The organism is Legionella maioricensis, from assembly GCF_023618015.1.
In the GTDB taxonomy this organism is placed as follows: Bacteria; Pseudomonadota; Gammaproteobacteria; order Legionellales; family Legionellaceae; genus Legionella; species Legionella maioricensis.
The window spans coordinates 57335-115005 of record NZ_JAJKBJ010000004.1; the positions used below are offsets into that span (position 1 = coordinate 57335).

Genomic DNA, 57671 nt, shown 5'->3' on the forward strand with positions numbered 1-57671 from the left:
ATTTGCTGATTGGCAAACGGAACAGACTGGTGGTCGCGGAGCAGTTCGTGAATTATGTGACTTAATCCTCAATGCACAAAATAAAGCGGATTTAGCCTTAGCAGGTTATCTAAAACAATGAATGCTGCCAAACAAGCAATCTGGCTATTTTTCACCTTACTCATTCTTGCCATCTCAGGATGGTATTATGTGAATTTAGAAACAATCTCCAGATTGGATAATGAGACGTTGTCCTCTACCATTGATACAACAATTTCGCAGTTAACGGTGCGCCAATTTAATAGCGAGGGTTTATTAACTAACGTGTTAACGACCCCGTTGATGCAACATATTCCCAAAGAAGACATCCATCTGCTCAAAACTCCTCACATTGTTATTGCTCAAGCAGATCAGCCCTCCTGGGAAATTCGCTCAAAGAAAGCAAAGTCTTTTAACGGGGGGGAACGAATCATTTTTATCAAAAGGGTCATAGTTCATCAAAATCCAGGAGATAATACCCAGGAAAGCACGTTAAAGACTGAAGAAGTCACCTATTATCCTAAGCTGAAAAAAGCAACAACCGATCTTTTTGTAACCTTTGAACAACCTGGTAATATAGTAGAATCAACTGGAATGAATGCTTATCTGGATGAGAAACGAGTAGAATTACTCCATCAAGCTAGAGGAAGTTATGCCCCAGCTAAAGGTTAAAAGCGGTTTATTTTTGTTGTTCATGGCGATTGCAGCGGTTGGATTTGCCCTGCCTTCTGACAAAGAACAGATAATGCATGTCGTATCAGACTCAGCGGATTTAAATCAACTAAACCATAAAGGTACCTATATAGGGAATGTGGAGTTTACCCAAGGAACAACAAACCTTCATGCTACTAACGCTATTACCAAGGCCAATATTAAAAATCAATTAACGTTAGCTATAGCAAATGGCACTAAAGGCAAACAAGCCCATTATTGGACCCAAACTGATCCCAATAAGCCCCCATTGCATGCTTATGCCGATACTATCCGTTATTACCCTTTGCGTCACTTAATAGAATTAATTGGCAATGCCCATGTTGAACAAGGCCCTAATTCTTTATCCGCCGCTAAAATAACTTATGATACTCTTAAGCAGCATGTAGTGTCCCAAAGCGATGGGAAAACAAGAACAACTATCATTCTCTACCCTGAGAAAAAACCGACATGAGCATATTAGAAGCGCGAAATTTAAAAAAATCATTTAAGTCCCGAACTGTAGTTAATGGAATCAGTATTAACATCAGAAAAGGAGAATGTGTTGGTTTATTAGGCCCTAATGGAGCGGGAAAAACCACTTGCTTTTACATGATTGTTGGTTTGCAATCTTGTGATGAAGGACAAATTATTCTTAACGACAAGGATATAACCCATGACGCAATGCATCAAAGAGCAAGATTAGGCATTAGTTATCTTCCTCAAGAAGCCTCTGTATTTCGCAAGCTCACGGTTGCAGAAAATATAATGGCCATTCTCGAGCTAAGACAAGATTTGAATGACCAGGCCCGAGAAGAAAAACTGGATCTGTTACTCCAGGAATTCCATATTAGCCATCTCACTAAAAGCATGGGTATGGCCTTATCCGGAGGAGAAAGGAGACGCGTTGAAATTGCCAGAGCCTTAGCTATAGAACCGTCTTTCATTTTGCTTGATGAACCTTTTGCCGGTGTCGATCCTATTTCTGTAATCGACATAAAAAAAATCATTCAACACTTATGCAGTAAAAACATTGGTGTTTTAATCACGGATCACAATGTTCGAGAAACTCTAGATATCTGCGAACGCGCCTATATAGTCAGTCAGGGAAAAATTTTATGCGAGGGAACTCCTGAACTTATTCTTGCTAATAAACAAGTCAGAGCGGTCTATCTGGGTGAAGATTTTACATTATAAAATATCAAATTTAGCCTATATTCTTTTTTCATAACATGCTGTTAGCAAAATAGAGGGATTTAATACTTTGAAGCATATATTTAAAAACACTCTTAAACAATTTTCCGGATTACTACACATTGATGAACTTGTTTATGATGTTCAAGAGGCAACATTACGTTTGCGTTTAGTTAATAACAAAACCCAGGACTACCAAATCTATTATTCCTTTTACTACCCACAATTAAATGCAATACTGTCTTTTCTGGAAGGAAACACACTTGACGAGAAAGAAGCTGAACAATTAAGAGAATATAATACCCCCTTTGAGATACAATACTTCACTGATTTGTGGACCAGTACCTCCAAGTCCCGCCCAGATACATCAATGCAACATGATCTTAATCAGCTTCCTCTTTTCTCAAGATTTGCAGCGGCGCTTGGCCGACCATTGGATAGCAATACAGAATTATGTCTGGTGGATAAAGAGATTATTAATACGATAAAGAGTAAAATTTCCAAGCCTATTTACCAAGAACAGTCCCCCTCTGGACAAATGATGAATGTAAAAGCATTAATAGATAAATACGCGGAGAATACTAGCAAGACTCCATACAAAAATTTCAGTGAACAAAGAGTTAGTGAAGCGCGCGATTTAGCTTTGGAGCGATCATTTTTGGTAAGTCCCGTTGCCAAAGCAGTAGGCAAGAATCTACTCAGGAAATTTGTATGTAAAACCCCAGAAAGGGAAGAGTTCCCCTCTTTGAAAGAAGTGACTTTATTTAAACTTCGCAATATGAAAAAAACAGGCGAACTTCTTCCTGAACATGAAGAGCTACTCCCTGAAGACTGTAAAATAAGATAAGTCGCCAATTCAATAAATTTGAAGCAGAAAATCCTTTTTTTTCAATAACCTCTATTATACGAACCATTGATGCCTATGGCTTTCGCTTGAGTAACTGTGCTGTTTGTTACTCGGGCCCTCAAGTCAAAAAATCGTTCCTGGAAGCACTATTAACTTAAAAAAAATAATTAGAATCAAACAGTGACAACAAAATTAAGCTAATATGTTTAAATAATGGTATTTATTTTTCCAACTTCGTTTGGTGAAGGAACGCTATAAGAAATGCAGAATATTAAATTTTACCTGTTAGGAAAATTTATCTATAAGCTTCGTTGGCCTATTATACTATTATGGGTGCTTATTCTATTATCTTGCCTTCCGTTCCTACCCCACATTATCACTCCGTTTAAAACGACTGGATTTATTGATGAACACTCATCCAGCGCCATTGCCGAAGAGCGTTTAGATAAGGAATTGGGTTATGACAGCAAAAATAAACTCATGATTATGTATTATAGCCCCAACCTTTTAGCCACTAATCCTTTGTATTTAAAAAAAATAAAGCAATCATTAGCTGATTTAGAAGACTTTCCACTGAAGCATGAAATCATTTTTCCTGACAAGAAAAAACAAATATCCAAAGACAAGCATACAGCTTATGTAGTGGTGATCATTAAAACCAATAAACCAATTTCAGATAAATTATTTGATCAATTTAAAGCATCTATAAAAAACCCTTCAAACATGACCGTGCAGACTGGAGGAGAACCATTTTTTATAGAAAAAGTTACAAAACAAACACAAGTCGATCTGTATAAAGCAGATTTTATTGCAACTCCTGTAGCCATAATAACGATGATTCTAGTGTTTGGATCGGTAGTAGCTGCCTTCCTTCCTGTTGTTTTAGGCGGAGGATGTGCCTTAATCATCCTTACAACCCTCTATTTTTTAGGCCATTTATTTACCCTGTCCATTTTTACGCTAAATATTGCCTTATTGTTAGGTCTTTGTCTTAGTCTGGACTATTCCTTATTTGTTATCAGTCGTTTTCGTGACGAATTGGATAACGGATTAAATACAATCGAAGCAATAGCAGTAACTCAAGCCCATGCCGGAAAAGCCATTTTTTTTAGTGGACTGGCTGTTTTAGTAAGCCTGAGCGCTTTATTTTTATTTCCAATCAATATTCTTTTTTCTGTTGCGGTCGGAGGATTAATTGCTGTGTTGGTTGCCATGCTGATAGCAATCATATTGCTTCCGGCAATTCTTTCCGTTCTGGATAAAAAAATTAATCTCTTATCAGTAAGATCATTCAGAAAGGATAAAAAGCGTCCCAGCATCTGGCATTGGATAGCTGAAAGAGTAGTGAACTACCCTCTTATGTTCTTTTGCTCCGTCCTCATTCTTTTATTGCTACTAGGATATCCATTTTTATCTGCTACATTTGGAATTTCCGACTATAAAATTTTCCCGGAAAAATCAGAAAATCGGAAATTTTATGATACCTATGCTGAAAAATTTAATATCAATGAATTAACTCCCATCTTATTGGTAGTCAAATCACAGTCAGGGCCCATTTTATCTAAAAAAAATCTTTATAAATTATATGACCTAACCAAAAAATTGGAAAAAAATCCGCTAATAAAGAAAGTGAATAGTATAGTCACCACTGATTCTGATTTAACAAAAAAACAATATTACACTCTGTACCATACCCAACAAGGTATGGACAAAGCCGATATTAAGAAACTATTAGCTACAACAACTCATAAGCATGTCACCGTAATATCGGTGGTTAGTAAATATCCTATACACTCCCCCCAGACCGATCAATTAATAACTGATTTACACAAGGTAAAGAGTCCTGGATTAAGTATCCAGATAACAGGTAAACCGGTAAGCAATAAAGAAGTATTAGAGTGTATTTATCACGTGCTTCCTTATGCCATTTTATGGATAATGGTCTTCAGTTACCTCATCCTGCTTTTACTATTACGCTCGTTATTTTTACCTTTTAAAGCAATTTTAATGAATTTATTAAGCCTTTCCGCCTGTTACGGTGCTTTGGTTTTAGTTTTTCAAGACGGCTACTTGTCTCATTTACTTAATTTTCAACCCCAAGGCTTACTGGATATAAGTTTACTGGTGATTATTTTTTGTGCCTTATTTGGTTTCTCTATGGACTATGAGGTTTTCTTACTCTCCAGAATTAAAGAAGCTCATGAGATGAGTGGTAATAACAGAAATAGTATTGTTTTTGGTATTGAAAAAAGCAGCCGTATTATTACCAGCGCTGCAATTATTGTGATCGTACTTTGCGGTTCATTTTTAGTAGCCGATGTGTTGATGGTGAAAGCTTTTGGCCTTGGTATTGCCGTGGCTATTTTTGTGGATGCTTTTCTAATCCGCACCCTTTTAGTACCAGCAACTATGGCGCTTTTAGAAAGTTGGAATTGGTATCTCCCCAAATGGTTGGATAAAATTTTACCTAAATTTTAATTTATCTATCATTCATTAGACTTCTTTCGAAACCCTCTGTGTTGAGCGAAGTGCGAGAAGGAACAAAGCGCAGAACTGGAGTGTACATGACACAGTACATGAAGATTCAAGCACCGTACCAAGAGCAATTCGCCGATACAGTAGAGTGTTGAAAAAAATCTATTAAATTCAACGTTCCTCTGAGTTGGCATTATTAGTATTTTTGTCCATACTCTAAATAAAGATAATACATGTTACTGCTAAAACGTTCCCGTTAAAAAGCTCTTGGTTTTATTAGTAAAAATATTCAGTTAGCGACGCGAAGCTTTAAAAATTTAAGGATAATGAGCGGAGGATAGTGTGGATATTCAAGATACAGTACATACATTATTTGAAGAGCATGCGAGATACAAACCGGATAATGTTGCCGCACTATTTGGTAAACAATCGCTAACCTATGATGAGTTAAATAGAAAAGCAAACCAGCTTGCTCATTATTTGCTGACAATGGACATTAAACCGGATACGCCCGTCGCTTTCTGCATGGATCGCTCTTTAGAATGCCTCATCACGATACTGGCTATTTTAAAAACAGGAGCGGCGTACTTACCACTTGATCCCGTACACCCCCAAGAACGTTTATTATTCATTCTAAAGGATAGTAATACCCCCATTCTCATAACAACATCTGATTTAAAAGAGAAATTTGCTCAATATCGAGGAAAATTAATTCTTTTAAATCAATCTTGGCAAAAAATCTGTAATCAGAAGCCTCAAAATCCTAACCTTCCAATAAAACCAGGGCAACTGGCCTATGTAATTTATACCTCTGGTTCAACAGGAAAGCCTAAAGGGGTATTAATTGAACATCAATCAGTCGTTAATTATTGCCGCTGGTTCGCTGATTATTGCAACATCCGTCCCAAACACCGTATCGACTTCTCTTCTAATCATACTTTTGACATGGCAATAACCCTTTCAATTGCACCTCTAATGTTGGGTTTAACTATTGTGATGTGCAATGATGATGTAAAAAAAAATGTCCGACATTACATCAAATACCTTAAAAACTCCAAGGTTAATCTTATTAAACTGACACCCAGTTTTTTCAGAATATTATTACAGGAAGTAAAAAGTAAATTCATTCCCCTTCCTTACTTAAAAACCATTATTTTAGGAGGAGAAAATTTATCCACTGTGGATTGTAAATCCTGGCTGGAACTTTACCCCAAGCATATTTTACATAATGAGTACGGTCCAACTGAGACCACCGTGGGTATTTCACAATATAAAGTGTGTCGCTCCAATGTTTCTGATTTAGGAGTAAATGTACCCATTGGCAAAGTAGGATACAACATCCATTGTATGATCCTTGACGCAAATAATACCCCGGTCTCCAATCAGGAAATAGGTGAATTACATATAGGTGGAATCTGCCTGGCTCGAGGGTATCTAAATAAACCGGAGCTTACTCAAACACAATTTCGCCATGATCCTTTCAGTAAAGAGCCTAATGCTCGATTATATAGAACAGGAGACCTCTGTCGATTACGAGCAGATGGTGTACTTGAATATTTTGGAAGGACCGACTCTCAGGTCAAAATAAGAGGATATAGAATAGAGCCTGGAGAAATAGAAAAATACTTGGCATTACATCCAGCCATTGATACATCAATTGTGATTGCTCAAAAAAACCCTTTAAATGAAGACTGTTTAATCGCTTATTATGTTTTGAAAGACACGAGTAAAACGCTCAATGCACCTCAATTACGCGAATACCTGCAAAAACATCTACCAGATTACATGATTCCAAATGCATTTATCAGCATTCATTCGTTTCCACTGACGGCTAATGGCAAATTGGACACATCATTATTACCAGCACCACAATTGAGCGCCAGCCAACAGCATAAAGAGCCTTTAACTGATTTAGAAAAATCTCTCGCTGAAATCTGGTCAGAAGAATTGGGAGTCAAAACAATTGGATTAGATGATGATTTTTTTGAATTAGGGGGACATTCCTTATCTGCTGCACGGATTATTTCCAAAATAAATCGCATATTGAAAACGGATCTAACTTTACGAGATTTTTATTATGCTCCCAATATTGCCCAGTTAAGTGCGGTAATTTGCAAGACAAAAAAACGAAAGAAACTCCAACAAAAAAACAAACCGCTTAACCATGAAGTTGATATCCCTCTTAGCGACTTTCAGTTCATGTTATGGATATCTGATACCTTTGAATCGAAAGCTAAAAAATTAAATATTACGTTCAGAAAACGATTACTGGGTAAACTGGATAAAACAGCTTTAGAATCTGCTTTTGATGCCGTTTTAAAAAAACAGGAAATATTATTTTACCGCATATTAAAGCTGCGCCCAGTACAGTTTTTGCAGAAAGATCTCTCTTTTTCCATTACAGAAATTAATCTGGAATCTTTGTCTGAAACTGAATGCGAAAAAGAACTTGAAGCCTCCATGAATCAACTAATCAGCTATTATCCATGGCCCAAAGACTCCCCCATGATTATGGCAAAATTATTTTATTTGAAAAACAATCGAGTTGAGTTACAAATCACTATGCCACATATTGTTTGTGATGATTTCTCACCCGAAATTTTATTATCCGATTTATCACGTTCTTATCTTCATTACAAAAATCACCCAGGCATTGAGTTAAGAACCACCGATAAACCATATAAAGAATACATTTTTAATGAACAACATTATTTCCACAAACATTTGGATCGAGACATTAATTTTTGGGATGAATACTTAAAAAATGCAGGTTTATTTGCCCTTCCCCCTGCTAATGTTGTAAAAAATATGGACTCAAAAAAATTAACTTATTCAACTTATACAAACATAGCGGAATCCAAATTAAATAATCTTAAACAATTTTGTGCCAAACATCATATCAGTGTTAATGATGGTTTGTGTGCCGCAATCGTATTAGCCTTGCGTAATTGTGCTCCAAGTAACAGTTCTCAGCCTCCTTACATCTATATAAATATAATCAAATCGACACGCGATAATGAAGTATATGATGATACTATCGGATGCTTTCTCAGACTTGAGCCAGTGAAAATAGCATTAGAGAAATACTCTACTTTAGAGACTATATCTAGACAGATACATCAATCCACAATAGATACGAGTCCCCATCAACAGTGTCCAGATCTGGTAAAACTCTCTTCAGTCGGCACTTTTCGCTCAAAAAGAAAAATAATTAAAAATTTTTTAATTAATGTCTTCACTTCAATTTATGCAACCCTATTCTCTATTCCAGAAATAAACCGTAAAATTTTTAAGCTCTGCACCCAACGCCTCGGGGCATTTAAACGTGATAATAATTTTCTTATTAATATCAATGTGAGCAGAAACTTTATTTCCGAGCCTCAAAATCAATTTAATTTATTTGGGTTAGAAACAGCGCCTATTAATAATCATCAATACGACTTACTGAAAATAAACAATGTTTTTGACGTATGTTTTTTACGAGATGATAGCAATAATTCACCGTATATGGTTATTTCGGCGAACTTGAGACCTGAATATCGTGAGTTGATTGCAAAAGAAATAATACAAATCCTTAGTTTTACATCCTTTCCTATCCTTGAAGAAAATAGACATAATATAAGCTATGAAAAAAATCATTCTTTAACTAAAACTATTTAACTTAGAGAATGGTTTTTTTTATCAGTTCTTATTACTATGTCGTCCTAGAAAATAAAGTTCAATCTATAAAATATCATACTATTTCCAATATTATATTTTTGTGTTTTGCAGGCTGTTTTATTTTCTGATACATTGTTTTTGTTCTCTTTTTTAAGTTTAACAAGGATTGAAAAAAATGATAAAAAGAATTTTTTTGGTTTGTATGTATTTTTTTAACCTCTCTGTTTTTGCTTGCTCCAGCGCATTACCTACTGATCACGTAAGTTTTTGTTCTTCCTTTAAGACGGCTGCAACCTGTTATTGTACTTCCTCAGGTTTACCTGCAGGGATGTGCCAAGATATGAATGCTCTTTACAATCGTATGATCAGCGTATTTGGATCATTACAAAAAGCGTGTGAATATCAACACTACACTACTACTCAAGACTGCATGGATAACTGGAATTGTTATCGTTTTGGTGGCGTCGATTCTCGTGGTAGATTATGCAGTTCGAACAAGCAAGCCTGTAACTAATTTTTAAATTGTATTTCTTTGGCTCTTCAAAAAAAGAAGGGCCAAAATCATAAAGAGTATTTAACTGTGATTAATAAAAAAACCAACTTATATCTATTTTCCCTTATATTTATTTTCCCAATTTTTTGTCATGCTAAGATAAACGATCGATTCAACCATCCCTTCTATGTAGGCGCCTTAGGGGGCTTTGGCTCTACCACTTGGCAAGGATTAGTACCCAGTCAAATAAATCAAAATTTAGCTATAAGTATGTCTACTCCGGTAAGCGCTCAGGAAGGAGGTCATGTTTGGGGATTTTTAGCCGGATATGAAATTAGCCCATTTTTTGCTCTTGAAGCAAACTATATTCACTATCCTTATGCCAACATCATTTTTGAATCATTTAGTTTATTTAGTTTCAATCATAACGGATTGACAAAATTTACTACCAATACTGAAGTGTTGAGTTTGATGGGTAAAGTAATGCTTATCATACCCGATACCAAAATGAGACTTTATTCCAGTGCAGGAGCCGCTAATCTGCATCGTGAAGATATGGTTGTTGACGATTGGCGTTTAAGTCCAGCTTTTGGCGTTGGCTTAAATTACCATATTGCAGAACACTTGATGGGAGAACTTGGGTTCCACTATACCGCCGGTTATGGGGAGTCTCAATTAAATCCTGCTGATACTTATTTTCCTTTTATTTATTCAGTTACTTTGCGCCTGGCTTATTGCTTTTAATTTCAGGATTATTATTTAGTGAAAACAAGCAGAGGGTATTGTATTTTCTATCATTACAAGCAGCAGTTAAATTTTTAACGGTTATTGGGATTGGTAAGCTCCGCTCAGTAACGATTAAGGAAAGCCAATACTTCATTATAAGAAGCAAGATTGTCTTTGTTGGTGTCAATCTTACTAAAATTCTGGACTAATTCAGCAACTAACCCATCTTTTGCAGTATTAGAAGGATCAGAGCTCATAAGCATTAGTTGGCCTTGACTTTCAGGCAGCGACGAGAGTATTTGGGACATCGTTGCCAAGTTATCTTCAATTTTACGACTGGATTCAATTAACGAAATAAGCGAGGCTATATTATCAGTTGGTGAATCAGTAGTTTGATTAGAAGACTCTTTATTGGCGGTACCCTCTGCAACCTTTGCTGCTGTGTTTACCGGGATTTGCTGAGATAACTGACTGAAATTTTGTTTTACTTCATCAGATTGCTCATAACTCATCGTTTTTAATGGGGGGCTATTAATTGATGTTAGTCCCTGTGCACAGCCAGCCAAGTAATTTCCATTTATGTTTAAGTTCATAATAAAACCATTTCGATTAAAATAAAATCGCCTATTAAGTATAGCCTACTTTTATAATTTTAGTAGTCGGTGAGAGAAAATTACGCGAAAAGTTGCAAAAGCCTGATAAGACTCATTAAGTGCAGCCAGGCACTTGGGCTGTTGTGTTTAGGAAAACACTAGTTGTAAGTACCCAGGCTACTCACTACTCCAAGAGAAAAGGAAACTCACTCTTTAAAGTCCTTTTTAATTTGAATACATCTCTAAGTGTTATGCTAGAATATCATCCTGTTTAAAATCGTATCGCTAAGATTCAACTCTCTTTTATGCTCTTACTCATTGATAACTACGATTCATTTACTTATAACCTGGTCCAATACTTTCAATGTTTAGATCAAGATGTTATGGTTTTTAAACACGACAAAATTAGTCTGAATGAAATAAAGAAGCTGGCACCTCAATATATTGTCATATCGCCGGGCCCCAAATCGCCTAACGAAGCGGGTATTTCTCTGGCTGTAATTCAAGAATTTTATAGAAATATCCCTATCTTAGGCATTTGTCTTGGCCACCAATGTCTGGCACAAGTATTTGGCGGCAACATTATACCAGCACCTGAAATTATGCATGGTAAAACATCAACTATTATTCATAATTACCAAGGAGTATTTAAGAATATTCCCAATTCATTCCAGGCAACCCGTTATCACTCTTTAGCTGTTGAGATAGCTAGTTTGCCTTCATGTTTTTCAATAGATGCATGGGCAAAACAAACAATTATGGCAATTTCGCATCGTCAATACCCGCTTTTTGGTCTACAATTTCATCCTGAAGCAATCCTAAGCCAATATGGTTTGCAACTATTAGAGAATTTCTTAGAATATGAAACCCAGTCTCCTATTTGAACAACTTATTGCCAAACAAGACTTAACCTCCGCTCAAATGCAAGAGGTGATTCACGCTTGCATGACAGGTCAATTAAACGATTTACAAATTGCTACTTTTTTGGCCCTAATGCGAATGAAAGGTGAAACGGTTAACGAATTAACTGCGGCTGCTGAAGTCATGCGGCAATTAGCCCACTCAATAGAGCTAGGCGCCAATCTAATTGACATTGTTGGTACCGGCGGTGATGGTAAAAATACCTTTAACGTATCCACGGCCTGTAGTTTTGTGGTTGCTGCAAGTGGAATTCCAGTGGCCAAACATGGGAATCGTTCCGTTTCAAGTCGCAGTGGGAGCGCTGATTTATTGGAGCAGGCAGGTTTTGTGCTTAATCTTTCAGACGTTCAGATGCAAACTTGTATCAGACAATGTAACTTAGCTTTTTTATTTGCCCCTCACTATCACCCAGCCATGCAACATGCCCGTACAGCACGCCAACAATTAGGAATTAGGACTCTGTTTAATTTATTAGGCCCCTTAATCAATCCTGCCCAAGTAAAAAAACAAGTGGTCGGTGTATTCTCCAATAGCTGGTTAAAACCTTTAGCCACCGTGCTCGCTAATTTAGGGAGCGAACATGTTTTAGTAGTTAGTTCTCAAGACGGTCTGGATGAAATCAGTATTGCAGCTCCTACAGAAATTGTTGAATACAAACAAGGAGCATTTAAAGAATGGTTACTTCTTCCTGAAGCATATGGCATCAAACATCAATCTTTAGATCCAATCATCGTTGATTCACCTCAGCACAGTTTAGAGTTAATCAATGCAGTACTTGCGGGGCATAAAGGCGCCGCACGCGATATAGTTCTGCTTAATTCTGCTGCTGCAATATATTGTGCCAGCGATGACCTTTCTTTTGATTTAGCACTAGAACAAGCAAAAACAGCCATCGATAGCGGTAAAGCAGCCCAGTGTTTTAATCAGCTTCGTCTATTAACTCAAACTTTGACTAAAGAATAAAATCATGAATAGTATATTACAAAAAATTGCTCATCATAAACGGGAAGAAATTGCTCAGGCAAAAAAAAGTAAACCGTTAAACTCTCTTTTAGTACAGCCATCAATTAATAGGCGCGACTTCATAGCAGCCCTGCAACCCAATTCAACACCTGCAATTATTGCTGAAATTAAAAAAGCCTCCCCAAGCAAAGGAGTAATTCGAGAACATTTTGATGTGGCTGAAATTGCAACTGTTTATGCCCAGAATGGTGCACGTTGCTTGTCTGTACTTACCGACATTGAGTTTTTTCAAGGTCATCCTGACTATATAGCCTTGGCAAAAAATCATTGCCCTCTTCCCGTCCTTCGCAAAGACTTTATCATTGATCCCTACCAAATCCATGAAAGTTTGGCCTTAGGCGCTGATTGTATTCTACTTATTGTTGCCATGTTAGACGATGTACAGTTAGCCGATTTCTGTCAGTTGGCTCATGAACTTAAGATGGCTGTTCTTGTAGAAAGCCATACCAGGGAAGAATTGGATAGAGCATTACTCTTACCTACACCACTAATCGGTATTAATAATCGCAGTCTTCATACCTTTAATACCAATATTCAACTCAGCATTGATTTAAAACATTTTATTCCTGAGGATAAAATGGTTATTACCGAGAGCGGCATTAACACCCGAGAGGATATTAAATTCATGCAAGCCCACGGAATAAATACCTTTCTCATAGGCGAAAGTTTAATGAGGGCTGATAATATCGGCGCGGCACTAAAAAATCTGATGAGCGACCAAGATTAATCTTAATCATTAGGTTCAGGAGCTTGACTTGGTTCAGGCTCTGGTGTGCCAGGATATCCCGGTTCTATTGGTTCTGGGTTTGACGGATATTCTTGCGGCTCATACGGAAACTCATTAGGCTCTGGTATTTCACTATTATTCAAAATAATTCCTTTTTAAAGAGTATGCATTAATTAAGTATAGCAAATACCTATATATTTTGACTTAAAAACCAGAGTAATGGGGTATACTTATTGAATGTGATTTTAGGCATGTGTTTCATAGCCTGGCCTGCTTCTGGCTGCCACATCTCAGCCTGTGTCCCGCGGACAAGTCGCGGGACGTCGGTGTAGGACTGATCCAGGTTGCAAAGAGGTGTGTAGGAGTCAGCTGCTTGAACCCGGGGCGTACGCAAATAAGTTTGCCTGCATCACCACTAATTCTGTTTTTATTTAAAATTAGGAAATAAACATGAGAGTAGCTGTAATCACTGGTGCTGCGAGCGGCATAGGACTCGCTTTAAGTCTTGTTTGCCTCCAAAAAGGCATTACGGTAGTTATGACCGATAAAGATGGCTCTAAACTCAACGATGAGGCTAACCGATTGATGGTCAAATTTCCGGACCAGGTGCTTCATGTTCGTTGTGATATAACTAACCCGGATGAAGTGAATCAGTTGGTGCAGCTCACTGCTAAGAAATTAGGTCGTGTAGATTGGATATATAATAATGCAGGCATCATAGGTAGTTTAGCCCCGGTATGGGAGTTAAAACCAGAACAAATTAATCGGGTTATGGATGTGAATTTATACGGTATGATTCATGTGATTCAGGCATTTATTCCGCTATTATTCAAGCAGAGCTTTAATTCTCACATCATCAATATCGCTAGTTTATATGCATTATGTTCCGGCTCACAAATGGCTTCGTATGCCATGTCGAAGCATGCTGTTCTTGCATTAACTGAATCGCTCTATTTTGATCTGCAGCGTTTGGAAAAACCGGTTCAAGTCTCAATCGCGTTTCCATCATTTACCGATACTGCATTATTATCTAATCAATCGGTTGAAAAAAATTCTCCTTTTCATGATTCATTAAACTCACTGATGTCCCACTCACGTCCGGCAATGGAAGTCGCTCAGCATATAGTGCAGGAAGTGGAGCAGCAACGATTTTATATAATGCCTGATAAAGAAGTTAAAGGATATTGTGAGGAAAGGACCCAATCCATTGTACTTCAAGACAAGCCCCATCTTAATAATATAGAGAAATTAATTGGCTCGTTATTAAAACGTAAAAATCCATAGTCTAGAGATAATCATAATTTCTCAATAAATCAGGGAAACTCAGACACCTCAGGAGCTTCAGCCGACCTGGAAAAACGTCATGTCGAACATAGTGAGCGCTCTTCTAAAACTGGCATAGTTGCCCGCTTTTGGAGATCCTTCACTACGTTCCGGATGATGGTTTAGCGCAGCATATCCAATAATTCGCGTCTAAAAATATGATAGTCTACTTCCAAAGCGTGACGCATATTGGATTTAAACCGATGATGTGGTTTATTTATTTCCTGCGCAATTTTCTTATGCAATTGCTCAGGTCTTTTCAGCGTTCCATTGATAATACGGGCTACTATTTTAGATTGATAATCAGCTAGCGGCCAAATACATCCTTGAGGTTGACATAAGCCAATAAAATAAAGATTATCAAAATCTGCATGCATCATTTTACGATACAACGGGATTTTAGTTGAATTGCTGAAATCCAGGCAGTCCTTATCAAAAAAAGGAAAACTGATTTGATAGCCGGTTGCAAAAATGACCGTATCAAATTCTTCTTGAGTACCATCTGTAAAATGAACTTTTTTATCTTCAAAACGTACTATGCCAGGACGAGGCATTATTTTGCCATGACGAATAAAATACAGCAATTCTGTATTAATAGTTGGATGTATTTCTAAAGGACCGCAATCTGGCTTCATTAATTTATATTTGGGATATCTACCTTGTAAACCTCTAATCACTAAAGCAATTAACTTTTGTCTCAACCAAGATGGCATCCATTGAATTTTTGCCACCGCGTCGTCGGTGGGCTTACCGAAAATAAATTTTGGAAAAATGTGATAGCCTCTGCGCATACTAATGCATGTTTTTGGCGCAATTCGGGAGATTTCCACCGCAACATCACAAGCAGAATTCCCTCCGCCAACTACAAGGACGCGTTTATCTTTGAAAATGGAAGCTTTTTTGTACTGATGAGAATGAAGTGTCTCCCCACTAAATTCACCAGGATATTGAGGCCAGGCAGGATCCCAATGATGTCCATTGGCCACTAATAAATAATCAAAATACTCATTATGGGTACCATGCTCGTCCTCATACACGACATGCCATTGTTGCTCATCACTCCGAGTTACTTTTAAAACGGTACTGTTAAATCGAATGTATTTTTCTAAATTAAAATGCTGCGTGTAACTTCTAAAATAATTTAAAAGTTGGCTGTGCGATGGATAATCAGAATAATCTGCAGGCATAGGAAAATCTTCAAATTCCGACCAGCGTTTTGAACTAATAATGTGAGTTGTTTCATAGACACTTGAATGGTTATTGTGTTCATCAAAAACCCAATTACCACCTATTTGATTATTCTTTTCAAAAACGGTAATGCTGGTTAATCCTTGCTCTTGCAGATTTTTAATCGCAGCAAGGCCGCTTGGACCAGCACCAATAACACAAATTTTAGGATTTAGCTGCTTAAGCGCCCTTTCTATTGCCATCAATTAACACCTTTTTAACTTCGTCTAGTATCATTGCCTGAACGACTTTATCTTTATCAATAGTAAAGTGATTTACATTGATATTTTTTAAATTATCGACATTAATATTTTCAATTAGTGTTGCGTTGGGGTCCACCGCTTTCAATTTAAGTCCACTAAACATAGGAACATAACCTGGTTTATATACATTGAGTACGTGTTTCACATTGGGAGGTACGATGGTTTGCGATACAGCGTCTACAGTCACCAGCAGATCAACAGGCACTCCTGCCGCATTCAGGTTGCGAGCCACTTTAATTTGCTCATTAGCCCCCAAGGAATGGCCCATTAATATAATAGGTCTATGAGTTTTATGCGTGTAATAATAATGAGTTATCGCTTTAGTTACATCCCCTGCGTTATACCACATATTACTGGAGGCAGAAACATTCTTGTATTGTTTGGCAAGATCATCGCGAACCGTATTCATGCCCACACTAAACATTCCTAAACCACCAAGCATGGTATGTATTTCCCCTTGAGATTTAGAGGCATGAGTTTTCTTTTTTTGAGCGGAAGGCTTAATAGACTTATTTGAATGATAAGTCACCTTTTTTTCAGGGGTTAATTTAGCGCCAGACAGATCAACACAACCCGTCAAACCTAAAGTAATACAGCATAAAAAGAAAAATATTTGTTGTTTCCCAAGGTATTTCATTTTGTTATTTTTTTAAATTTTTAGACGACAATCATAACTGATTCTTATATTTTTTTCCAATGCACCCCTACTGGTAAGAATGTATTTTTATTAAATAAATATCCCAAGAATGCCTCCCTCAATTTTCTAACTTAATAGTTCAACAGCTGACAAATAACGCCCTTGCCCCCAAGGTACATGAATTATTTGTAATGCTTCCCATTGTGCTTGCTGCTCCACTTGAGTAGCCACTACCTGAATATCCATAGTTTTAGCCATCTCATTAAAATAATGAATAAAAAACTGTTTGCTTTCATTCTCATCTATATCCTGCACCAAACTGCCATGCAGTTTTAAATAATCGATAGGTAAATCACTTAAATAATGAAGTGGAGAAAAATGGATGCCAACTCTATCCACTCCAATCTTTACGCCTAATTGTTTTGCCTGCTTGGCAAATAGCCTCACTTCAGAAAAATTAGAGAGAAGAAAAGATTCATTGATCTCCAACGCTAAATTCTTTAATACTGTTTCAGGCAAATTTTTAAGCTGCTCCAAATATTTTTCGCTATATTCCCTATTTAACAAAGTATTTTCAGAAATATTTAGAGCAAAACACTCTTGAGAAGAGACCTTCTTGGAAGTTAATTCCTGAAGCACGTATAAATCAATCAGATGAGCTAAGGATAATTTCTCCGCCATTGGCATGAAATAACCCGCGCCTAACTCTCCGCCCGTCTGATCAGGAATACGCACAAAGACCTCTTTGTGCATGCTTTGTTTACCATTAGTTACATTCTGAACGTATAAATTCATGGTTTTTTGATTCAAGGCATTTTTAATATCTTCACCATCAAATAAACGAGGATACTTAAAGGTTTCATGCTCTTTTTGACAGTAAAAAACCCCTTTTTCCCGAGCTTTTTTAATTGACAAATCAACCATAGTTAATAAATTTGAAACGGATTGATGGACAAAATAATCTGTTGCACCGATGTGAATTTCACACAGAGCAATATTGCTAATCGCTTGCCTGAGCGTCTGCTCGAAGTCTTTACATGCGCTCTCGAAAGCAAGAGGATCCTGTTCATTACTAATCAATGCGAAAGTGCTGCCATTAATTCTTGCTATAGTGCTTACTGAAGCGTTTTGCCAAAACTCATTACAAATACGAGCAACAGTTAAAACCAAGTTATCGCCTTGCTGATATCCTTGTTGCCTATTTAAGTCATCCAATCCATCAATAACAATCATTAAAACGTAGCCGGGAATAAATTCATCTTCATTTTCCAAAATAGCCGATAACTGCTGTAAAAAATGACGACGATTGCTCATTCCAGTCAGCGGATCTTGGTACACTTGTATTCTAAGTGCTTCAGTTTGTTGGAGCTGCGTTTGAAACAATGATTTAACTTTAGTCACCATTTGGTTCATTGCCAAAGTCACCTGCTTTAATTCAGGAGTTTTAGGTACATTTGATTCTATTGGAAATTCATGTTCTGAAATAGCCAATGCTTGTGCGGTGACTCTTTTTAAGGGTCTTAATAAAAATTGAATGAAAGCATAAACCAGAATTAAGGCAACGACGGCAAAAACAATATACCATTTTACCATTTCAACAGCATTGGCCCACAAAGAAGAATAGGCATAACCTGGATCAGTAGTCACCGATATAACACCAGCCTGCTTCCAGCCATTCATAACCAAAGAGGATTTATCCGTTGTTGGCCATCGAATCAAATTCACAAACCAGTCTGGAATACTACTCTTTTGGGGCAGTTGTTTTTTAGAAATAATAATTGTTCCTTTAATGTCTTTGACCTCAATTGAGGAAAAGTAACCTCGATCAAAAACAGCTTGCACCATTGAATTCATTGTTGGCAAATCATGATTTAAAAAAGATTGAGACAAAGATAAACCCAACGAGGTAGCAGTATCTTGTGCATTACTCTCAATTTGTTGAATAAAAAAATTACGTGCATTATTCATTGTTATCAAATAGGTACCAATGAACACCAAAAACAACATGATTAAAACACCTAAAGCCATTTTCTTTATGAGAGTCATGGTTTATCACCTTCTAGTTGCATTCGTTTCATTAAGTCATCCCACTTACCTAAACTATTGGGTTGCCCTATGGAAGTACCCTGGTTACGTTGTTTTTGCAGCCAAAGCCCTTCACCATTAAAACTGTATACCGGCTTTAAATCAGGTCTTTTAGACGCATAGAGAATTTCATTTTCCAAATTGTCTAAAATTAAAGGTTCTGCCTCAGGAGATGAATAATAAGACAAAACCATATGTGCCTGCTTTAAAGTGAGATAAATGACATAAGTGAGTCTTAATTTTTCTCGGGGAACACCAAGATTGATTAAAGTGAAATATTTAATAATGACATAGTCCTTACAATCACCCCCACCGTCATTTATAAACTCCTCCGGTGTTTTCCAATAATCTGCGATTCCTCGTGATTCTTCACTGGTTTGATATCTGAATTGATTAAAAAATGAATTAACTTTCTCCAATTGCACATTAACTGGTTTATTTTTAAGTGTTCTTAGTAATTTAGCCCAAGCTCGGTATCTTTTTTGAACATCTCCATGTGATTTTTTCTCCATTTGTTGAATTTTTTCTAGGTTGATGGAGGGGGCGGCCTTAATGGGAGAAGTGGTTAAATACAATAAAGCCAGGCAAATTGAGATCCAGATGCCTGACCTTATATTTATATTAAACCTTTTTTGGTGGCTTTTTGAACGTAACCAGTATCCCTTGAACATGAGCCAGTTCCTTCAATCGTTCCATCCCGTTACCAGCATGCCCACGATACTCATAGGGACCAACAAGGACGGCTAATAGCTCTTTGCAGGGACTAATAAAGGCTGAAAAACCAAGTCCAATTAAACGATTAGCAAGGGCCACAGCATTTTTTCTATCCTTGAATGAACCTACAGACACATACCACACCTTGGGAGTTACCTGTAAAGGATAAGTAGTATTTCTATCTATTATAGACTCAGTTAAAGGTGCCGTATCCATATTCGCTACTGGACGTGCCAATACCATAGGCTCCTCAGCAGTATCCGGATAGGGAATGCGATCCATATTTTTATCCAACAAAATATTAGTCTGTGCGGAAGTAAATACATCATTGTTGACTACATTGACAGGTAATTTCATCTTTAAGAAATACAATAAACTGCCCATTCCATTTAAAATTCTGAATCGAGAAAGCATCTCATCATTTTCCCCACGAGCTAACTCAATTTGGGATTGGTACAATTCATTTTGCGAATCCAGCAAATCAAGAAGCGTTCTTTTTCCTACCTGAAATTCATCTTGATAGGCCAGACGTGTTTTTTTAGAAGCGATGACGTGTTTTCTTAATGGACTTAACCTAAGTCCCGCAGAAATATAAACATTCCATGACAAACGAATCGCTTCTTTTAATTGCAGCAAAGTACGATTCTTTGTTTCATAAGCTTGTTGCACTTGATAGGCAGTTTGCTTTACAAAAGCCTGATCTGCGCCCCCCCGAAAAGCATTATAATTCATCCGCAACATGGCCAATTTATCATCATTGGGACCAACTAGTCCTTGAAGATTTCTATTTTTAGCGGCACTTAAAACTACATCAACTTTAGGATAATAAGCAGCTCTTGCTACTTCATATTGAGCTTTTGCCTGTTTCACGTCAGCATAGCTGGCTTTGACTGTTGGATGATTATCCATACCTCTCTCCAAAGCCATGGGTAAATTATTTGGCAAATATTTATTGGTAGGAATACGAGGCCAGGATAAGTGTTGAGGCCATTTACCGACCACTTTAGCATAGTTAATACGTGATTCTTGTAAATCAGCCTCTGCACTTATTTTATTAGACTCAGCTAAAGCAAGTCGGGCAACGGCCTGATCCACCTCTGCGGCACGGGCAATTCCAGCATCAGCACGTTCTCTAATCATTTTAAACACCGCGCGGTGCGCTTGAAGATTGGAGATAGAAAAGGCATACAAACGTTCATGCATGAGAACAGCTAAATAATCTTTGGTAATTTCCAGAGCTAAATCTTCTGCTACTCCTTGAGTTGTCCATCGTTGTGACTCAGTGACATATTCGTTTCGCTTTACTTCATTAACGATTCCGCCGCCGGAAAATAGATTTTGTTTAAACTCAATAATGGATTCAGTGCGATTTAAAATAGCCACTTGGGTATCGTCGATAGCTGCTGTAGTAGGGTTACGACTATTTTCACGACCGAAGCCTGCATTAACATCGACAGTGGGATAATAGCCCCCCTTAGCTTTATCTACTCCATGCTTTGCTGCTAAGCCCTTTGCCGTATTTAATAGAACATCAGGATTAGCTATCATTCCATGTTGAACAGCTTCATATAAAGTGTCGGCCGCCGCATACGTGGAAGTTAGCAAGAGTAATAACACTAACCCATGTTTCATTCCATGTCCTTATTATTAATAATTAAATCACTCAAAAAAATAGTGATGATAGCGTATCAAGTTAAATCATAGAATACTCTACATCAATAGATTTTGAATTCTTTTTTAATCTGATACTATTATTGTCAAACCATTGATTTGCAGGATTTTCCCTCTCATGCATACGCAGCTCTCAGTACTATCTGTAAGTCAACTTAATAAACAAGTTAAATGCTACCTTGAAAATGAAATTGGTATGGTACATGTAGAAGGAGAGGTTTCTAATCTCAGCAAACCTTACTCGGGACATTTCTACTTTACTCTCAAAGACAGTAGCGCACAAATACGTTGTGTATTTTTCAAAAACCGTCATATTGGCTCTCTTGCAACGAAACTCGCTGATGGTCAGCAAGTAATAGCCAGCGGTAAATTGAGTCTTTATGAGGCCCGGGGAGATTATCAATTAATAGTAGAACAATTAACTGAATCTGGTTTAGGGAAACTGTATCAACAGTTTGAGGAGCTTAAAAACAAACTGGCAGCCGAAGGATTATTTCTTCAAAGCAGAAAAAAGCCCATTCCCCCTATCCCGCAAACAATAGGGGTAATTACCTCAACAAGTGGCGCTGCGATTCGTGATATATTATCGACATTAGCTCGTCGATTTCCTTTGGCAACAATCCTTATTTACCCTAGTGAAGTTCAAGGTGCAACCGCATCCTTACAACTAATCAAAGCCCTGCAGGCAGCTAATACGGACTTACGTTGCGACGTGCTTATTTTAGCCCGGGGGGGAGGCAGTCTCGAAGATTTATGGGCCTTTAATGATGAGCAGTTAGCGCGACAAATTGCAGCAAGCCTTATTCCTGTAGTGTCAGGGGTAGGACATGAAACCGACTTTACTATTGCAGATTTTGTAGCAGATTATAGAGCAGAAACACCAACTGCTGCAGCTGCTGCAGTCACCCCCAATTGTCTTGAATTATTCAATATGCTTGATAGCATCATATCAAGACTACACGCGGCAATAAAAAGGAGCATTCAAGCCCATCATTTAAAACTAAACCATCTAATGGATAAAATATCCTCACCCAAAAAGAATATAGCGGTTTATTGGCAAACTCTTGATTATCTGGAGCGGCGGTTAATGACTCATTTAGCCCACTTGATTAACCGGAAAAAAAATCAATTGCATCTTTACTCTACTCACTTGCATGCTAAAAATCCTAAAACGCTGATTGAACAAACCCAAATTCGCCTCATGCAGATATCCGTGCAATTAGCTCAGCAAATACAAGTTAAAATCAATCATCTTAAGTATCAATTAAACAGTAATTTATCAATGTTGCACGCAGTCAGTCCCTTAGCGACTCTCGATAGAGGATACGCAATAGCAACCAAAAAACATAAAGTACTCTTTACTACCCATCAGGTACAAATTGGAGATACTATAGAGGTGCGATTGGCAAAAGGTAATTTAGCATGTGAAGTAACTCAGATTAAGGACTAATTGAGATCATGAATAAAATAATTAATATAACTCTTTTTCTTTTTTTCTATTTGTCAAATAGTGCATTCGCAATAGCGCTACCAGAAAATCACTCAGTAAACGGTGGCTTAACCATTATTCCTATCGACATCAACAAGCAGCCTGAAGCCTATTTTCAAGGAAAACGCATTCCTGTGTTGCCCGGTCCCCAACCTAATCAGTGGTTGCTTATGGTTGCCGTGCCTTTAAATAGTAAAGATCCAGTTCAATATTTGACGGTGAACAAACCCGTTAAAACAACCATCCCTTTTCACGTTAGTGAGAAATTTTATGCAACTCAATTTTTAAATATTAAAGACGCCAGTAAAGTGGACCCGCAGCCACAAGATAAACTTCGTATTGAAAAAGAAACAAAAAAGTTAACTGAATTATTTTCTGGTTACACCGATACCAATCCTTTCCAACAACCATTTACTGCTCCTATCCGTGGGCCGATTAGCAGCTTATTTGGATTAAAAAGAGTGTATAATAAAGAGCCTAGAGACCCCCACTCTGGACTTGATATTGCGGCGAAACAAGGAGAGCCTATTCATGCTGTTAATCAAGGCAAAGTAGTAGAAACCGGAGATTATTTCTTTACGGGTAACACGGTAATTATTGATCATGGGATGGGCGTCTTCTCACTCTATGCTCACCTAAGCAAAATAGAGGTTAAACCAGGAGACTCCATACAACAAGGACAACAAATTGGATTAGTAGGGATGACCGGAAGGGTAACAGGCCCGCATTTACATTGGACAATGATCGTCAACCAAACTTTAGTTGAGCCTTTACTCTTTGTTCCTGTACGCAATATTGCAATTGCCCCGCCCCCACCCGCTAAAAGTATGGCCAAACCCGTTAATCAATCGGCTGTAAAATTATGATTAGTGAGTTAATGACAAGTCTCAACTTAATTGTTACTCAAACACAAAATAATCTATATATTTTAGGGGTGATCCTCCTTATTCCCTGGTCCATTTTTTTTATTAGTTATTTTATAAACAGCAAAATTCTATTGCTTGGTATTATCCCCAGACATATTCGCGGATTACCAGGTATCCTCTGCGCTCCCCTCCTTCATGCTAATTTCAATCATATTTTTTTTAACTCCATTCCGTTACTTGTCTTAAGTAACTTTATTTTAATCAATGGTCTTAAATATTATCTTCTTGTAACGTTAATTATCACGGTATTGAGTGGATTCGCCATATGGTGTTTTGCCAAACCTGGATTGCATATAGGTGCTAGTGCACTCATTACAGGTTATTGGGGGTTTTTAATCTGTAATATTTATCAAAATGGCACGCTAACCACTATTATACTTGGCCTGCTTAGCCTCTATTATTTTGCGGGTATCTTTCTTGGGATTTTCCCCAGAGAAAAAGGAGTTTCCTGGCAAGGACATTTATTTGGCTTACTGGCAGGGCTGGCCACCAGCTATATCTACAAATTTTATTCGCCAGAAACTATGAATCTATTGACGACTTAAAAATACTGGAGGAAACAGGCTACAGGTAGAGCCAATTTATCCGCAGCACCCCCTAGTAAAAAGAATCAGGACAGGTATATACTCTGGAAAAATTATTAGCGAAAAATTCTTGTCCCGTTAATAACATTGAGTATGCACTGTAAATCTAATAATTTTTTAAACTCTATGCTATTCTAAAATTAATAAACATATAGAGAAATCAAGATGCCATCATTTAAAACTCTTTTTCTAACGGGTACATTAAGTTTGTTTATCTCCCCTGTATTTGCTGATGGTTGTTGTAATCAAATGGGCGGGGTAAATTACTGCGACTCATCTGCAGGGCGTCTCGTCTGTAATAATGGTTTTTATTCAGCATGCTATTGTACCCGACATGCCATCATGGACTTACAACTTCTGAAAGGGTGTTGTTTATGGCATGGCGGAGTATTGCCTACTTTTGATACTTCCGGTCTGGTAGTGTGTAATGATGGCTCTCTATCAGAGGAATGTTCACTTCAAAAACCCCAGGAGAAGATTGCAACCTGGTAAAAGACGTAATAAAGAGATGTTATGAGTAATGATTTTTATAAATTAATGTTAGTAACGCACCGGGAAAATTCCTCTTTAACCGAATACCTTGATTTCATTAAGAAATGTATTTCTTCTGGTGTTACCTGCGTTCAATTAAGAGAAAAAAATGGGGATCCGGCATTCAAATTGCAGTTTGCCCAACGACTTCAACAACTCTTAAAACCTTACAATGTTCCCCTGATAATCAACGATGACGTTGAGCTGGCTTTGCAAACTAATGCTGATGGAGTACATCTTGGCCAATCAGATGGCTCCCCGCAAATAGCCAGAAGCAAGCTAGGGAGCAATAAATACATCGGCTTATCTATTGAATCAGAAAATGAACTGAAACAAGCGAATGATTTAAATTTAAATTATGTTGCCGCAAGTGCAGTATTTCCGACTCCAAATAAAAAAAACCTGAAAACCCTTTGGGGATTAGAAGGTGTTAGTCAGCTATGTAACCTGACAAAACATCCTTTGATAGGGATAGGAGGCATAACCCAGGATAATTTACCACAACTGATACAAGCAGGCGCTCAAGGAGCAGCAATAATCGGCGCCCTGCATCAAGCAGAAAATCCTTCAGAAATGGCCTTAAAGCTTCGTAAAATTATTGATAACAGGAATTTTAAACGTGATAGAACAAATTAAATCCTCATTACTTGTCCTAAGAGAAAAGAAACCCTTGGTTTTATGTTTAACCAACTATGTCACCATGGATTTTATGGCCAACAGTCTTCTTGCCTTGGGAGCTGCTCCGCTGATGTCTGAATCCATAGAAGAGTTGGAGGAGTTAGTTAGCATCAGTCAAGCTCTCTACATTAATATCGGTACTTTAAATAGCGTATTTATGGAAAGAGCAATTTTTGCTGCAAAAATTGCAAATTCGCTGAATAAACCGGTAATTCTTGATCCTGTTGGCTCTGGTGCAAGTAAACTGAGAACCTCGGCCGCACTTCAATTGCTTCCTTTGGCTAATATAGTCCGAGGTAATGCGAGTGAAATCATTTCCTTGTCTGGTGCCAATGGCTCTACAAAAGGTGTAGAAAGCATGCATCCTGTAGAAAAAGCCATGACTGTTGCAAATTCCTTGGCGAAAGATTTGGGTAAAATTATTGTCATTAGTGGTCCAAAAGATTTTATAACTGATGGGAATCAGACTCAAACACTCCCTTTTGGATCAAACATAATGCCCTTAATAACAGGAATGGGATGCACAATGACTGCAGTGATCAGCGCCTTTACTGCTAATAACTCCAACCTTTTTCAAGCTGCAACTTATGCCACAGCCTATTTTGGTTTATGTGGTCAGTTAGCCCACCATCAATCGGAAGTACCAGGTTTTTTCAGACAGGAATTTATAAACAATTTGTTCCATCCAGACTGGACTTATTTTGTCGATGCATTCACTCATATGAGAGATTAAATAAATGTCATACAAAGTCCTATCTATTGCTGGGTTCGATGGTTCTGGTGGTGCAGGCATCCAGGCTGATTTAAAAACATTTTCAGCGTTTGGATGTTATGGAATGACTGTTTTGACTGCCCTGCCTGTTCAAAATACATGCGGGGTAAGAAAATGCTACGATATTCCCTTGCAAGCTATTGAAGATCAACTTAACGCCATCTTTGATGATATAGTGCCTGACAGTATTAAAATTGGCATGCTGTTTAACAGTGAAATCATTGAGTTAGTTGCTTCTTTCCTGAAGCAGAGGGCCATCAATAGGCCGGAGAGGTCTAATATTCCCATAGTACTTGATCCAGTCACTCTTGCTAAAAGTGGCGATCCTTTATTAATTCCGGAAGCAGTTGAAACATTAATTGAATTGCTTATGCCTCTTGCTACAATCATAACACCCAATATTCCTGAAGCTCATACCTTTACCGGTATCGATGCTACTTCAGAAGAGCAAATGAACGTTGTAGCCCAAAAGCTGCTGGATTTTGGGCCTCAATATGTTTTATTAAAAGGTGGGCATCTAAAAACAACTGACTCGAATGATTTGTTATTGGGTTTAAATGGGACGCACCACTGGTTCAAAAGTGCCAGAATTGATTCCAAAAACACCCATGGTACAGGGTGCACACTCTCTGCAGCAATAGCATCTTGTCTGGCACAAAACATGAATATAGTACAAGCTTGCGCTATGGCTAAAAACTATTTATTTCATGCCATATGTGCAGCAAAAGAGGAGCATATTGGTCAAGGAAATGGTCCTGTCCATCATTTTTATCACTTATGGCCTACTTTATCCAAAATAGCCGTCGCTGCGAATGAAGGGAAGTAATCCAGTACAGAGTTCTAACGAAACATTGTTCTGGATTGCTTCGCCAAGGCTCGCAACAACGGAAGTTGACTTACCTATGAACAGTCAATGGCGTCAACAGCTGCCATTATCCCGTATGAATTACATCGATAAAATGGCCATTTGGTGATGAAGAGAATTCGCTTTCTTTAGCGTTTTTTAATGCTCTTTGCTCAATTAACTCGCCCAGAGATAAAGCGCTCATCACCACCAATATGAAGCCCAAAGTGGAGTAACACAAAATAGTATCCGCGAGGGCTGATGCAGAGAACGAGACTAAAATCCCGAGAAGTATGGGGCGCGTTTCAGTAAGCTGAAAGGAGCTGATAAATAGCGATCCTAAAAAGAATAGTAACAACAATAGTCCCACTACACCCTGTTCAGAAAGGGTCAACCAATATTGGCTATGAGGATCATTGAGTTCTTTTCCCCATGCTGGGACAGGGTTGTCCTTAGAAAAACTATATTTAAAGCCACCGGTACCTATACCAATAACTGGATGGGTAGCAAATAATGATTTGGCATAATGATGAAACTGAACTCTATAGCCCAGAGAACTATTTTCAGTATGATGCTGGCTCAATTTTATATCGCTAAGTAAATCATTAACTCGCTCTTGCATGATAGGACTTACATAATAAACAGCAAGCATCAAGCCACACAGCAAAAAAATGCCTGGAACCGCTTTCTTAAACGATATTTTCTGTAATAATAATAAAGTCATTAAAATAAAATAAACGATATACCCTGTTCGTCCCGTATTGATACACAACACTTGATAACTGGTTAGCAAAACCAGCAGTATATAAGAAACACGTCCCCATCCTTGGTGTTGAAAAGCAAATAATCCCGCCAGATAAGCGCCAAAAGACACCATAAACCCGGTGATGATCCGGTTATAAAATACCTCACCAGGATCCCCAACTAAAAAAATACTCTTTGATTTCAAAATAGAAATAATGCATGTAAACACTATTGCCGCCAGATAACTATTGATGCTTAGATTGCGTATTCTAGGATGAATGAAACCAACTGCCAGAATAGGAAGGTAAAGAACTTTAAGATATTTACCTACTACCATCCATTGCATAGAAGAAGGTGCGTCACTCCATAAACAAGCAATTAAGACAAAAACAAATAAGCCCAGTGCAGCACGCCCCCACAAGGTGTTAAAAGCATAAAAGAGATGCTTGCTGTAATATGGAGTAAATAAAATACTCACAATGCTGCATATTAAAAAAATTGACTTAACACTGGGACTAATCGGCAAAAAAAATATAAATAAAACAAAGAATATCGGAGCTAAAAAAATACCTTTGCCCCTAATTAATGGTACAGTCACAATATATTCTCATCTTCTTTTGATAGTTTTGGCAATCGATCGATATTCACATCGCGGTATAGCTGTTTGATACCCCGATAAAAAGTACCTTGGGCACTAAAAAGTGCAAATAAAAACCCCAGCCTTCCGTCTAAAAACCCACGCTGTAATATAAAACACCGGCCAAACATCCAACCCGTAGCAATAAAAATTCTTATCCAGCCAGTGCTTTTTTTGGATTCAATTCGAATTTTTGCACTATAGGATGAGTATCTATTAAGTTTATAGAGTACATGGCTCACATCTCGGTACGAATGATGCAAGATGGCATTTTTCAATTTGCCTACTTCCGCAGTTGGAGGTAATAAAATTTTCTCATGAACAATATCTTTGCTATAAAATGCATTAGCTCGTTTGAATAAACGAATATGTCGCTTTGGACTGGCGGAATATTTTAAGGGCTGATTGTAAAAAATCATCTGAATAGCAATACGATAGGCATCAGCAAAATCCGAAGCAATCGCCTCTTTAATTTCTTCCTGTAATTCCTTGCTTACGAATTCATCAGCATCAAGATTGAGTACCCAATCGCCTGTTGCCTTTGATAAAGCCCTTTGCTTTTGAACGCCATAACCCGGCCAATCTGTCAGAAAAACATTATCAGTAAATTGCTTGGCAATAGCTACAGTATTATCCGTGCTGCCGGAGTCAAGAACTATAATCTCATCAGCAAAACTCACCGACTGCAAACACCGTCTAATATTCGCCTCTTCATTTTTAGAAATTATAATTACGGTTAACATAATCCCTTTAATTCACTATGAGAAAATAAATATTATATCCAGAATTAGATAGGATTGTAACTGATTCAAATTTATTGACATGCAACACGGGTTTTCAGGTAAACTACAATTAATAAAGGTTAATTATTAGGGTCTATTGACAATTGCTCTTTCAACCTACCACGACTTGCTCGGTGTGGCACGTCGGGCTTTCAAAAATGAATGGTCAACAACCTCTAATTTTGATGAAGTTTTAATTCGTTGCAGGATGCAGAAATGATAAAACGCGCTTTGCTTTTCTTATGTTATTTATTACCCCTATTGATGCCCTTAACTTATGCCAATAATTTAAAGAATACCATTCATTCATCAGACCCCTTATTGGAACAAAAAGTTAATGACGCAATAAGTCCTCATGCTACTTTAAATCCTTATTTTTTCACTAACGAACAATTTAATAATTTTATAGAAAAAAGACTTCTGCATGTTGGTAATTATTATTTTGCGAAAATAAAGAAAAAATTTCCCGATGCAAAGCTCGTTGATATTTTATTTGTCGGCAGTCTGGCTGGTTATGGCTATATGAATGGAAGTGATGTAGATCTTCATTTATTGATTGATTTTAATGTCCCCTGCGATAAAGGACTACTTAATGACTATTTAACTCTTTTAAGAACTGTATGGCATAGCGAAAAAATATCTATTGGAAATTATAGCGTTCAAATCACTCCTGTATCAGTTAGGGATGAACACGGAGGAGTTTACTCACTTTTAAATCATCAGTGGATTGAAAAACCTCAACGGGAAAAAATTCCTTATACCAAAGAAGAACTGATTCATGCGATTAAAACGCATCAGCATGAACTTATCAATTTAGAAAAAATTTATAACCAAACCCCCAATACTCTCAATTGCCAGAAACTAATAGACTACGCTAATGCGCTTAAAATTTGGCGAAAACAAGGGTTAGCTCAAAGAGGAATAACCTCTATGGAAAATACCACTTTTCGGATAATGCGCGCTTTAGGTGATTTGAGCACGCTGACCATGACTATTCAAAAATGTGAAACTCACACGGTGAATTCTTTACTTAATCCCGAACCAATAAAAATGCAGTGACCTGGCTTATAGGTTAATGATGAACAAAAACGTCATCCGGAGCGATGCGAAGGAGCTCCAAAACGTGGTTTATGCCTATTTCGGGAGATCCTCGGGATGATGGAACAGTGAACCCCCAAACGCTCCAGAGCGTATATGCAGTCTCATAGTGTTGAGAGTTAATTCGCCCTACAGCAAATATCAAATCAACCTCGCCTTCTCAATTAGAGATTATTATTGCCTTTTATTATTTTTGTCCTTTTTTTAATCATTTATCTTCTATACTTAAATTGAAACTACCATGACTCATTTTCAACCATTAATGACGTCATAAATCCTTAATAATTACGTCATGTTTATTTAATGTTCTAGTAGTAACATGGAAATATAAATTGATTAATTAATGGGTCAATTATGAAAAATAAAGTAGTCAGCCTTTTCTTTTTAGGAACCAACTGTCACCGCAGTTCATATCAAGATGCCCTAACCAATTTTTATAAAGCCGCTAAAAAAAACGGAACAGCAGCTCGATTATTTGATGGGGTGGGCTCCGATCCAGAGCATTTATCCGACAAACACCCGACTCCAGGTCAATATGTTTATGACGCAGAGGAAAATATAAAGAAAAAAATAAGTTCAAAAATATCACAAGGTGTAAGTGACTTGATGAAGCGTCTCACCGGATGTTTGGCTGGTGACGGAATGGATGATTTATTATTTGAATCCATTCTCTATCTGGAAAATCTGATCAAAAATAATGGCGGTAAAATGCCTGAAACGGTTAATTTGCATGGTTTCAGCAGAGGAGCAGATGCTTGTTTAAGACTTGCTAACTTATTAGATACCATGTATCCGGAAGTTAAAGTCAATTTATTTCTTATTGATCAAGTTCCAGGACCTGGCCGTGGTGATCATCCCAGTTCTTATACCATTCCCAAGAACGTTCAAAGATTTGAATCCGTTCTTATGTTGCACGAATATACGCCTGGTTTTGATCCTCAAGATAGAAATCATTATGTATTAGCCAGTCCCCACACAACGAAAGTATCTACTAAAGTTTATCCGGGTTGGCATGGTAAAGCCATGTTATTGTCTACTGATAAAAAAACCAACCATGTGCCTCGCCTGTTACACGACGATTTCTTTCGGTTTGCAAAAGAAACAGGGAGTCTTCCTCAAGATGCTCTTATTCCGCCCTATAAAATAATGAAAACCTGGACGGAATACGACGATGAAATCGCACATGTTTTAAGTCCGGCAGATCGTTTCCATGAATACAATCAAATGCAGGAAAACTGGTGGTTCTACGCTAAAGGCACTCAGCTTAATACAAGAGATGTATTAACTGAGCATAAGTATTATAGCCAGGACCACCAATTATTTGTTAACCAGGAACATGGGGAATTATTTCAAAAATTCTATCCGAACCTTTTCGATAGATTTTTAAATGGGAAAAAAGTCCCTGAAGAAGAGGTAATAAAAGAACTGGGATCATTAGATGAAGAAACCCCTGAATTCTATGAAAGATTTTGCAGAATTTGCTCAATAAAAGAAGGCCAACCTTTACCAGAGCCTCGAAATGCTGCTTTTCATTTCCATACGCCACTTGGAGATACACCAGTAAAGGATGAGCTGACTTTTCTAAAACATTCAATAACAGCCATCATTAATTACAGCTTATATCATAGCCAAGAAGATACCCTGGATACAAAAATTGCAACGAAATGGTTAAAAGAGATCTTAGACAAAGCACATCAAATGGAACCTGAACAAGCAACACAAAGCTTACACAAAGCAATATATGCTGTAACCCAATATTTAAGCTCTGGTGAAAACCCTACAGGTTATATGGCTCTGCAACTAAAGAAGCTAAGTCAAACTCCTGAAAGGTTGGTTCAAGCCGCCGATAAATTTCTTGAAGAACACTACAATAGCAATCCAGAACTCCATCCTAAGCAACAAAAATACATAGTAAAAGTTCGTCAAGAACTCCAGGAAATAAAGGATAGTGAGCATTTGGATTATTTTCAAAAACTAAAAGAAGTCAAATCAATTTTAAGTAACACAGCGGACCATTTACAACAGTTACAAATGAATGATGACTCAGTCATTTCTATTAATTTCCTTGCGGAAGCGTATCATAAGAGATCAAAACTCCCTACTTTTAACCAATTAATTACAGGACTCAATGCCTTAAGTGCTCCAGGTTATGCTGAAACCAGCCTGGCTTCTGATATTGGCAAAGACTTTGAAGCTTATTATAAACGTAATCTGTTTTGGAATAGCGTTAATAAAATTCTAAGTGCGATAATGCCCATTTCCATTCCTCCTTTTGTTTCATCTGAGAAATCGGATTTAGCCCACAGAATATATACAAAATTGGGGGAATTGGATAAATCAGGTCAAGGAAATAATCTGACAGAGATCTCTAAAGTTCTCACAGAAGGTCAAAAAGGACTGCACGAAATATACGTTAGTAATAAAGCACTGTCTAAAGGTGAATTTGATAAAACAATGGAAAAATCCCAAGGGAAACTTAATTCTGAAATTAGTGTACTGCCATTGGAGTCCATACACCCCCTGAATTCTTTAGCTCAATAAAAACAAAAGCTCCTGTCTGTTCCTAACTTGCAACCAGGCTACCTTGTTTTTTAAATTTAAGGATCTTTGGATGTCAAAGAGTACGCATATCCCCTTATCCTCATGATAATAGGGTCAGGATATCTAAAAAAAATTTTGCTCCTGATAAAGCGCTGAAAATACTTGCGCTTTATCAGGAGCATCCATTTGATATGCCCTGATTAATGGAGATTAGAACACACCTTCTCGGTGATCATGACTATCAAAATGCAATTTACCGTCTTTAACTTTTAATATGACGTGCCCACCATGAATTAATTTGCCAAACAACAGCTCATCAGCAAGTGGTTTTTTAACATTTTCCTGAATCAATCTGGCCATAGGACGAGCCCCCATTGCCTTATCATAGCCATGCTCTATTAACCATTCGCGTGCTGATTTATCGACCGTAAAGGTAACACCTTTATGACTTAATTGTTCATCCAACTCCATTATAAATTTATCAACCACCAAACCAATGGTTTGAGCATCTAATGGAGCAAAATTAATAATTGCGTCCAGTCTGTTTCTAAATTCAGGGCTAAACTGTTTTTTGATTACATCCAGGCCATCGTTAGAATTATCTTGCATTGAAAAGCCGATGGAATTACGAATAATTTCATTTGCCCCAGCATTGCTGGTCATTACCATAATGACATGTCTAAAGTCAGCCTGACGACCATTAGTATCGGTTAAAGTGCCATGATCCATAATTTGCAGCAGTAGATTAAATACATCTGGATGAGCTTTCTCTATTTCATCAAGCAATAAAACAGCATGAGGATTTTTAGTCACTGCCTCAGTTAATAGTCCGCCTTGGTCATATCCAACATACCCAGGAGGGGCTCCGATTAAACGAGAAACAGTATGTTTTTCCATATATTCGGACATATCAAAGCGTAAAAGCTCAATACCGAGTACATTAGCTAATTGTCGGGTCACTTCAGTTTTACCCACCCCCGTAGGGCCTGCAAATAAAAAGCATCCTACCGGTTTTTGAGGCTCTCGAAGACCTGAACGTCCTAATTTAATAGCAGAGGATAAGGCAGTAATTGCCTGATCTTGTCCATAAACTAATAATTTCAAATCTCGTTCCAGATTTTTTAGCGTATCCTTATCACGAGCTGAAACCTTCTTAATGGGTATGCGTGCAATTTTCGCAACAACACTCTCAATTTCAGTCACGCTAATTATTTTACGGCGTTTGTTCGCTGTTAGTAAATTCTGATAGGCCCCGGCTTCATCCACTACATCTATAGCTTTATCAGGTAAAAATCGATCATTTATATATTTAGCTGATAATTCTGCAGCAGCTTTTAAAGAAGCAATAGAGAATTTGACGCCATGATGTTCTTCCAAACGACCTTTTAAACCTTTTAAGATTTCGAAGGTTTCGTCAATTGTTGGTTCAGAAATATCTATTTTTTGAAAACGTCTGGCTAAAGCTCTGTCTTTTTCAAAGATACCGCGATACTCCTGATACGTTGTAGAACCTATGCACTTCAATTCACCATTTGCCAATAATGGTTTAATCAAATTGGAAGCATCCATAACACCACCAGAGGCAGCTCCAGCACCAATTATGGTATGGATTTCGTCGATGAATAAAACCGCGCCTTCTTGCTGTCCCAGTTGTTTTAATACCGCTTTGAGACGTTTTTCAAAATCTCCACGATATTTGGTTCCAGCCAACAATGCGCCAAGATCGAGTGAGTAAACAATACATCCGCGGATCGCTTCGGGAATTTCACCATCAACAATACGTCTTGCCAATCCCTCTGCAATTGCTGTTTTACCTACGCCGGCCTCACCGACAAGTAATGGATTATTCTTTCGGCGTCTGCATAGTACCTGAATAGTACGTTGTATTTCTTCATGCCGACCGATTAGAGGATCTATCTTGCCTTGTTTTGCACGTCGATTAAGATTCATGCAATAACTGTCAAGAGGAGATTCGCTACCTTCTGAAGACATCATATCCTCGTCCATAGAGGAATTCATGTGATCATGCATGTCATTATTTTGATATTTGGAAACGCCATGAGAAATATAATTAATTACGTCAAGACGAGTAATATTCTCACGACGTAAAAAATATACTGCCTGGCTTTCTTGTTCGCTAAAAATAGCAGCAAGTACATTCGCACCGGTTACTTCAGTTTTTCCTGCTGACTGCACATGAAAAACTGCGCGTTGTAATACCCGTTGAAAACCAAGGGTAGGTTGAGTTTCTCGATCTAACTCATCTTCAGGAATTCTGGGAGTTGTTTCATCTATAAACTCCATCAGATCACGTCGTAATGATTCAATATTAGCATCACATGCCTGCAATACATTACCTGCTGCCGGATTATCAAGCAAGGACAACAGCAAATGTTCTACGGTCATAAACTCATGACGCTTTTCTTTTGCTTCCTTGAAGGCTAGATTCAAGGTGAATTCTAGTTCTTTATTTAACATTGTCGTTGCTCCTTTCCAGCCCACCACCAGTTATTCGGGTTCCATGCTAGATAGCAATGGATGTTGATTCATTCTGGCGTATTCATTTACTAGGGCAATTTTTGTTTCTGCTATGTCTCGTGTAAATACCCCACACACGCCTTTCCCTTGAAGATGAACCTGCAACATCACCTGAACTGCAATCTCCTCACTTAAATGAAAGAAATGCTTCAGTACTTCTACCACAAAATCCATTGGCGTATAGTCATCATTGAGCAATACAACTTTATATTTTCTTGGGACTTTAATATCAGTACGAGTTTTCGTCTCCGATATTACATGTCTCACAATTTCCTCTATATTTTGCCCGCTCATAACTTACAACCTCTTACTATTTTTATAGACTCCCTGCACGCATTTGGCCAGTAAATTTAGCTATTTTTAAGGAAATATTTGACTATTGAAATAATCAATAACATATTGATTAGATACAACTCACCCTATTGTAAATTAATTGCAATTTTTTACTGGGCTATCAAAACTTCATTTCTCTTTTAAGTATGGCATATTTAGGAGCAGAAACTATTCACCAAATTCTCTTAGAAAATGATGAATAGTTACTATGCAGTTACATGTGTTTGATCATCGCATCAGCAAAACCTGAGCTGCTTACCAGAGTAGCCCCGGTCATACCACGTTCAAAATCATAAGTAACTGTCTTGGCTTCAATTGCGCCTTCCATGCCTCGGATAATGAGATCAGCGGCCTCAGTCCATCCCATATGCCGCAACATCATTTCAGCGGAAAGAATAATGGAGCCTGGGTTCACTTTATTTTGACCGGCGTACTTTGGTGCTGTTCCATGGGTAGCTTCAAATACAGCAACTTCATCCCCAATATTGGCACCAGGAGCAATACCAATACCGCCTACCTGAGCAGCCAGAGCATCAGAAATATAATCGCCATTTAAATTTAATGTAGCAATGACACTATATTCTTCTGGTCTTAAGAGAATTTGTTGCAAAAACGCATCTGCAATCACATCATTTATAATAATCTGTTTACCCGTTTTAGGATTTTTAAATTCCATCCAGGGTCCACCTTGATATTCTTTAGCTCCAAAAGAGTCACGAGCTACCTGATAGCCCCAATCCTTAAAGGAACCTTCGGTAAATTTCATAATGTTACCTTTATGAACCAAAGTTACCGTTTCACGATCGTTATCAATTGCATACTGAATCGCAGCTTTTACTAAACGGGTAGTTCCCTCTTTTGAAACGGGTTTAATACCGATACCGCAATGTTCAGGAAATCGAATTTTTTTAACACCCATATCTTTCATAAGAAATTGAATTACTTTTTTTGCTTCAGCAGTATCAGCTTGCCACTCAATACCCGCATAAATATCTTCTGAATTTTCTCTGAAAATTACCATATCGGTTTTCCATGGCTCTTTAACAGGGCTTGGAACACCACTAAAATAACGGATGGGACGTAAACAAGTATAAAGGTCCATATCCTGGCGAATAGCAACATTCAGTGAACGAATACCACCACCCACTGGAGTAGTTAAAGGGCCTTTAATGGAAACAACAAATTTTTTCATCGCATCAATAGATTCTTTAGGTAACCATTGATCCTTACCATACACTTTAGTTGCCTTTTCCCCGGCATAAACCTCCATCCAGGCAATTTTTCTCTTATTGCCATAAGCTTTTTCGACTGCGGCATCAACAACACGAATCATAGGAGGTGTTACATCAACGCCAATGCCATCCCCTTCTATAAAAGGAATAATCGGGTTATTAGGTACACGAAGAGAACGATCAGCTGCAACTGTAATGGCTTCGCCTTGTGAAGGCACTTTGATTTTATCGTATGTCATTGACAACTCCGTAAATTTAGAGAGATCAATGATAGCATGTGATAATAAGGAATCCCAAATATCAATTAACAGACTTTTTCAAAAGACAGTAAAAAGCTAAAAATCCATGAATGGTCAAAAATACAAACTATTCATGCATTAAACATTTCTTTTAAATAGAATCCATATCGGTAATTCGATGGGATATTTCAACTACAAATTTTCACCAAAATTTTTCTTGCTCTGTTTCTGGGTTAGCAATTGAGTACAATCTTTTTCATTCAAAGGCTTGCTGAAATAGTATCCTTGAACTTGATTACTATGATGTTTTTTTAAAAATTCAACTTGTTCCTTATGCTCTACTCCTTCAGCCAAGACATTTATTCCCATGTTTTTTGTCATACCAATAATTGCCTGGACGATGGAAGCATTGTAAGGATCGGTTGTAATATTATCTATAAAAGTTTTATCGATTTTTACTGTATCAAATGGAAAATGTTTTATATAACTCAAGTTTGAGTATCCAGTACCAAAATCATCGATCGCAAAATGAATACCTAACTCTTTCAATTCAATCATTTGTTGAATGACCTCAGAAACATTTCCCAAGATCAGGTTTTCTGTTATTTCCAGTTCTAAACAATCAGGATCAAGCTGTGTTTCTTCAAGAATACTCTTAAGAACGAACAAAAAATTTTTTTGTCGAAATTGCTTCACAGAAATATTAACTGACATTTTTAGCGTATGAAAAATGGATGTCTGGTGCCAAAATTGAGCTTGAGCACAGGCTGTTCTTAAAACCCACTCCCCAATGGAAATAATAAGGCCTGACTCTTCGGCGATAGGAATAAACGTTGTTGGTGGAATTAGGCCTAACGAAGGATGTCGCCAACGCAATAATGCTTCTACCCCAATAATGATACCTGATTTTAAGTCAACCAAAGGCTGATAATTTAGAGATAACTCATTGTTTTTTAGCGCCTGGCTAAGGGCTATAGTTAGCTCAGTTCGTTGCATAATCTGTTTATTAAACTCTTCCATGTAAAATTGAAACCTGTTGCGACCAAGTTCTTTTGCATGGTACAAAGCTGCATCTGCGTTTTTTAACAAAGTATCTGAATCCAGACCATCTCGAGGATAAATACTCACCCCGATACTTGCAGTAGCAATAAGCTCGCGCTCTTCTATTTGACATGGGGTTGAAAATAACTCTACAAATTGATTAAGAAGCCCAATAAGATTTTTTTCATCTGCCTGCGAGCCCAAAATGACAATAAACTCATCCCCTCCCATCCGAGCGACGGTATCATTTTCACGCACAAAATTGGATAGCTTTTTTGCTTGTTGCTTTAGCAATAAATCACCAAATTTATGCCCATAGGTGTCGTTTACTTCTTTAAAAAAATCTAAATCCACCACCAAAATAGCTACGCACAAGTTATAACGTTTGGCATGTGAAATTGCTTGATTAATTCGATCCGTCAATAAAGCACGATTAGGTAACCCAGTCAAAATATCATGGGTGGCTTGATGGAGTAATTGCTGCTCTAACTCCTTCCGCTCCGTGACATCACGAAAGCTATAAACTATACCTATCACTTGGTCGTGCAGATATTGCGGTTGGGCAAACAGCTCCAATACACTACCTGTTTTTAATTTCCATTCCCTGTTTCTTTTTTGTTGGGGATGTGCTTGTAAATCCCTCATCATTTGCATGAAAATGACTGGATCCTCAACTTGCTTCGCTAGTCGCTGAAAAACAAGGCTGGACTTTTCTGATTGAAGTAGTTCTTTTGAAATATCCCATTGAGTCAAAAAATTTTCGTTATACACTAAAACCTGTTCGTTTAGTCCAACGCCGAGAATCCCTTCCTGTACAGACTCAATTGTTGTTTGGGTCAGAGAGCTTAAGCGCTCCAATTCATTAGTACGATTTTTAACTAGAGTATTCAAATGAGCTATTAATTCCCATTTTCTAGTTAATGCCGCAGCTAATTGATTAATTTCAATTACTTCAAAGGGTTTTTTCAAAATTAAGAGATTATCAGAATTTTCTAACTCACTGGTAATATCTTCCCAAGAGTGATCAGAATAGGCAGTGCAAATGACCATTTGAATGTAGGGATCTATCTCCCAAATTCTTTTAATTGTTTCAATACCATCCCAACCCGGAGGCATTCTCATATCAATAAAAGCTAAAGCGTAAGGCTCTCCTCTCAACACGGAATCTTTTACTAATTCAAGTGCTTCTTGCCCTTGGTAAGCTGAGTCAATTTTATAATCCGGTGCATTATAATTTTTAGCATTTCTGACTTTTCCAAATAAAATTTCTTCGTCATCGTCTAGAGCCACATCATCACTTTGAGAAAGAATTTTACAAAAATCCTTATGGATCTCTGCATTGTCATCAACCAACAAAATACGTTTTTGTTTTGTGTGATCCACAGTCATTCCCTTCATCTTCCGCTATAATGATAAATATTAGGATATAGGCTGGTCTTTGTCGATAATTGCATTTGTACTGGCCTTGATTTTATAATAATCTGTTGATTTAGCAGCAATAAATCTCCTCGAAAATACGCTTATTCACCGTCATATAAACCCCTAAGGATGAGGTTATGTTCGCGCAATTTTTCCAAACGCTCCCCATTCCCCAGGATCAACTTACCGGAACATACAGCATTCGTTTGGTAGTATTATCTTTCCTGGTCGCAACCGCAGCTTCTTATGTTGCCCTGGATGTTACCTATAGAATGAGAGATGTAAGTATCAGTAAATTTGAAAGCTTTCTTTGGTTAATTGGTGGTTCACTTGCTATGGGAGCAGGCATTTGGTCTATGCATTTCATTGGCATGTTGGCTTTTATCATGCCTATGCCAATGCTTTACGATCCCACTTTAACCGGTTTATCTATAGTAGTAGCCATTATTGCATCGGGACTGGCACTTTCTTTGTTACGCCCCAAAAATATTAAACTCCTCTACCTGATATTAGGGGGAATAGTGATGGGCTTCGCCATTGCAGCCATGCATTATACCGGCATGGCTGCGATGTCGATTAGTATGAACATTCATTATCTGCCAAATGTCTTTATTCTTTCCATTTTGATTGCTATTTTTGCTTCTGAAGCCGCTTTATATTTAGCAATAAAAAGTACGCAAGCCGATATAAAAAATCGTTTTCTTCTAAAGATTATTAGTGCACTAATTATGGGCGCGGCTATATGTGGAATGCATTATACCGGTATGGCTGCAGCAATATTTACCCCCTTAAGCACCATGCCCAATATGGGCGTGGGAGAAAACCCTGATTCAATGTCGGTTATGATTGCCATTGTAACTATCTTCATTTTAGGTATAGCAATAACTATTTCCTCGTTTAAAGAGGTTCTTACTGAAAAATCAGTGAAAATAGCTCGTCAATCGGGAATGGCTGAAGTGGCTTCAAGTGTATTACACAATGTGGGCAATGTATTAAACAGTGTCAATGTATCGTCATCCTTAATAAAAGACCATCTCAGAAAGATTGATATACAAAAATTAGCAGATGTTAATAATTTGATTCATGAGCATCAACACGATTTGGGAACTTTCATTAGCTCAGATCCCAGAGGCTCCCGACTCCCCAATTATCTCAGTCTGTTAACCAACAAATGGCAAACAGAATATAATTCTTTAATTGAAGAAATTAACAGGTTAGAACAAAACATCCAACATATTAAGGAAATTATCGCTTTACAGCAGTCCTTTAGCGGGATTATTAGTTTTTCAGAATTAATCTCAATTGAAAAACTGATAGATGAAGCATTAACTTTAGCCGGCATTAATTTCTCAAGGCATAAAATTATCGTAAACAAAGAATACATCAAGTTTAAAAAAATCCACGTGGATAAATTAAAATTAACTCAAGTACTGATCAATTTAATATACAACGCAAAAGAAGCCGTAATAGAATCAAGAAATAAAGAAAAAATCATTCGGATAAAAGCAGGCCCTATAGATGAAAGTTCATTTTTTATACAAGTAATTGATAACGGTATCGGCATTGAGAAGGCACATCAATCACAAATTTTTTCCTATGGATACACCACCAAAAAATCAGGGCATGGTTTTGGACTGCACTCAAGTATTATTGCAATCAATGAAATGAAAGGATCATTAGAAGTTGCATCTGAAGGAGTTAATAAGGGAGCCACATTTACCATTAAGTTGCCTTATAAAGCAACTTAATGGTATCCAACACGATTCAAATGCACTTGGAAGCTACGCGCGCTGCAACATTTTTATTTGCTCCATCAACTGATCAAAACCCGCTTCTACATTAATGTATTCGCTCTTGGCCAATAGGACGGATAAAGACCCGTCATCCGTGGCATTTGGTTTTTGTAATATACCGTTAAAGCCTTCCATTTTTAAACGCAAATAATCACTGATCTTAGTGACCAAATAAAAATTCCTATAATAATTATCAGGATTCATATGGAGCGCTTTAGCATCATGAGCTAATTGATGTCCTGGTAAATAATCTTTTAGGGAGTAGGATGAATTATTATGAACAGCAATTATTTTTCCTTTTGGTAATAACTGTTTTATTTTATCTGCCAGTTTTTTTACTTCTCGATGAGCCTCAGGAGAATATGCACCAAATTGCGTTAGCGTTTTTTTAATTCCTGCATCAGTATAAATTCGGTTAGGATCAAACTCATAACGTTTGCTATTTAAATGAAACACTATATTTCGGCCACCTGAATGAACTAAAGTAATAAGACTGCCCCCTTCCTTATTAATTACTACCTTAGCAGCCTTTAACGCCGTTTGCTCATTATGATGCACATGGACAAAATTTTTGCCCTTCCCCACTGTTTGTTGAATTACAACTTGTTCATCGCCAACCATTACTTTATGGTTTATCGCGCAACCCACTTGAGTTAAAAATAATAAGATAAGCACCAAATATTTCATGAACAAATTTCACCATAAAGAGTAAATTTATGCCATTGTATAGGGACGGCCTATAAAAAACAATTTAGTTCTGAAAATCTATCCTATCAGCGCAAGATCATGTGTGTGTAAATCAATCTTATCTATGCCTTTGCGAACATAGTTGATCCAGATCAGGATTGCAATTGAACATCGATCGGGATTACTTCGTTAACACTCGCAAAGACAAAATTAATTATTAATTGCCAATTATTTAAGCAAACATACTCTTGCCCTGCTGTCCTGATAATTGCTCAAAATAACTATTCATTCTACTATTAGCCTCCTAAAATTTTTATTTACTTAAGATATGACTCAATTGATTCTTTTTAATAAACCTTATGGAGTTCTCACCCAGTTCTCTGGAGAAGTTCAAGAGCAAACCCTTGCCGGGTTTATTAAAATGCCCGGTTTTTATTCCGCAGGTCGTTTGGATAAAAACAGTGAAGGATTATTATTACTTACTAATGATGGAGCCTTACAACATCGGTTAAGTCATCCAAAGTTTAATAAAAAGAAATATTACTGGGTACAAGTTGAAGGAATTCCTTGTGAAACTGATCTGCAAAGCTTAAGAAAAGGCTTGAAGCTTAAAGACATTTCTTTCCTGCCGGCCGAAGTTCGTGTCATTGATGAGCCGCCGCTCTGGCCACGTAATCCTCCAATACGAGTAAGACAAAATATTCCAACCAGTTGGTTAGAAATCATTCTAAAAGAAGGAAAAAATCACCAGGTAAGAAGAATGACGGCAGCCATTGGTTTTCCTACTTTAAGACTGGTAAGGCACAAGATTGGTGAATGGGAATTAGATAAATTACAACCTGGAGAATATAAATTACTCACTCTAAATCAGCGATAAGCCAACCGTGTTGTCAATGAACCATCACCTAATAAACGAATCCACGGCCAAATAAACATCCCTAATAAGGCACTGGCAAAAGGCATGAATAAGCTGTAATTAAAGCCCAATAAAGCATCAATAAAAGAAATAACTGCTTGATAGAAAAGACAAAAGAACCCGACTAAACAAATTTGCTGCATCATGGAAAAAAATTGAAACCGTCTTGATTTACTTGAAGCAATCCAGGTAACTAAAAGCAAAGCAAAGGAATGCTCTCCTATTACCGTAGAAAGCAGTACATCTAAAAGTAGGCCGACAATCAATAAAGTGATTAACTTAAAATTGCCTGGTAAAAAATATTCAATATAAAGAACTAACAGTAAGATCCAAGGAGGACGAAAAACAAAGATTAGTTCAGGCATAGGTAATATAGATAAAATAAGCGCGCAAATAAATCCGATACCTAAACGTAAGCGAAGATTGGTCATTCAGCAATCTCCTCTGCATTCAAACGCTCATTAATCTGAGCCGTTAACTGTTCTTGCTCCAAATCAGGCCAAATTAACAATACCAATCGGTTGCGATTAAGCAAAGCTATGGGACTGACGATGACTTTAACAAAATCCTCACCTGGAATACTATTAACCTCTAATATCCGTCCAACTGGATAACCCTCAGGATATCTCCTGCCCAGTCCGGAAGTAACTAATACGTCGCCCGGATGAATGGATGAAGTTTTAGGTAAATTAATTAATGATAATTGCTCCATGCGGTTCGTGCCGACAAGAATTGCACGTTCACCTGTACGATTGTTACGTACAGGTACGGCACTTTTGGAGTCAGAAATTAACAAAACTGTACTGGTCATCGGTCCAACATCGATAACTTGCCCCATAACCCCTTTAGCATCAAGAACAGGTTGCCCCGTATAGACACCATCACGTTTGCCCTTATTTAAGACCACGATTTGCCGTGCATTGCTGGTATCAACAGCAAGAATTTGTGCTGCCATTGCACGCATGTCTGCTTTTGATGAAGTGAGTAATAACTCTTTGAGTTGAGAGTTTTCTTTTTGAATGACTAATAGTTTCTGCAATTCAGCTTCCAGCATAGTCTGCTGATAGCGTAACCTCATGTTTTCGTCTATTAATGATTTTTTAGCACTAACAAGGGATTGTACCCATCCTACGACACGTACAGGATAGTCAACGGCATATTGCAAGGGTGAAACGATTAAAGAAAAACCGCTTCGCACCATGTCCAAATATTTGTAATGATAATCAGCAAACATTAAAAAAATAGAAAAAACGAGAGCGAGCACAAATCCTATAGAACTGTGCCCACCTTTTCTAAATAATCTATTGTGTGCATTATTCTGTTGAGAGGAAATCACCGCCACGTAAATCCATGGTTTCTAAAGCTTTACCACCACCACGTGCAACACAGGTCAATGGATCTTCAGCAATTAATACAGGTAGCCCGGTTTCTTCCATTAGCAATGTGTCTATGTTCTTCAACAACGCACCGCCTCCAGTCAAGACCATACCGCGTTCAGCAATATCCGCTGCCAGTTCGGGAGGTGCTAACTCCAAGGCTGCTCTTACAGCACCTACAATACCGGATAAAGGCTCTTGTAAGGCTTCTAAAATTTCGGCACTGGTTAAAGTAAAACTGCGAGGCACACCTTCTGCAAGATTTCTTCCACGTACTTCTATTTCAAATAAGTCACGGCTTGGGAACGCAGAACCAATTTCGTGTTTAATACGTTCTGCCGTTGTTTCACCAATCAAAGTTCCATAGTTACGACGAACATAAGAAACAATGGCATCATCAAATTTATCACCACCAATACGCACTGATTGATGATAAACAATACCACTTAAAGAAATGATTGCGACCTCTGTGGTACCACCACCAATATCAACCACCATAGACCCGCTGGCCTCTTCAACCGGCATTCCGGAACCTAATGCAGCGGCCATAGGCTCTTCAATGAGGAATACTTCACGTGCACCAGCACCCATTGCAGATTCACGAATCGCTCGACGCTCGACTTGAGTAGAACCGCAAGGAACACAAACAAGAACACGTGGACTGGGACGTAGGAATTTATTTTCATGCACTTTGTGAATGAAATGTTGTAGCATCTTTTCAGTGACGAAAAAGTCAGCAATTACGCCATCTTTCATCGGTCTGATTGCATTAATATTACCAGGAGTTCTCCCTAACATGCGCTTGGCCTCGAGACCAACGGCAGCAACTCGTTTTTGACCTGATTCATTACGCAGAGCGACCACAGAAGGCTCGTTGAGAACAATCCCTTTATCTCGCACATAAATCAATGTGTTGGCGGTTCCAAGATCGATAGATAAATCATTAGAAAATACGCCCCTTAATTTTCTGAACATAACCAGCACTACCTCGTTCTTCTTTTTGGGTTGTACTTTATCCTATATTTGAGTAAAAATCGACAGTTGTATTACAAGAATTACAAATAAGATTATAAAAAACTGCAGAGATGATTTCCTCTCTATAATGCAGTAAATATTTACCTTTACTCATGGTTTTCACCAAGCCGATGTTTTTCAATTCTTCACCATTATGACTAAAAAATAGGTTTCCCATATAATTCATAATGTTATAAATTTAAAATTTAAGGGCTATTGGCAATTTATTCTTTAAATCTGATTTTTCCATGCCCTCTCACTAATGCTCGAGATGACGAGGTAGACATTAGATCACTTTCAGCTACTTATTCTTAAGATGTCCAGGTAAAACTAAGTATTCCCATATAAAAGCTATATCGATATACTGCCGAGCGCTGAATAATATGGGGAGTTCTTTGGATACGGAAAAAGAAAGTGTTCCTTATAACATATCTAAGAATCGCTTAAATTGCCTTGATGGGTTACGCGGGTGGGCGCGTGGGCAGCGGCAATTCTTTGCGCCTCTCTTCTCTATCCGATTGAGTTGTTTGCCATATACGAGAGTCGTCGAATCAATAAATTATCATTTAAAAACCTTCTTATTGACCTGTCCATGCAATTTCACAACAAAATGGGATCCAGAGCCTAATCATAGCCCGTATTGTACTTCGCTGCATACGGGCTGAAATTTCTGTGTATTAATGAAATAACTTTAATTTAGCGATATAAAACCTTTTATCTTTTATATCTAAATCAGGTTAATTAATAATAAATACTTCCTTTAGTTTCTCTCGATTTATTTCAATAAACCGCTGTCCAAATCCTTTGACTTCAGCCAGCTCTTCAATCGCTTTAAAACCGTGATGATTTTCTCGGTAAGCAATAATTGCTTCGGCACGTTTTTTTCCTATACCTTTAAATGAACCAGTAAGAATGGATAAATCTGCTTTATTGAGATCTATTTTATTACGAACAACCGTAGTTTGTTTTACAGAAGGGGTTATTTCACTGCTAACTGCATAAACGGGAAGGGTTATTGCAAATAGCGACAAGCACATAGCAATATATTTTGCTTTCATCATTTTCTCCTAATTGTTGGACTAAGCGGCTCGTTCCAGAGCCGCTGAAAGTATCCCAACATTTTCTGAAACTGTCGAGATAATTTTTAATTATTTTTGTTGTGAAAAACTATACAGAACGTAAGAAACACATGATGTTAATTTCTTCACCATATCCAAATGAAGGAACTCATTTGGTCCATGGGCATTAGAATGAGGCCCCAGCACTCCAGTGATCATAAATTGAGCATCAGGGAACTGTTCCCCTAACATCCCCATAAACGGAATTGTCCCACCCTCCCCCATAAAGGCAGCAGGTTTATTATAATAAGTTAGTGACGCCTCATCAGCGGCTTTAGCTAGCCAGGGGGATAGCAAAGGAGCATTCCATCCTTTAGAGCCGTCATCAACGTTAAAACCCACTTTGGCATTATACAAAGGATTTTTAGTCAATGCTTCCTGAATGGCAGAAGCTGCCTTTTTAGGATTTACCAGAGGTGGAAGACGCATGGAGAGTTTAAGGGCTGTTTTGGGACGCATGACATTCCCTGCATCAGCTATAGCAGGAAATCCATCTGCCCCAGTTACCGTCAAAGCAGGACGCCAGGTTCTATTCAAAATTAATTGCACTTTATCTTCAACAACAGGCTGAACTCCCTTCTGCCAGGGAAATTCGCTATAAACCTGTTCACTTAACGTTTCAGCACATTGATGGGCCTGTTTTATGCGCTCCTCAGGAATCTCACAGTAAAGTTCCGACAATTTTACTTCCCCCGAAACTTCATCTTCAACACGACTGATCAATTGTCTGGCCACTCTAAAACTATCAGCAACTATGCCACTGGCATTCCCTGAGTGAACGCCTTCACTAATCAACTCAACCGACAATTCACCGACCACATTGCCGCGCAAAGAAGTAGTCATCCATAATTGTTCATAATTTCCAGCACCTGAATCAAGACATATAACTAGCGCAGGTCGTCCTATTCGTTCTTTTAGCAGCTCAATATAATAAGGCAAGTCATAACTACCACTTTCCTCACATGCTTCGATAATTAATACGCAACGTGGATGAGGTACTCCCTGAGCCTCCAGGGCACGAATTGCTGTTAATGAGGCATAGGCAGAGTATCCATCATCAGCACCACCACGGCCGTATAAAAGACCATTTTTTAACACGGGTTTCCAGGGATGCAGATCTTCATGCCATCCGCTCATTTCAGGTTGTTTATCCAGATGACCATAAAGTAAAACAGTCTCATTAATCTGACCGGGTACTTCGATAAAGATCAGCGGCGTACGCCCCTCTAATCTTAAAACATCGAGTTTCATCCCTTGAGGAGCATGGGTTTTACACCAATCAGCAATATGATTTACTGCCTGATCCATGTACCCGTGCTCTTGCCATTGAGTATCAAAATGAGGTGATTTATTAGGCATTTTTATATAGTCACATAAACTGGGCAGGATTTCTTCCTGCCACTGATGGTCTATATAATCATACAGTCCTTGGGGATTGAACATGGGCTTGCTCCTTGATAATTGCCACAATTTTATCAGAGGCAGACTCAATCTTTAATGCTTTGATTTTGTTATTAATATCAGTTTTATTGAGCATTACTTCTCGCAAAGCCTGTAATAAAGTTTCTGCATTCAATGATTGATCCTGAATCACGACACTAATACCTAATCCCTGAAAATACCGCGCATTTTGAATTTGGTCACCGCGGCTTACTTGAGAGGAAATAGGAATTAAAACATGTGCTTTCCCTAAGGCTAATATTTCGTAAAGCGAATTAGCGCCTGCTCTTGATATAACCACTGAGGAAGCGGCAAATAAATGGGCCAACTCTTCATTAGCATATTCAAATTGACAATACCCCTTCATGCCATCCAGAGAATGATCCAGTTTCCCCTTACCACAAATATGAATCACCTGGTATTCCGACATTAATTGGGGAAGCGCTTTTCTTATACTTTGGTTAATTGAACCCGCTCCTAAACTACCACCTATGGCAAGCAAACAAGGTTTGGCATCATTAAATCCACATAGCTCCAATCCTTTTGCCTTATTACCGGCAAACAACTGCTGACGAATGGGTGTGCCTGTCACTTCAATTTTATCCTGACTTTTAAAATGTTTTTTCGCTGCGTCAAAAGTGAGGCAAATTTTATTGACGAAGGGGAAACACAAGCGATTAGCAAGGCCAGGACTCATATCTGACTCATGAGCAACAATAGGAATACGGTTTAACCAGGCACCGACTACCACTGGAAATGCTACAAAGCCCCCTTTAGAAAAAACCACATCGGGTTTTAGTTTATAAAATAACCAGAAAGATTGAATAATGCCGACAATTATCTTAAAGGGATCGAGTAAATTCTTTACGCTAAAATAGCGCCTTAATTTACCACTGCTCACCGCATGAAATGGAATACCAAGATTTTGAATCATCCCTTTTTCAATTCCATTATCAGAACCTACATACTCTATATTCCAACCTTCTTGCTTAAACTCATTAATCAATGCCACATTAGGTGTCACATGGCCAGCAGTACCACCGCCTGTAAAAACAATGCTTGGCTTCATAATACTTCCCTCACCAATAGACTTAAATCAATGGCTTTAATTGATTTGGTAATTGCACCTACCGAAATAAAATCGACCCCCGACTTAGCCACTTCAGCAATATTATCAATGTTAATTCCGCCTGAAGCTTCTAATTCACAATATTTAGGTTGATTCATTTTAACAGCCTGCTCCAGCATTGATTGGCTGAAATTATCCAGCAATATTCTATCCGGATGGGCATCAAAAGCCTCACGTAATTCAACCAAGTTTTCTACTTCTATTTCAACCAAAAGATGCTTATGAGTTTGTCTGGCTAAAGCAATAGCACGGGCTATTGAACCGCAAGCTTTGATATGATTTTCTTTAATTAGAAATGCATCATAAAGCCCCATTCGATGATTGACGCCACCACCGCATCGAACAGCATATTTTTGAGCCATTCTTAAGCCGGGTATGGTTTTACGCGTATCGAGTAATCGAGTCTGGCTGTCTTTAAGTTTCTGTGTGTAATGATAGGTCTGCGTCGCTGTAGCCGAAAGAGTTTGTAAAAAATTTAACGCTGTGCGTTCAGCTGTCAAAATACTGCTTGCGGTTCCATGCAGAATACATAAAGTGGTGGGGGCACTTAACCAATCTCCTTCTGAAACCAGCCATTCAATCTCAATTTTATCATCGACCTGCTTAACGACTTCATTAACCCAAGGCTGCCCACAAACCAGCATGGGTTCGCGCGAAATTATTTCAGCGGCAACAACAAGATGAGAGGGTAATAAAGCAGCAGTAACATCTTCAGCGCCAACATCTTCAAATAAAGCCTGTTTGACATCTGACACCACCTGCAATGAATTGATATTCATGCTTTAATCTCCTTTTTGGCGGCATAACGAGCCTTTAATAAAGGGGGCGCAATAAAGGTCGTTATAATCACCATTAAAACAATTGCAGAAAATAAGTCATCGGAAATTACTCCCAGGGTTCGCCCGATAGAAGCAAAAACCAGACCAACCTCTCCACGAGGCAACATTCCTATACCAATAAGTAAACGATCATCCTTAGGATTTGCTCCTAATCCACTGATTAATTTTCCAATAATTGCAGCCAGCACTAAACCACTAGCTAAAATAAGAACGTTCCAACTATAAAAAGTCTCTAATTTTACCTGAAGGCCTATGACTATAAAAAACATGGGGGCTAAAATAGACTCCAATGGCGATACCAAATGCCGAATACTTCGCTCTTCTTTTTGAAATGAATTATTGGATTTGAAATAATCATCATGCAGAATAATTCCTGCTGCAAAAGCTCCAATAATAGCGGCCAGTTGAATAAATGAAGCCAACCAGGCCAAAACCATAATGAACAGAAAAGAAGTAAACAGTTTTGACTCCCAGGGCTCAAGAAAACTAAAAAACTGTACTGTTTTTCTTAAAATGATGGGTCCCAGGGTCAAAGTGCCTACAAAAAAGAGCAAGGAATTGATAACAATTCGAATCACGACCAGGAAGTCAACAGCTCCATTAATAACGATGCTGCTCACCACGGCCAATATGATTAAACCCAGTATATCATCCAGCATTGCTGCACCAAGAATAGTCCTGGCTTCTCGAGTACGGAGTTTTTTCATCTCTGACAAAACGCGCGCTGTAATTCCTATACTCGTAGCACTCAAAGTAGCGGCAATGAATAAATCAGCTTGATAAGAACCACCAGGCATTAACCAATACGCTACTCCGAATCCGAGTAACATGGGTGCGATAACCCCGATGATAGCAACCAATAGGGACTCTCGACCTGTTTTTTTTATTTCTGCAACAGAACTTTCCAGTCCCACCATAAACAACAGAAAGATAACCCCATAACGTGAAAAAACATCTACAGTATACGCAATTTTAAGATATTCCGTACCCTCTGGAGAGCTCAAAGCCTGAGTTACCTGTTGGGCATAAAAAGGGTTAGGAATAGCAGTGCTCACTGCCTGACTTAAAGAATGACCATCCAACACTTCTTTCATGATATTAAAAATTGAGGAGCCTTCGCGCAGAATGACAATCAGGTGGAATCCGAAAAAATAACAAAGATTACCGACCAAAACCCCTATTAATAATTCCCCCAAAACCCCGGGTTGATTAAAGCGTCTGGCAATATAACGACCAAGAATAGCGAAGAAAAAAATAGTAGTCACACTTAAAATCACGGAGGCAATAGGATCAGCATGCTCCCCGCTCTCAGCAGCAAACGCAAGCACAGGACATAGAGCAGGTAACACCATCCACCATTTTGAAATGCACATTCTATGCCCTCTGCAAAATAGAAATTATTGTTTCGCTAAAAACAAGCAGGTTTCCAACACTGAATCAGGATTTAAAGAAACGCTATCTATTCCCTCTTTCATCAACCATTGTGCAAAATCCTGATGATCCGAGGGTCCTTGTCCACAAATTCCTATATATTTCTTCTCTTTTTTACACGCCGAAATCGCCATATGCAATAAGGCTTTCACTGCATCATTACGTTCATCAAACTGTGCAGCCACCAACCCAGAATCTCTATCTAAACCCAAAGTTAACTGGGTCAAGTCATTAGAGCCAATAGAAAAACCATCAAAATGCTCTAAAAATTGGCTTGCCAGTAAAGCATTGGACGGTAATTCACACATCATGATAACGCGTAAACCATGCTTACCGCGTTCAAGACCTTCTTTTTTTAAGACCTGAATGACATTACTGGCTTCAGCAACAGTTCGCACAAAAGGAATCATCACCTCAACATTAGTTAACCCCATCTCCTCACGGACTCGTCTGACTGCTTTACACTCAAGAGCAAAGCACTCGGCAAATGATGGGGAGACGTAGCGAGATGCCCCTCTAAAACCAATCATAGGATTTTCTTCATGAGGCTCATATAACGTTCCTCCCACGAGATTTGCATATTCATTGGATTTAAAATCTGACAGCCGTACAATAACAGGTTTAGGATAAAAAGCAGCAGCAATGGTTGCAATTCCTTCTTTCAATCGCTCAATGTAATATTCAACAGGAGAGGCATAGGCCGCTGTTTTTTCAGTGATAAACTGTTTAAGTTCCAGGTCCTCTAAGGTATTAAAATCAAGCAAAGCCCGGGGATGAATACCTATGGTGTTAGAGATTAAAAATTCTAAACGAGCTAAACCTACACCAGCGTTAGGAATAGACTGGAAAGCAAATGCCCTTTCAGGATTACCTACATTCAACATCACTTTCATTGGTAATTCAGGCATGGTGTCCACATCAAGGCTTACTCGCTCAAAAGGTAAAAGTTCCTCATAAACAAAGCCTGCGTCTCCCTCAGCGCAGCTTACCGTGACATCCTTGCCATCTTGTATGGTTTTAGTCGCATCACCGCAACCCACGACAGCCGGGATACCTAATTCACGGGCAATAATGGCAGCATGGCAGGTTCTTCCACCCCTATTGGTAACAATTGCAGATGCACGTTTCATAATAGGTTCCCAATCTGGATCAGTCATATCTGAGACTAATACATCTCCAGGCTGTACTTTATGCATTTCACTAATGTCTTTAATAATTCTGGCCTTACCTTGACCAATTCGTTGTCCAATGCTGCGTCCTTCAGCTAATACCGTTCCTCTTTTTTGTAAGGTGTAACGTTCCAGCACTTGTTTGTTATCTCGACTTTTTACCGTTTCGGGACGAGCCTGCAAAATATACAATTTCCCATTGATGCCGTCTTTAGCCCACTCAATATCCATAGGACGACCGTAATGCTTTTCTATGATTAATGCCTGGCGAGCCAATTGCTCCACCTCGTCAGCATTTAAAGAAAATAATAGTCGTTCTGCAGCATCCACATCTACGGTCTTAACTCGTCTATCAAGCTTGGGATCCTCGCAATAAACCATTTTCAGTGCTTTAGAACCCAGATTTCTCCGAATAACAGCGGGCTTACCTGCTCTAACTCCTGGTTTATGAACATAAAATTCATCAGGATTCACAGCCCCTTGCACCACCATTTCGCCTAATCCATAGGAAGAAGTAATGAATACGACTTGATCAAAGCCAGACTCTGTATCCATTGTAAACATGACTCCGCTAACCGCTAAATCACTGCGAATCATCTGTTGAATACCGGCTGATAAAGCCACTTCATTATGAGCAAAGTTATGATGGACACGATAAGCAATGGCTCTATCGTTAAATAAAGAGGCGAAAACCTGTTTTATGGAAATTAGGACTGAATCAACGCCCTTAATATTTAAAAAGGTTTCTTGTTGTCCCGCAAAAGAAGCGTCAGGTAAGTCTTCAGCCGTTGCAGAGGAGCGGACTGCCACACTAAAATCGTTATGCCCAATTTCTTGAGCAAGATTTTGATAAGCCGCACGTACGGCGTTTTCAAATTCAGGAGTAAAAGGAGTATTGACTATCATTTCCCTGATTTTTTTCCCAACCACTGCTAATTCACATACATCTTCTGTATCCAAAGCAGATAATTGGTCATAGATCTTCTTATCAAGACCATCACGTGATAAAAATTCCCTGAATGAATCCGCAGTAGTTGCAAAGCCACCAGGAACAGCAACTCCTGCTGATGATAAATGACTGATCATTTCACCAAGAGAAGAGTTTTTACCGCCAACCTGCTCCAGATCTTGCATGCCAAGCTGTGCAAGATTAATAGTATGTGTTTTGACTGTCATAGCTACCCCAAATCCATAAAATGATAGTCATTCTACTGAAATTGTTAGCCTATTGGAATTAGAACCTTTGAAGTCCATCTAAATGATTTAAATGATGGCACTGAAAAATTTAAAATAAGGGCTTTTTAGGTACAAAGAATATGAAGTGGCCAGGAGCGACTCCATATTCTATTGATATAACTTAACTAGTTAACTGAGCAAATGAGGAGTTGCTGCCTCATCAAATTTATCTTTGTTCTTATTATCAGACAGGGCAACGTGGCATGCAACAAGAGCCTGCGAAAATTCTTTATAAAAATTGTTCTCGCCAATTAACTTAATCATGCCCATCTTACGTAATTTACTTTCGACCAGAGAGTTGGCTCCGCTCAATATAACTCTTACCCCACGATGATGCAGGCCTTTAATAACCTCCTCCAAAGTTTGTAATCCTGTAATATCGCTGAAAGGAACCCAACGCATTCTTATAATCAGGATTTTTGGATCAGTATGAGTCACTGCCAAGGCACGTTGGAACACTTCTACCGCCCCGAAGAAAAATGGACCTTCAATAGAGTAAACCAATACATCTTGAGGCAGGGCAGGTATGTTTTGCTGTTGCAATTCCTGAGCGATCTGTTCCTCAGTCATTTGCTGTACTTCAACACTGGAAGCCATTTGACGTATAAAATGTAAAATGGCAATGATCACCCCTATATTTACTGCTATAACCAGATCAACAAATACGGTTAAGAAAAAAGTCACAATTAAAACAACGATATCCGCTCTGGGAGCCACCTGAAGCAATTTAATAAAATGCTTTACTTCACTCATATTCCATGCAACCACAAACAGAATTGCAGCAAGAGCTGAGAGAGGAACATTGACAGCTAAAGGAGCCAGAAATAAAACAATTAAAATCAACGTTACTGAATGAATAATACCTGATAAAGGACTGTTCCCACCGTTTCTAATATTGGTAGCTGTTCTGGCAATTGCGCCTGTCGCAGCAAATCCACCAAATAAAGGGGCCAATATATTTGCAATTCCCTGCCCTACCAATTCACGATTAGAATCATGCTGCGTTCCTGTCATTCCATCTGCAACCACCGCAGACAATAACGATTCTATAGCGCCCAACATGGCAATGGTAAAGGCAGGTCCCATTAATTCAACTACTCGGTCAAAGGTTATATCAGGTACTTCAAAAGAAGGTAAACCCTGTGGAACTCCACCAAACATACTGCCTATGGTAGCAACCCCTTCAAAATGAAATAATGATTGCAAAACAGTAGCAACAATTAAAGCAATCAATGGTCCTGGGACGCGTTTTAAACCGGGAAATTTATTAGAGAAAAGAACTAAAAATAAAGCAAAAAAACCAAAAACTGTGGTGGGAATATTCAATTGAGGAAAGGATTGAATTAAATGCCACAATTTTTCATGAAAATGATGCCCAGCGGCTGTAGGTAAGCCAAAGAAATACTGCCATTGTCCTACCCAGATCACTACAGCAATTCCCGAGGTAAAACCAATAATCACTGGAGCAGGTATAAACTTAATGATCCCCCCCAAGCGGGCAAGACCAAAAAAAAGCAACATAACTCCAGCCATTAAGGTCGCAATCTGTAAACCAGAAATGCCATATTGAGCGGTTATGCCAGCAAGTATTACAATAAAAGCGCCGGTGGGTCCTGCAATTTGTAAACGACTACCTCCCATAATGGATACAATCAAGCCTGCAACAATTGCCGTATACAAACCTTGTTCTGGTTTGGCTCCTGAAGCAATAGCAAAGGCCATAGCTAAAGGTAATGCAACTACTCCGACAATCACTCCGGAGATAATATTTTGCAACCAATATTTTTTTTGAAATAGTCCAGCTTGGTAAGATTCGATAATCGTTTTCATAAATAATGACCCAACTTATTAGAGTTTGGGGGTATTATACGCATATGGAACAAAAATGTGTTAATTTTGCTATAAAATTTCTCAGTTTAATTCACATCTTGCTTCGCATCTAATATCATATGTGCTTTATCATTTGGGCAAGCTACCTATGACTCTTACAGCCTTAAACGCAATTTCTCCCATTGACGGTCGTTATATCAATAAAACTAGAACATTAAGTCCTTATTTTAGTGAATTTGCCCTCACTTATTATCGCTTAATGGTAGAGATTCGCTGGCTTGAATCTCTAGCAGCTAATGAGGCTATTACAGAAGTGCCTGCATTAAACGCTCAATCCAAGAAGTTTTTAGCTGATCTCATTTCTAATTTTGATGAATCAGAGGCTGAAAAAATTAAAGAATTTGAACGGCAAACGAATCATGATGTTAAAGCGATAGAGTATTACCTGAAAGACAAATTTCAGGATAATAAAGCCCTGAAAGCAATTGTGGGCTTCATTCACTTCGCCTGTACTTCAGAGGATATTAATAATCTGGCCTATGCCTTGATGGTAAAACAGGCTATTGCCCAGGTAATACAACCTACCCTGGCTGAAATTATGGGGGGGATTACTCTGCTTGGCAAACAACATTGTGATGCCGCCATGTTAGCAAGAACACATGGTCAGCCCGCAACGCCTACAACCATGGGTAAAGAGTTAGTCAATTTTGTAGCTCGCCTTAAAAGACCACAACAGCAACTGGCTGAAGTTTTAATTCCGGCTAAATTTAATGGGGCTGTCGGCAATTATAATGCTCATATTATTGCGTACCCAGAAGTTGACTGGCGTAAACATTGTGCTAATTTCGTTACCTCTCTGGGATTATCGTTCAATCCTTATACAACCCAGATCGAACCTCATGATGGTATTGCTGAAGTCTCGCAGATTATGGTGAGAATCAATAATATTCTATTAGACTATACTCAAGACATTTGGAGTTATATTTCTTTGGGATATTTCAAGCAAAAAACAGTTGCCGCAGAAGTAGGCTCATCCACTATGCCTCATAAAGTAAACCCTATCGATTTTGAAAATGCGGAAGGAAATTTAGGGCTGGCCAATGCTTTATTTATTCATTTTGCCAATAAATTAACTCAATCACGTTTACAACGCGATTTATCCGATTCTACAGTCTTACGTAATTTAGGCGTGGCCTTTTCCTATAGTTTGATCGCCTACTATTCCATAACAAAAGGCAACGACAAATTACAAATTAATAAGCGCGCACTTGAAGCAGATTTAGAAGAAAACTGGGAAGTATTGGCTGAGGCCGTGCAAACGGTCATGCGTCGCTATAATGTGCCCGAAGCTTATGAACAACTGAAAGCCTTAACACGTGGACAAGGTATTGATGCACACAGCCTCAAAAATTTTATTCAGAATTTATCTATCCCTGAAGAGGCAAAAGCGCAATTAACTGCCTTGACTCCTGCAAACTATACCGGTCTGGCTACTCAATTGGTCAAGGCATTTTCATGAAGAATAACCTCTCCCAGCAAGGACAGGCTTTTGAGTTTGATGTTCTTGTTATAGGCACTGGATTGGCTGGGTTACATTATTGCTTACAATTATTAACCCTCCAACCTCATCTCAAAATTGCCTTAATCAGTAAAGCGGAGGCTATAGAATGCAATAGCCGCTATGCTCAAGGAGGAATTGCTGCGGTGTTTTCTCCAGAGGATTCACTTGAGTCGCATATTTCCGATACTATTATTGCTGGCGATGGCCTGTGCTATTTACCTGCGGTAGAATTTATCATTCGCCAGGGACCAGAAATTATAAAACAATTGGGTGAATATGCCGTTCAATTTAAACGCAATAGCAACGGCAGTTTCCACCTGGCCCAAGAAGGCGGGCATTCACATCGACGTATTTTTAACTGTGGCGATCAAACAGGCTTAACTGTCACTCAAACGCTGAATCATCTCGCCCAACAAA

The 57671-nt window shown here is 38.2% G+C and carries 50 protein-coding genes (2 of these 50 running past the window's edge); 26 read left to right on the top strand and 24 right to left on the bottom strand.

What is annotated here, in order from left to right; translation table 11 throughout:
- The 9 genes from kdsC to LOX96_RS05185 form a co-directional block, all read left to right on the top strand.
- On the top strand, positions 1-121 hold the 3' end of the coding sequence (kdsC, locus tag LOX96_RS05145) for a 3-deoxy-manno-octulosonate-8-phosphatase KdsC (RefSeq protein ID WP_250420975.1). Its footprint begins 407 nt before the window's first position; the window shows 121 of its 528 coding nt (coding positions 408-528); the start codon falls outside the window, past its left edge; the stop codon is at positions 119-121.
- On the top strand, positions 118-690 hold the full coding sequence (lptC, locus tag LOX96_RS05150; RefSeq protein ID WP_250420976.1) for an LPS export ABC transporter periplasmic protein LptC: 573 nt from the start codon (positions 118-120) through the stop codon (positions 688-690). Before kdsC ends, lptC begins: the two co-directional genes overlap by 4 nt.
- A complete protein-coding gene (gene lptA / locus LOX96_RS05155) occupies positions 671-1183 on the top strand; it encodes a lipopolysaccharide transport periplasmic protein LptA (protein WP_250420977.1) in 513 nt (170 codons plus the stop codon). The genes lptC and lptA overlap by 20 nt, the downstream gene beginning before the upstream one ends.
- Positions 1180-1905 carry an LPS export ABC transporter ATP-binding protein gene (gene lptB, locus LOX96_RS05160; RefSeq protein ID WP_250420978.1) on the top strand — a complete coding sequence of 242 codons (726 nt, stop codon included), beginning with the start codon at positions 1180-1182 and terminating at the stop codon, positions 1903-1905. Before lptA ends, lptB begins: the two co-directional genes overlap by 4 nt.
- A gap of 67 nt (positions 1906-1972) precedes the next feature.
- Positions 1973-2749, top strand: a complete 777-nt coding sequence (locus LOX96_RS05165; RefSeq protein WP_250420979.1) for a hypothetical protein — start codon at positions 1973-1975, stop codon at positions 2747-2749.
- 261 nt (positions 2750-3010) lie between these two features.
- Entirely contained in the window at positions 3011-5227 is a 2217-nt protein-coding gene (locus LOX96_RS05170) for an MMPL family transporter (protein WP_250420980.1), read from the top strand.
- A gap of 339 nt (positions 5228-5566) precedes the next feature.
- Positions 5567-8884, top strand: a complete 3318-nt coding sequence (locus LOX96_RS17615) for an amino acid adenylation domain-containing protein (protein WP_250420981.1) — start codon at positions 5567-5569, stop codon at positions 8882-8884.
- A 175-nt stretch (positions 8885-9059) separates the two neighbouring features.
- On the top strand, positions 9060-9398 hold the full coding sequence (locus tag LOX96_RS05180; RefSeq protein ID WP_250420982.1) for a hypothetical protein: 339 nt from the start codon (positions 9060-9062) through the stop codon (positions 9396-9398).
- Between the two features lie 66 nt (positions 9399-9464).
- The gene (locus tag LOX96_RS05185) at positions 9465-10121 is read left to right on the top strand and encodes an outer membrane beta-barrel protein (protein ID WP_250420983.1); all 657 of its coding nucleotides are present in this window, start codon (positions 9465-9467) and stop codon (positions 10119-10121) included.
- 104 nt (positions 10122-10225) lie between these two features.
- On the opposite strand, the gene LOX96_RS05190 is transcribed toward LOX96_RS05185, so the two are convergent.
- Positions 10226-10696: a hypothetical protein gene (locus LOX96_RS05190; RefSeq protein WP_250420984.1), complete on the bottom strand. Its 471-nt coding sequence runs from the start codon at positions 10694-10696 to the stop codon at positions 10226-10228.
- 305 nt (positions 10697-11001) lie between these two features.
- Here LOX96_RS05190 and LOX96_RS05195 point away from each other — a divergent pair, with 305 nt between their 5' ends.
- From LOX96_RS05195 to trpC, 3 genes are read left to right on the top strand one after another with little or no spacing between them, the layout of a single operon-like run.
- Positions 11002-11580, top strand: coding sequence for an anthranilate synthase component II (locus LOX96_RS05195; RefSeq protein ID WP_250420985.1), 579 nt, complete (start codon positions 11002-11004; stop codon positions 11578-11580).
- Positions 11558-12580, top strand: a complete 1023-nt coding sequence (trpD, locus tag LOX96_RS05200) for an anthranilate phosphoribosyltransferase (RefSeq protein ID WP_250420986.1) — start codon at positions 11558-11560, stop codon at positions 12578-12580. The genes LOX96_RS05195 and trpD overlap by 23 nt, the downstream gene beginning before the upstream one ends.
- 4 nt (positions 12581-12584) lie before the next feature.
- Entirely contained in the window at positions 12585-13367 is a 783-nt protein-coding gene (trpC, locus tag LOX96_RS05205; protein ID WP_250420987.1) for an indole-3-glycerol phosphate synthase TrpC, read from the top strand.
- Positions 13368-13369: 2 nt separating this feature from the next.
- Here trpC and LOX96_RS05210 read toward each other — a convergent pair whose 3' ends face one another.
- Positions 13370-13510, bottom strand: a complete 141-nt coding sequence (locus LOX96_RS05210) for a hypothetical protein (RefSeq protein WP_250420988.1) — start codon at positions 13508-13510, stop codon at positions 13370-13372.
- A gap of 307 nt (positions 13511-13817) precedes the next feature.
- On the opposite strand from LOX96_RS05210, the gene LOX96_RS05215 reads away from it, so the two are divergent.
- Complete coding sequence (locus LOX96_RS05215; protein WP_250420989.1) at positions 13818-14651, top strand: SDR family NAD(P)-dependent oxidoreductase; 834 nt, start codon at positions 13818-13820, stop codon at positions 14649-14651.
- 161 nt (positions 14652-14812) lie between these two features.
- Here the strand turns inward: LOX96_RS05215 and LOX96_RS05220 are convergent, their stop codons facing one another.
- The 5 genes from LOX96_RS05220 to LOX96_RS05240 form a co-directional block, all read right to left on the bottom strand.
- On the bottom strand, positions 14813-16120 hold the full coding sequence (locus LOX96_RS05220; RefSeq protein ID WP_250420990.1) for a flavin-containing monooxygenase: 1308 nt from the start codon (positions 16118-16120) through the stop codon (positions 14813-14815).
- A complete protein-coding gene (locus LOX96_RS05225) occupies positions 16098-16817 on the bottom strand; it encodes a hypothetical protein (RefSeq protein ID WP_250420991.1) in 720 nt (239 codons plus the stop codon). Before LOX96_RS05225 ends, LOX96_RS05220 begins: the two co-directional genes overlap by 23 nt.
- Before the next feature lie 126 nt (positions 16818-16943).
- Positions 16944-18863 (bottom strand): bifunctional diguanylate cyclase/phosphodiesterase, encoded by a 1920-nt coding sequence (locus LOX96_RS05230; RefSeq protein WP_250420992.1) that lies wholly within the window; start codon positions 18861-18863, stop codon positions 16944-16946.
- Positions 18860-19414, bottom strand: coding sequence for a transglutaminase-like cysteine peptidase (locus LOX96_RS05235; RefSeq protein WP_250420993.1), 555 nt, complete (start codon positions 19412-19414; stop codon positions 18860-18862). Before LOX96_RS05235 ends, LOX96_RS05230 begins: the two co-directional genes overlap by 4 nt.
- Positions 19415-19523: 109 nt before the next feature.
- Positions 19524-21248, bottom strand: coding sequence for a TolC family outer membrane protein (locus LOX96_RS05240; RefSeq protein WP_250420994.1), 1725 nt, complete (start codon positions 21246-21248; stop codon positions 19524-19526).
- A 157-nt stretch (positions 21249-21405) separates the two neighbouring features.
- Between LOX96_RS05240 and xseA the strand changes: the two genes are divergently transcribed.
- The 7 genes from xseA to thiD all read left to right on the top strand — a co-directional run bounded on the left by xseA (position 21406) and on the right by thiD (position 27093).
- A complete protein-coding gene (gene xseA / locus LOX96_RS05245) occupies positions 21406-22737 on the top strand; it encodes an exodeoxyribonuclease VII large subunit (RefSeq protein WP_250420995.1) in 1332 nt (443 codons plus the stop codon).
- A gap of 8 nt (positions 22738-22745) precedes the next feature.
- Positions 22746-23642, top strand: a complete 897-nt coding sequence (locus LOX96_RS05250) for a peptidoglycan DD-metalloendopeptidase family protein (RefSeq protein WP_250420996.1) — start codon at positions 22746-22748, stop codon at positions 23640-23642.
- Positions 23639-24247, top strand: coding sequence for a rhomboid family intramembrane serine protease (locus tag LOX96_RS05255; protein ID WP_250420997.1), 609 nt, complete (start codon positions 23639-23641; stop codon positions 24245-24247). Before LOX96_RS05250 ends, LOX96_RS05255 begins: the two co-directional genes overlap by 4 nt.
- A gap of 204 nt (positions 24248-24451) precedes the next feature.
- Complete coding sequence (locus LOX96_RS05260; RefSeq protein ID WP_250420998.1) at positions 24452-24778, top strand: neurogenic locus notch; 327 nt, start codon at positions 24452-24454, stop codon at positions 24776-24778.
- A 21-nt stretch (positions 24779-24799) separates the two neighbouring features.
- Positions 24800-25453: a thiamine phosphate synthase gene (gene thiE / locus LOX96_RS05265; RefSeq protein WP_250420999.1), complete on the top strand. Its 654-nt coding sequence runs from the start codon at positions 24800-24802 to the stop codon at positions 25451-25453.
- Complete coding sequence (thiM, locus tag LOX96_RS05270; RefSeq protein ID WP_250421000.1) at positions 25437-26228, top strand: hydroxyethylthiazole kinase; 792 nt, start codon at positions 25437-25439, stop codon at positions 26226-26228. The genes thiE and thiM overlap by 17 nt, the downstream gene beginning before the upstream one ends.
- Before the next feature lie 4 nt (positions 26229-26232).
- Positions 26233-27093, top strand: a complete 861-nt coding sequence (thiD, locus tag LOX96_RS05275) for a bifunctional hydroxymethylpyrimidine kinase/phosphomethylpyrimidine kinase (RefSeq protein ID WP_250421001.1) — start codon at positions 26233-26235, stop codon at positions 27091-27093.
- Between the two features lie 106 nt (positions 27094-27199).
- On the opposite strand, the gene LOX96_RS05280 is transcribed toward thiD, so the two are convergent.
- Positions 27200-28438 (bottom strand): O-antigen ligase family protein, encoded by a 1239-nt coding sequence (locus tag LOX96_RS05280; RefSeq protein ID WP_431606630.1) that lies wholly within the window; start codon positions 28436-28438, stop codon positions 27200-27202.
- Between the two features lie 11 nt (positions 28439-28449).
- Complete coding sequence (locus tag LOX96_RS05285; RefSeq protein WP_250421003.1) at positions 28450-29235, bottom strand: glycosyltransferase family 2 protein; 786 nt, start codon at positions 29233-29235, stop codon at positions 28450-28452.
- 255 nt (positions 29236-29490) lie between these two features.
- On the opposite strand from LOX96_RS05285, the gene LOX96_RS05290 reads away from it, so the two are divergent.
- Together LOX96_RS05290 and LOX96_RS05295 are read left to right on the top strand one after the other, a co-directional pair.
- The gene (locus LOX96_RS05290) at positions 29491-30333 is read left to right on the top strand and encodes a hypothetical protein (RefSeq protein ID WP_250421004.1); all 843 of its coding nucleotides are present in this window, start codon (positions 29491-29493) and stop codon (positions 30331-30333) included.
- Positions 30334-30726: 393 nt separating this feature from the next.
- A complete protein-coding gene (locus LOX96_RS05295) occupies positions 30727-32913 on the top strand; it encodes a DUF5621 domain-containing protein (protein ID WP_250421005.1) in 2187 nt (728 codons plus the stop codon).
- A 210-nt stretch (positions 32914-33123) separates the two neighbouring features.
- Here the strand turns inward: LOX96_RS05295 and clpA are convergent, their stop codons facing one another.
- The 4 genes from clpA to LOX96_RS05315 all read right to left on the bottom strand — a co-directional run bounded on the left by clpA (position 33124) and on the right by LOX96_RS05315 (position 39679).
- Positions 33124-35391, bottom strand: a complete 2268-nt coding sequence (gene clpA / locus LOX96_RS05300; RefSeq protein ID WP_250421006.1) for an ATP-dependent Clp protease ATP-binding subunit ClpA — start codon at positions 35389-35391, stop codon at positions 33124-33126.
- 30 nt (positions 35392-35421) lie between these two features.
- Positions 35422-35745 (bottom strand): ATP-dependent Clp protease adapter ClpS, encoded by a 324-nt coding sequence (clpS, locus tag LOX96_RS05305; RefSeq protein WP_250421007.1) that lies wholly within the window; start codon positions 35743-35745, stop codon positions 35422-35424.
- Positions 35746-35998: 253 nt separating this feature from the next.
- Positions 35999-37255, bottom strand: coding sequence for an NADP-dependent isocitrate dehydrogenase (icd, locus tag LOX96_RS05310; RefSeq protein WP_250421008.1), 1257 nt, complete (start codon positions 37253-37255; stop codon positions 35999-36001).
- A gap of 192 nt (positions 37256-37447) precedes the next feature.
- The gene (locus LOX96_RS05315) at positions 37448-39679 is read right to left on the bottom strand and encodes an EAL domain-containing protein (protein ID WP_250421009.1); all 2232 of its coding nucleotides are present in this window, start codon (positions 39677-39679) and stop codon (positions 37448-37450) included.
- Between the two features lie 173 nt (positions 39680-39852).
- On the opposite strand from LOX96_RS05315, the gene LOX96_RS05320 reads away from it, so the two are divergent.
- Positions 39853-41463 (top strand): MHYT domain-containing protein, encoded by a 1611-nt coding sequence (locus LOX96_RS05320; RefSeq protein ID WP_250421010.1) that lies wholly within the window; start codon positions 39853-39855, stop codon positions 41461-41463.
- Positions 41464-41496: 33 nt separating this feature from the next.
- On the opposite strand, the gene LOX96_RS05325 is transcribed toward LOX96_RS05320, so the two are convergent.
- Positions 41497-42195 carry a protein tyrosine phosphatase gene (locus LOX96_RS05325; RefSeq protein ID WP_250421011.1) on the bottom strand — a complete coding sequence of 233 codons (699 nt, stop codon included), beginning with the start codon at positions 42193-42195 and terminating at the stop codon, positions 41497-41499.
- A 328-nt stretch (positions 42196-42523) separates the two neighbouring features.
- Here LOX96_RS05325 and LOX96_RS05330 point away from each other — a divergent pair, with 328 nt between their 5' ends.
- Positions 42524-43072, top strand: a complete 549-nt coding sequence (locus LOX96_RS05330) for a pseudouridine synthase (RefSeq protein ID WP_250421012.1) — start codon at positions 42524-42526, stop codon at positions 43070-43072.
- Here LOX96_RS05330 and mreD read toward each other — a convergent pair.
- The 10 genes from mreD to LOX96_RS05380 all read right to left on the bottom strand — a co-directional run bounded on the left by mreD (position 43063) and on the right by LOX96_RS05380 (position 55693).
- A complete protein-coding gene (mreD, locus tag LOX96_RS05335) occupies positions 43063-43542 on the bottom strand; it encodes a rod shape-determining protein MreD (RefSeq protein WP_250421013.1) in 480 nt (159 codons plus the stop codon). The genes LOX96_RS05330 and mreD overlap by 10 nt on opposite strands.
- Positions 43539-44447, bottom strand: a complete 909-nt coding sequence (mreC, locus tag LOX96_RS05340; protein ID WP_348645829.1) for a rod shape-determining protein MreC — start codon at positions 44445-44447, stop codon at positions 43539-43541. The genes mreD and mreC overlap by 4 nt, the downstream gene beginning before the upstream one ends.
- Positions 44425-45462 (bottom strand): rod shape-determining protein, encoded by a 1038-nt coding sequence (locus tag LOX96_RS05345; protein ID WP_127101318.1) that lies wholly within the window; start codon positions 45460-45462, stop codon positions 44425-44427. Before LOX96_RS05345 ends, mreC begins: the two co-directional genes overlap by 23 nt.
- Before the next feature lie 776 nt (positions 45463-46238).
- Positions 46239-46559, bottom strand: a complete 321-nt coding sequence (locus LOX96_RS05350; protein WP_250421104.1) for a ComEA family DNA-binding protein — start codon at positions 46557-46559, stop codon at positions 46239-46241.
- A gap of 90 nt (positions 46560-46649) precedes the next feature.
- Entirely contained in the window at positions 46650-48062 is a 1413-nt protein-coding gene (locus LOX96_RS05355) for a M20 family metallopeptidase (RefSeq protein WP_250421015.1), read from the bottom strand.
- Positions 48037-49128, bottom strand: a complete 1092-nt coding sequence (gene murG / locus LOX96_RS05360; RefSeq protein WP_250421016.1) for an undecaprenyldiphospho-muramoylpentapeptide beta-N-acetylglucosaminyltransferase — start codon at positions 49126-49128, stop codon at positions 48037-48039. The genes LOX96_RS05355 and murG overlap by 26 nt, the downstream gene beginning before the upstream one ends.
- Entirely contained in the window at positions 49125-49967 is an 843-nt protein-coding gene (nadC, locus tag LOX96_RS05365; RefSeq protein ID WP_250421017.1) for a carboxylating nicotinate-nucleotide diphosphorylase, read from the bottom strand. The genes murG and nadC overlap by 4 nt, the downstream gene beginning before the upstream one ends.
- Positions 49964-51400 carry a cation:proton antiporter gene (locus LOX96_RS05370; RefSeq protein WP_250421018.1) on the bottom strand — a complete coding sequence of 479 codons (1437 nt, stop codon included), beginning with the start codon at positions 51398-51400 and terminating at the stop codon, positions 49964-49966. The genes nadC and LOX96_RS05370 overlap by 4 nt, the downstream gene beginning before the upstream one ends.
- A gap of 24 nt (positions 51401-51424) precedes the next feature.
- Positions 51425-53803: a phosphoenolpyruvate synthase gene (gene ppsA / locus LOX96_RS05375; protein ID WP_250421019.1), complete on the bottom strand. Its 2379-nt coding sequence runs from the start codon at positions 53801-53803 to the stop codon at positions 51425-51427.
- A gap of 189 nt (positions 53804-53992) precedes the next feature.
- Positions 53993-55693 (bottom strand): SulP family inorganic anion transporter, encoded by a 1701-nt coding sequence (locus tag LOX96_RS05380; protein WP_250421020.1) that lies wholly within the window; start codon positions 55691-55693, stop codon positions 53993-53995.
- Between the two features lie 148 nt (positions 55694-55841).
- Here LOX96_RS05380 and purB point away from each other — a divergent pair, with 148 nt between their 5' ends.
- Complete coding sequence (gene purB / locus LOX96_RS05385; RefSeq protein ID WP_250421021.1) at positions 55842-57212, top strand: adenylosuccinate lyase; 1371 nt, start codon at positions 55842-55844, stop codon at positions 57210-57212.
- Positions 57209-57671, top strand: the beginning of a protein-coding gene (gene nadB / locus LOX96_RS05390; RefSeq protein WP_250421022.1) for an L-aspartate oxidase. It continues 1187 nt past the right edge of the window; 463 of the gene's 1650 nt are visible here — the first part of the coding sequence; the start codon lies at positions 57209-57211; its stop codon lies beyond the right edge, outside the window. Before purB ends, nadB begins: the two co-directional genes overlap by 4 nt.

Coding starts and splice junctions, on each gene's coding strand:
- lptC (WP_250420976.1), top strand. CDS start 118: ATGAATGCTGCCAAACAAGCAATCTGGCTATTTTTCACCTTACTCATT.
- lptA (WP_250420977.1), top strand. CDS start 671: ATGCCCCAGCTAAAGGTTAAAAGCGGTTTATTTTTGTTGTTCATGGCG.
- lptB (WP_250420978.1), top strand. CDS start 1,180: ATGAGCATATTAGAAGCGCGAAATTTAAAAAAATCATTTAAGTCCCGA.
- LOX96_RS05170 (WP_250420980.1), top strand. CDS start 3,011: ATGCAGAATATTAAATTTTACCTGTTAGGAAAATTTATCTATAAGCTT.
- LOX96_RS05180 (WP_250420982.1), top strand. CDS start 9,060: ATGATAAAAAGAATTTTTTTGGTTTGTATGTATTTTTTTAACCTCTCT.
- LOX96_RS05190 (WP_250420984.1), bottom strand. CDS start 10,696: ATGAACTTAAACATAAATGGAAATTACTTGGCTGGCTGTGCACAGGGA.
- LOX96_RS05195 (WP_250420985.1), top strand. CDS start 11,002: ATGCTCTTACTCATTGATAACTACGATTCATTTACTTATAACCTGGTC.
- trpD (WP_250420986.1), top strand. CDS start 11,558: ATGAAACCCAGTCTCCTATTTGAACAACTTATTGCCAAACAAGACTTA.
- trpC (WP_250420987.1), top strand. CDS start 12,585: ATGAATAGTATATTACAAAAAATTGCTCATCATAAACGGGAAGAAATT.
- LOX96_RS05215 (WP_250420989.1), top strand. CDS start 13,818: ATGAGAGTAGCTGTAATCACTGGTGCTGCGAGCGGCATAGGACTCGCT.
- LOX96_RS05220 (WP_250420990.1), bottom strand. CDS start 16,120: ATGGCAATAGAAAGGGCGCTTAAGCAGCTAAATCCTAAAATTTGTGTT.
- LOX96_RS05225 (WP_250420991.1), bottom strand. CDS start 16,817: ATGAAATACCTTGGGAAACAACAAATATTTTTCTTTTTATGCTGTATT.
- LOX96_RS05230 (WP_250420992.1), bottom strand. CDS start 18,863: ATGACTCTCATAAAGAAAATGGCTTTAGGTGTTTTAATCATGTTGTTT.
- LOX96_RS05235 (WP_250420993.1), bottom strand. CDS start 19,414: ATGGAGAAAAAATCACATGGAGATGTTCAAAAAAGATACCGAGCTTGG.
- LOX96_RS05240 (WP_250420994.1), bottom strand. CDS start 21,248: ATGAAACATGGGTTAGTGTTATTACTCTTGCTAACTTCCACGTATGCG.
- xseA (WP_250420995.1), top strand. CDS start 21,406: ATGCATACGCAGCTCTCAGTACTATCTGTAAGTCAACTTAATAAACAA.
- LOX96_RS05250 (WP_250420996.1), top strand. CDS start 22,746: ATGAATAAAATAATTAATATAACTCTTTTTCTTTTTTTCTATTTGTCA.
- LOX96_RS05255 (WP_250420997.1), top strand. CDS start 23,639: ATGATTAGTGAGTTAATGACAAGTCTCAACTTAATTGTTACTCAAACA.
- LOX96_RS05260 (WP_250420998.1), top strand. CDS start 24,452: ATGCCATCATTTAAAACTCTTTTTCTAACGGGTACATTAAGTTTGTTT.
- thiE (WP_250420999.1), top strand. CDS start 24,800: ATGAGTAATGATTTTTATAAATTAATGTTAGTAACGCACCGGGAAAAT.
- thiD (WP_250421001.1), top strand. CDS start 26,233: ATGTCATACAAAGTCCTATCTATTGCTGGGTTCGATGGTTCTGGTGGT.
- LOX96_RS05285 (WP_250421003.1), bottom strand. CDS start 29,235: ATGTTAACCGTAATTATAATTTCTAAAAATGAAGAGGCGAATATTAGA.
- LOX96_RS05290 (WP_250421004.1), top strand. CDS start 29,491: ATGATAAAACGCGCTTTGCTTTTCTTATGTTATTTATTACCCCTATTG.
- LOX96_RS05295 (WP_250421005.1), top strand. CDS start 30,727: ATGAAAAATAAAGTAGTCAGCCTTTTCTTTTTAGGAACCAACTGTCAC.
- clpA (WP_250421006.1), bottom strand. CDS start 35,391: ATGTTAAATAAAGAACTAGAATTCACCTTGAATCTAGCCTTCAAGGAA.
- clpS (WP_250421007.1), bottom strand. CDS start 35,745: ATGAGCGGGCAAAATATAGAGGAAATTGTGAGACATGTAATATCGGAG.
- icd (WP_250421008.1), bottom strand. CDS start 37,255: ATGACATACGATAAAATCAAAGTGCCTTCACAAGGCGAAGCCATTACA.
- LOX96_RS05320 (WP_250421010.1), top strand. CDS start 39,853: ATGTTCGCGCAATTTTTCCAAACGCTCCCCATTCCCCAGGATCAACTT.
- LOX96_RS05325 (WP_250421011.1), bottom strand. CDS start 42,195: ATGAAATATTTGGTGCTTATCTTATTATTTTTAACTCAAGTGGGTTGC.
- LOX96_RS05330 (WP_250421012.1), top strand. CDS start 42,524: ATGACTCAATTGATTCTTTTTAATAAACCTTATGGAGTTCTCACCCAG.
- mreD (WP_250421013.1), bottom strand. CDS start 43,542: ATGACCAATCTTCGCTTACGTTTAGGTATCGGATTTATTTGCGCGCTT.
- LOX96_RS05345 (WP_127101318.1), bottom strand. CDS start 45,462: ATGTTCAGAAAATTAAGGGGCGTATTTTCTAATGATTTATCTATCGAT.
- LOX96_RS05350 (WP_250421104.1), bottom strand. CDS start 46,559: ATGAAAGCAAAATATATTGCTATGTGCTTGTCGCTATTTGCAATAACC.
- LOX96_RS05355 (WP_250421015.1), bottom strand. CDS start 48,062: ATGTTCAATCCCCAAGGACTGTATGATTATATAGACCATCAGTGGCAG.
- murG (WP_250421016.1), bottom strand. CDS start 49,128: ATGAAGCCAAGCATTGTTTTTACAGGCGGTGGTACTGCTGGCCATGTG.
- nadC (WP_250421017.1), bottom strand. CDS start 49,967: ATGAATATCAATTCATTGCAGGTGGTGTCAGATGTCAAACAGGCTTTA.
- LOX96_RS05370 (WP_250421018.1), bottom strand. CDS start 51,400: ATGTGCATTTCAAAATGGTGGATGGTGTTACCTGCTCTATGTCCTGTG.
- ppsA (WP_250421019.1), bottom strand. CDS start 53,803: ATGACAGTCAAAACACATACTATTAATCTTGCACAGCTTGGCATGCAA.
- LOX96_RS05380 (WP_250421020.1), bottom strand. CDS start 55,693: ATGAAAACGATTATCGAATCTTACCAAGCTGGACTATTTCAAAAAAAA.
- purB (WP_250421021.1), top strand. CDS start 55,842: ATGACTCTTACAGCCTTAAACGCAATTTCTCCCATTGACGGTCGTTAT.